This is a genomic window from Pantoea sp. RIT413 (assembly GCF_003057675.2).
In the GTDB taxonomy this organism is placed as follows: domain Bacteria; phylum Pseudomonadota; class Gammaproteobacteria; order Enterobacterales; family Enterobacteriaceae; genus Pantoea; species Pantoea eucrina.
On record NZ_QBJB02000010.1, the window covers coordinates 56,626 to 113,036 of the forward strand.

Here is a 56,411-nt window from a genome sequence, read left to right on the forward strand (position 1 = left end):
CGCTGTTCACGGGTGTGACAGATAAACTCCATTCTCTTATTACGCTTTATAATCTTCAGCAGATTATTGTTTCTGCGGAGAAAAGCGTCTGATCTGACGGCTGAAAAACCAGGCCCCTGATGCGTTCAGGGGCTTTTGCATATTTAAGACTCAGCCGCTTTCCTCTAAGATATCCGCCTTATTATTATCAAGTGAAGTTATAAACCATGGAAAATAGTGAAGTTCAGGCAGTCCTGATGCAGGCGCTGTCATTAGATGAAGTCCACGTGATGAGCAACGACGGCAGCCATTTCCAGGTGATCGCCGTGGGCGAAATGTTTGGCGAACTGAGCCGGGTAAAAAAACAGCAGGCTGTTTATGCGCCGCTGATGGAATACATTGCGGATAATCGCATTCATGCGGTTTCCATCAAGACTTATACTCCCGCCGAGTGGGCTCGCGACCGTAAACTTAACGGATTCTGAGTACCAGTCTGGTTGTTTTGTTGATAGATAATTGAGAGCCGTGTTAATGGACAAATTTCGTGTGCAAGGCCCCACCCGCTTAAGTGGTGAAGTGACCATTTCCGGCGCAAAAAATGCAGCGCTGCCGATTCTGTTTGCCGCGCTGCTGGCAGAAGAGCCGGTAGAAATTCAGAATGTCCCGCAGCTGCGTGATATTGATACCACCATGAAGCTGCTGAGCCTGCTGGGTGCACGCACAGAGCGTAACGGTTCGGTGCATGTTGATGCGCGCGAAGTTAACGTCTTCAGCGCTCCTTACGATCTGGTTAAAACGATGCGTGCTTCTATCTGGGCGCTCGGGCCGCTGGTGGCACGATTTGGTCAGGGTCAGGTATCACTGCCGGGCGGCTGCGCGATTGGTGCCCGTCCGGTCGATCTGCATATCACTGGTCTGGAACAGCTCGGCGCGGAAATTAAGCTGGAAGAGGGCTATGTTAAAGCCTCAGTCAATGGCCGCCTGAAAGGCGCGCACATCGTCATGGATAAAGTCAGCGTCGGCGCTACCGTAACCATTATGAGTGCGGCAACGCTGGCAACCGGCACCACGGTAATCGAGAACGCGGCGCGCGAGCCGGAGATTGTTGATACGGCAAACTTCCTCAATACGCTGGGTGCAAAAATTTCTGGCGCAGGCACGGACAAAATTACGATTGACGGTGTGGAACGTCTGGGTGGCGGTGTCTATCGCGTGCTGCCGGATCGTATCGAAACCGGCACCTTCCTTGTGGCTGCGGCTATCTCGCGCGGCAAAGTCATCTGCCGCAATGCACAGCCGGATACGCTGGATGCGGTACTGGCTAAACTGCGCGACGCGGGTGCAGAGATTGAAACCGGTGATGACTGGATTAGTCTTGATATGCACGGCAAGCGGCCAAAAGCGGTGAATATCCGCACTGCACCGCATCCGGGTTTTCCAACCGATATGCAGGCGCAGTTCACTCTGCTGAATCTGCTGGCGGAAGGCACGGGCGTGATCACAGAAACCATCTTTGAAAACCGCTTTATGCACATCCCGGAACTGATCCGTATGGGTGCGCATGCGGAAATCGAGAGCAACACGGCGATTTGTCACGGTGTGGAAACGCTCTCGGGTGCACAGGTTATGGCGACCGATTTACGTGCTTCGGCGAGTCTGGTACTGGCAGGCTGTATTGCTGAAGGCACTACGGTTGTTGACCGGATTTACCATATCGATCGCGGCTATGAGCATATCGAAGATAAGCTCAAAGCGATGGGCGCGAACATTGAGCGTATCAGCGGCGAATAAGCCAGTCAGTATGATGGACCAGAACCAGTCACAGCAGCGTGGCTGGTTTTTTTTTATTTTTTTTCCGGGATCTTTTTCAGACTATCGGGCGATCGGATCCGCTTTTTGCGATCCAGCAGAAGCAGGGTGTCAGGATCGTAATAGCGGCTTGGCCAGATTTCTGCCGGATGTACCTCAAGCGCCATAGCGATAAGCCACTCGCCTTTGGGCCAGGGGCGTGACAGCGCATTGGCGAGCGTTGAGGAGCAAAGTCCTGACGCACGTGACAGAGCCGCCAGTGAAGTACCACGTTTGCGTAGCGCTGCGATAATATCTGCAGGATGCCAATCCTCTTTCCTTGTCTGCATAACTTGTTCTCCATATCCATGTAATGCGTAATCGCTGCTGTGGCAGTGAAGGGTAAAACTGGAAATTAACGGCTCTATATAGCAAAAAGGTTCCATTAATTTCCAGTAATTGTTACACCCAGGTAGCAAAATCTGGCGGGTATTCGCAAAAAGCGTGCAAACTTATGCAAACGGCGCAGGAAACGGCGGGAAAATAAAAAACGGAGCCGGGCGGCTCCGTCCGGAATTAAAAGTCGCGCTGCACTGACATATGCGCCAGCGCTTCAAGCGCAGTACGCCACGGACTCTCAGGCAGCAGCTGTAGCGCAGCAATCGCTTTATCCGCTTCTTCTTCAGCGCGTTTGCGCGTCCATTCCAGTGAACCCGTCTGCTGCATAGCGGCCAGCACCGGCTCCAGCAAATGGCGTCCGTTGCCTTCCTCAATCGCGCTGCGGATCATAGCGGCCTGCTCGGGGGTGCCATGATGCATGGCATGCAGCAGGGGCAGCGTCGGTTTCCCTTCGCTGAGATCGTCACCGGTATTTTTACCCAGCGTCTCGCCATCTGCGCTGTAGTCGAGCAAATCGTCAATTAACTGGAAAGCGGTGCCAAGGTAGCGACCATAATCCTGCAGCGCTTTCTCCTGAGCAGGCGAAGCCTCTGCCAGAATCGCTGAGGCCTGAGAAGCAGCCTCAAACAGACGCGCCGTTTTACTGTAGATCACGCGCATGTAGCTCTCTTCAGTGATGTCAGGATCGTTACAGTTCATCAGCTGCAGCACTTCGCCTTCTGCGATCACATTCACCGCTTCTGACATCAGCGCGAGGATCTTTAAGGATCCAAGGCTGGTCATCATCTGAAAAGCGCGCGTATAGATAAAATCACCTACCAGCACGCTGGCGGCATTACCAAACGCCGCATTCGCAGTCGCTTTGCCGCGACGCATGTCAGACTCATCCACCACATCATCATGCAGCAGTGTTGCCGTGTGGATAAATTCAATCAGTGCTGCGTTCGTAACATGCAGCGAACCCTGATAGTTGAGCGCACGCGCTGAAAGCACGGCAATCATCGGACGAATGCGTTTACCTCCGCCGCTGACAATGTAGTAGCCCAACTGGTTGATCAGTGAGACATCTGAATTCAGCTGGTCGAGGATGGTCTGGTTGACGGCCGCCATGTCCTGCGCGGTTAGTTCGTTAATTTGTTCTAGGTTCATTCGTCTGTTCAGCTTTGACTCGTTTTTTGCATGGTAGGCGCTTTTACCCAGCGTGAGTTCAGGTAATCTGTTACTGATTGTACTTGAAAATTCAGGATGAGAAACGGTTGCATTCACTCTGCGCTTTTTTTCTGCAGGAGAGTGCAAAGTGCGCTTGTTTTCTGCTGGATATTTGCGTAGAATTCGCGCCCTATTGTGAATATTATCGCGCCGCCTGATTACACAGAAAGGCAAGCGCAGAAGCGGAGTTTTATATGTACGCGGTTTTCCAAAGTGGTGGTAAACAACACCGAGTAAGCGAAGGTCAGACCGTTCGCCTGGAAAAGCTGGACATCGCAACCGGCGAAACCATTGAGTTCGACCAGGTTCTGATGATTGCAAATGGCGAAGACGTGAAAATCGGCGCGCCACTGGTTTCAGGCGGAATGATCAAGGCAGAAGTTGTTGCTCACGGTCGCGGCGAAAAAATCAAGATTGTTAAGTTTCGTCGTCGTAAACACTACCGTAAGCAAGCTGGTCACCGTCAGTGGTTCACTGATGTGAAAATCACGACGATCAGCGCGTAAGAGGAGATCTGACAAATGGCACATAAGAAGGCTGGTGGTTCGACCCGTAACGGTCGCGACTCCAACGCAAAACGTCTGGGTGTTAAGCGTTTCGGTGGTGAATCTGTTCTGGCAGGTAGCATCATCGTTCGTCAGCGTGGCACCAAGTTCCACGCCGGTACCAATGTAGGCTGTGGTCGTGACCACACCCTGTTTGCTACCACAGACGGCAAAGTTAAATTCGAAGTGAAAGGCCCGAACAACCGTAAATATATCAGCATCGTTGCTGAGTAAGGTTGTCGTGCTGCAGACGATAATCGTCTGAACACACGAAGGAAAGGCCCCGCAGCTTTGCGGGGCTTTTTACATTCTGCCGCCGGTTATCGATTCCCCGCTAACTGAGCTGCGCGGTTTGCTGTACACTTTCTGTACATATCATATTACCAGATTTGCATTATCCGCCGCCGGTCAGCACAGAAGACCCTGGCGGACCCGTCTGCCGCTCTCTGCAGCGACAGACGACAGTGTGACGGAGAAATAGAATGAAGTTTGTTGATGAAGCGACGATCCTTGTGGTCGCAGGCGATGGCGGCAACGGTTGCGTTAGCTTCCGCCGCGAGAAATATATTCCTAAAGGCGGCCCGGACGGCGGTGACGGCGGTGATGGCGGTGACGTCTATCTGCTGGCAGATGAAAACCTCAATACCCTGATCGATTATCGCTTTGAAAAAGCGTTCCGCGCTGAGCGCGGTCAGAATGGTCAGAGCCGCGACTGCACCGGCAAACGTGGCAAAGATGTCACCATCAAAGTGCCGGTCGGTACGCGCATAATCGATCAGGGCACCGGTGAAACGCTGGGCGATATGACGCGCCATGAGCAGAAGCTGATGGTAGCGAAAGGCGGCTGGCACGGTCTTGGTAACACGCGTTTTAAATCCTCGGTTAACCGCACCCCGCGCCAGAAAACCATGGGGACGCCAGGCGAGAAACGCGATCTGCAGCTGGAGCTGATGCTGCTGGCCGATGTCGGCATGCTGGGTCTGCCGAATGCGGGTAAATCGACCTTTATTCGCGCCGTCTCTGCAGCGAAGCCAAAAGTGGCGGACTATCCGTTTACCACGCTGGTTCCCAGCCTGGGCGTTGTGCGCATGGACAGCGAAAAAAGCTTTGTCGTGGCCGATATCCCGGGGCTGATTGAAGGCGCAGCGGAAGGCGCCGGGCTGGGCATTCGCTTCCTGAAGCATCTTGAGCGCTGTCGCGTCCTGCTGCACCTGATCGACATTGCGCCTATCGACGAAACCGATCCGGTTGAAAACGCCCGCATCATTCTTGGCGAGCTGGAAAAATATAGCGAGAAGCTCTATCAGAAGCCGCGCTGGCTGGTGTTTAACAAAACTGACCTGCTGAGTCAGGAAGAAGCTGAAAGCCGCGCTAAAGCGATTGCAGAGGCGCTCGGCTGGGATGACAAATATTATCTTATCTCTGCCGCCAGTCGTACCGGCGTTAATGAACTCTGCTGGGATGTGATGAGCTTTATCATTGCTAATCCTAAAGAAGCAGAACTGGAAGAGAAGCAGCCTGAAAAGGTCGCGTTCATGTGGGATGATTACCATCGTGAAGCGCTGGAGACCGCTCAGGAAGTGGAAGAAGATGATGACTGGGATGACGACTGGGATGATGAAGACGACGAAGGCGTCGAAATTATCTATCAGCGTTAATCGCAGCTAAAAGCGGCCTTCGGGCCGCTTTTTTTATCTGCAGAGCTAGCCGTTGAGCTGATACGGCAGCGTACAGCGGGCAATCAGTCCGCTGCGGTCTTCACGGTTTTCCAGCGTCAGCGTACCGCGGTGCATTTGTACAATACGCAGCACAATATTCAGACCCAGTCCGCTGCCGCCGTAGCGCTGATCGCGACGGCGAAAGGCCTGGGTTAACTCCTCTGCGGCTCCGGCATCAATACCCGGCCCTTCATCCCATACTTCTGCCGTTACCTGCTGCGCATCCCGGTATAGCTTAACCTGCACCTCGCTGTTTTCCGGGCTATAGCGCGAGGCGTTCTCCAGCAAATTGCGCAGCATCAGGCGCAACAGCACCGCTTCGCCCTGCTGCGGGATATCACTCCCCTCTGGCCAGCGCAGCCGCTGCTGACGCTGTAGCAGCAGCTCGTCCATCTCTGGTTTTAGCGGCTGCATGATATCCTGCAGCCACCACAGCTGCTGATAGTGTCCGCCCGCCAGCGCCTGGCCGGCACGTGACAGCATGAGCAGCTGCTCTACGGTGTGCATCAGCTGATCGATACGGCTAATCAGCATTTCACTCTGCGGCACCTGCTGCTGCTGCAGCAGTTCCAGATGCAGCCGCAGCCCGGCGAGGGGCGTACGCAGTTCATGGGCAGCATCGGCAGTAAAAAGCCGCTCCTGCTGCAGCGTATGGTCCAGACGGGAGAAGAGCTGGTTGATGGCGCCGGTGACGGCAACGATTTCATCCATATCCGCATACACCGGCAGGGGAGTGAGGTTGTCGGCGGAACGATGCGCCAGGCTATCCTGCAGCAGCTTAAGCGGGCGAATAATCCAGTTAATCGCCCAGAACGAGAGCAGCAGCGTCAGGCATACCATCACCAGTGAGGGCAGTAGCAGCGAAGCGATCGCTTCGCGGATCTCATTCTCGACCCGCTGATTGCGCGCCTGAGCCGAAAGCGTCTCATTGACAAGAAAGCTGATCTGCTCCCGGCTCTCGTGCCAGAGCCAGATCACGCTCATGACCTGACAGATAAGCAGGATCAACGCCAGCATGATCAGTAAGCGCTGCCGCATACTGTTCATTCGCGCAGTTCCAGCCGGTAACCCACACCGCGAACCGTTTTAATCCGATCTTTTCCCAGCTTGCGGCGCAGATTATGAATATGCACTTCCAGCGTGTTCGATCCGGGATCGTCGTTCCAGCTATAAAGATCCTGCTGCAGCGTTTCGCGATGCACATTTTGTCCGATGCGCATCAGCAGGCGCGTCAGCAGCGCAAACTCTTTAGGCGTAATATCCACCGACTGATTTTCAAGCAGCACCTGCTGCGTGCTGAGATTGAGCGTCAGATCGCCCTGTTGCAGCTGGTTATCGCTCTGCCCCTGATAGCGGCGGATCAGCGCCCGAACCCGCGCCTGCAGTTCTGCCAGTGCAAAAGGCTTGATCAGATAATCATCCGCACCGGCATCCAGGCCCTCCACGCGATCCTCCAGCGCATCACGCGCCGTAAGGATCAGCACCGGGATCGCAACGCCCTCGCGCCGCCACTGGCGCAGCAGCGAAGCGCCGTCGCGATCCGGCAGGCCAAGATCCAGCACGATCAGCGTATACTGACCGCTGCGCAATAGCGCATTACTCTCTGCGGCGCTGCTGGCGCAATCTGTTGCATAACCCTTAGCGCCCAGCGCCTGTGCCAGGCCCGACTGCAGCAGCGCATCATCTTCAACAATCAACAATTTCATTAGTTGTTCTTGTTAATGTCCGTGTAGAGGCGGCTTTCAAAGCGAACCAGCGGAATACGCCGCGTTTTCTGATTTTCCGGGGGCACGGCATAGCCTGACAGAAACTGCACAAAGGCAACGCGCGCACCGCTGGACGTGGTAATAAACCCTGCCAGATTATAGACGCCCTGCAGAGAACCGGTTTTTGCTGAGACTTTGCCATCGAGGCCCGCTTCATGGAGCCCGCCACGATACTGCAGCGTGCCGTCGTAGCCAGCCAGCGGCAGCATAGAGATATAGTCGAGCGTGGCGTCGTTTTTAGCAATGTACTGCAGCACCTGCATCATTGTCTCTGGCGAGATCAAATCGTGACGCGACAGGCCGGAACCATCAACCTGAATGCTGTTGCCCATATCAATACCCGCTTTTTCGCGCAGAATACGACGCACGGCGTCAGAGGCGGCACGAAACGTACCCGGCACGTTAAAGTAGTGATGGCCGATGGTGCGGAACACGGTGTCCGCAATCATGTTGTCCGACTTTTTCAGCATCATGCGCAGTAGCGTATGCAGCGGCGCGGATTGGGTCGAGGCGAGCACGGTACCCGGCGACGTAACCTGCGTCTGGCGTACCAGATGACCGCTATAATCAATATCAGCCGCACGCAGCATCCCTTTCAGGATTTCACCTGACCAGGCGGCATCATCCTGAACCGCAAAGGCGAGCGGCAGCGGTTCTGCCCGCTGGCGCATACAGCCTGTCAGCGTATAGCGGTTAAGCTCACCAGGCACCACATCCAGCTCGCAGTACTGACCTTCGCCGCTGTTAGGGGCAAGCGTCCGGACCTGGCTGAACATATGGGCCGGATAGTAAGACGCAATACGCACAAAGGCGGTTTCACCAGCGGTTTTGCCACTGTAAAGCGAAACCGAGAAACAGTTTTTGTCGACAATCGCCGCGCCAGGTGGTGCGCTGAAGCACTGGGTCAGATCGTTCCATGGCCAGCCGGGAGCCATATCGTGGCTGGCAAATACGGAGGTATCAATCACCAGGTTGCCTTTGATGTGCGTGATACCCTGCTGCTTCAGCGCGGCGACCATATTGCGCAGATTCTGCCTGCTCAGCGTAGGATCGCCGCCAAAGCGGGCCACCAGATCGCCGTTCAGCGTGCCGTCGGTAATAGCACCGCGTGTCTCAAGCGTGGTCTGAAAGCGGAAGTCGGGTCCCAGCTCCAGAAGTGCCGCCAGCGCCGTGATCACTTTCATGGTGCTGGCCGGTAAAGCCATCTGTTTTCCGTGGTAGTCAATAATAGGGGTTGATGCGCCCACTTTCTGTACCATCAGCGCCAGGTTCGCGCCGTCAGGTAAATACTGCATGTATTCTTCAACGGGGGCCGCTTGTGCCTGCAGCATTACCGCGCAGGTTAATCCGGTAACAAGTCGTGAAAATCGCATAATCTCGCGGTAACTGACGGATGGGGCGTCAATACTACGTCCCCGGGCAGGGCAAAGTAAACGATGACCCACAGGGAACTCTGGGGTAAAATACGTATCAAAATGCAAAACCGATCCCTGACCCGGAAAGCTTTCCGGGTCAGGGTTCTTTTGCTTTTGAAAAGGGGCCGTGTGCCGCAGAAGCGATTATTCTGCTGTCACCAGTCAGGATGACACCGTTAACCAGGATAGAGACGAGGAGCCAAAATGAATCAGATTCCGATGACGTTACAAGGCGCTGAGAAGCTGCGTGAAGAGCTGAACGAACTGAAAACCGTAAAGCGTCCGCGCATCATCGCCTCCATCGCTGAAGCTCGTGAGCATGGCGACCTGAAAGAGAACGCCGAGTACCATGCTGCGCGTGAAGAGCAGGGGTTTTGCGAAGGGCGTATTCAGGAGATTGAAGCTAAACTTTCTAATGCGCAGGTGATCGACATCACATCTATGCCAAAAACCGGTCGCGTCATTTTCGGTGCCACGGTAACTGTGCTGAATGTAGATACCGACGAAGAGTTTACTTACCGCATTGTGGGTGACGATGAAGCAGATTTTAAACAAAATCTGATCTCAGTTAACTCGCCAATGGCGCGTGGTCTGGTGGGCAAAGAGGCCGATGACGTAGCCATTGTGAAAACGCCAGGCGGTGACGTGGAGTATGAAGTGCTGAAGGTTGAATATCTGTAAGCACCCGCTGCTGTTATGTTGGGCACAATGTAAAGAAAGGAAAAAGGCCGCATGGCGGCCTTTTATCGCATGCGTGAGCGTGGCACTTTCTCTGCCCGCTGCGCCGCGCTTAGTATAGAGCTTAACGAGGCAGCGTGATTTTGCGCTCTTTCGCCGGGCGGTACAGCACCAGCACATTGCCGATAACCTGCACATTGCTGGCCTTGGTTTCACGCACAATGGCCTCGACGATCAGCTGCTTGGTTTCGCGATCTTCTGAGGCAATTTTCACCTTAATCAGTTCGTGATGGTCAAGCGCCTGTTCGATTTCGGCGAGCACGCCTTCAGTAAGGCCGTTGCCGCCCAGCATGACCACCGGCTTCAGTGGGTGGGCCAGGCCTTTCAGGTGCTGTTTTTGTTTGGTACTCAGATTCATCGTATTTTTTGCTTACTCAGGGATTGAAAACGGGTCATTCTACCGCCATCTCGGGTATATCGCCAAATCATCGCTACCCATTGCGCGCTGATTTATCGCTACGATGACGATTTAACTGGAAAAATTATGACGGGTAAAAAGCGTTCGGCCAGTTCCAGTCGCTGGCTTCAGGAACACTTTAGCGATAAATATGTGCTTCAGGCACAGAAAAAAGGGCTGCGTTCGCGCGCCTGGTTTAAACTTGATGAAATTCAGCAGGGTGACAAGCTGTTTAAACCCGGTATGACCGTGGTGGACTTAGGCGCGGCACCCGGCGGCTGGTCACAATATGTGGTACAGCAGATTGGCAATAGCGGGCGGGTGATTGCCTGCGATCTGCTGCCGATGGATCCGATTGTCGGCGTGGATTTTATGCAGGGTGACTTCCGTGACGAGGCCGTGCTGAAAGCGCTGCTTGAGCGGGTAGGGGACCAGAAAGTTCAGGTGGTGATGTCAGATATGGCACCCAACATGAGCGGTACGCCAGCTGTGGATATTCCTCGTTCAATGTATTTAGTTGAACTGGCGCTGGAAATGTGTCGGGATGTACTGGCTCCCGGCGGCAGTTTTGTTGTGAAAGTGTTTCAGGGAGATGGCTTCGATGAATACCTCCGGGAAATTCGCTCCCTATTTACGAAAGTGAAAATTCGTAAGCCAGACGCTTCGCGGTTACGTTCACGTGAAGTGTATATTGTGGCGACAGGGCGCAAACTGTAGGCCCGAATACCGGCGTCAAAGCAAGCTGAATAGTGCGTTTATCCCGGCCTGATTCTGAGTTTCAGGGTAAACCAGCAAATTCATCCATGCTGCGATTCCAGGTATGAAGGATATATAGTACCCTACGCTGTCTGTTAACACCGTTGTAATATGAGGTTAATCCCTTGAGTGACATGGCGAAAAACCTGATTCTCTGGTTAGTCATCGCGGTCGTGCTGATGTCAGTATTCCAGAGCTTTGGGCCCAGCGAGTCGAATGGCCGTAGGGTTGATTATTCAACCTTCCTGTCGGAAGTGAACCAGGATCAGGTCCGCGAGGCACGTATTAACGGGCGTGAAATTAACGTAACCAAAAAAGACAGTAATAAATATACCACCTACATTCCTGTCAACGATCCCAAGTTACTCGATAACCTGCTGACCAAAAACGTCAAAGTAGTGGGTGAACCACCTGAAGAGCCAAGCCTGCTGGCTTCTATCTTCATTTCCTGGTTCCCGATGCTGCTGCTGATTGGCGTATGGATCTTCTTTATGCGTCAGATGCAGGGCGGCGGCGGTAAGGGCGCGATGTCCTTCGGCAAAAGCAAAGCCCGCATGCTGACGGAAGACCAGATCAAGACCACCTTTGCCGACGTCGCTGGCTGTGATGAAGCGAAAGAAGAGGTAGGTGAGCTGGTAGAGTATCTGCGTGAACCAAGCCGTTTCCAGAAGCTGGGCGGTAAAATCCCGAAAGGCGTCCTGATGGTGGGCCCGCCGGGTACAGGTAAAACGCTGCTGGCTAAAGCTATCGCCGGCGAAGCGAAAGTGCCTTTCTTCACTATTTCCGGTTCCGATTTCGTAGAAATGTTTGTCGGCGTGGGCGCATCCCGCGTGCGTGACATGTTCGAACAGGCGAAAAAAGCTGCGCCATGCATCATCTTTATCGATGAGATCGATGCGGTAGGACGTCAGCGTGGTGCCGGTTTAGGCGGTGGTCACGATGAGCGTGAGCAGACGCTGAACCAGATGCTGGTTGAGATGGATGGTTTTGAAGGCAATGAAGGCATTATTGTTATCGCCGCAACCAACCGTCCGGATGTACTCGACCCTGCGCTGCTGCGTCCGGGCCGTTTTGACCGTCAGGTTGTCGTTGGCCTGCCGGACGTGCGCGGTCGTGAACAGATCCTGAAAGTGCATATGCGCCGTGTGCCGCTGGCAACCGACATCGATGCGGCTATTATCGCACGCGGTACACCGGGCTTCTCGGGAGCTGACCTGGCAAACCTGGTCAACGAAGCCGCACTCTTTGCCGCTCGTGGCAACAAGCGCGTAGTGTCGATGGTCGAGTTCGAAAAAGCCAAAGACAAAATCATGATGGGTGCAGAACGCCGCTCCATGGTGATGACGGAAGCGCAGAAAGAGTCAACCGCTTACCATGAAGCCGGGCATGCGATTATCGGCCGTCTGGTGCCAGAACACGATCCGGTACATAAAGTTACGATCATTCCGCGCGGCCGTGCGCTGGGCGTGACGTTCTTCCTGCCGGAAGGTGATGCTATCAGTGCCAGCCGTCAGAAGCTGGAAAGTCAGATCTCCACGCTCTATGGCGGTCGTCTGGCTGAAGAGATCATCTACGGCGCAGAACATGTCTCTACCGGTGCATCTAACGACATCAAAGTGGCGACCAATCTGGCTCGTAACATGGTGACGCAGTGGGGCTTCTCAGAGAAGCTTGGCCCGCTGCTCTATGCGGAAGAAGAGGGTGAAGTGTTCCTTGGCCGTTCCGTAGCGAAAGCCAAGCATATGTCAGATGAGACTGCGCGCATCATCGATCAGGAAGTTAAACACCTGATCGACAGCAACTATCAGCGTGCACGTCGTATTCTGGGCGAGAACATGGATATTCTTCATGCGATGAAAGATGCGCTGATGAAGTATGAAACCATTGATGCTCCGCAGATTGATGACCTGATGGCGCGCCGCGATGTGCGACCGCCAGCTGGCTGGGAAGATCCCGGCAGCAACAACTCTGACAGCAACGGTACGCCAAAGGCGCCACGTCCGGTTGATGAACCGCGTACGCCGAATCCGGGTAATACCATGTCTGAGCAGTTCAATAAATAAGAGGCCATCACCTCAGCAAAAACCCCGGCCAGTCCGGGGTTTTTTACATTTAACGTTTGACCACTTCAGGACCATACCTGCCATGAAACTCCACGCGCGTGATTCCTTTCTCGATCTCTCCTTCCCCCATGTAATGGGTATTCTGAACGTAACGCCCGACTCCTTTTCTGACGGCGGCGCGCATAACTCTCTGGTAAACGCGCTGACGCATACTAATGAGATGGTAAATGCGGGCGCGACAATCATCGATGTCGGCGGCGAGTCGACCCGGCCCGGAGCGGACGAGGTCAGCGTTGAGGAGGAGCTGGAGCGGGTTATCCCGGTCGTGGAGGCCATTGCACAGCGGTTTGAAGTCTGGATCTCAGTAGATACCTCAAAGCCTGACGTCATCCGTGAAGCAGCGAGAGCGGGTGCTCACATCATCAATGATATTCGCTCGCTTTCAGAGCCTGGCGCGCTCGGTGCGGCGGCAGAGAGCGGTTTACCGGTTTGTCTGATGCATATGCAGGGTGAACCCCGTACCATGCAGCAGACACCTTCGTATAACAATGTGGTCAGCGAAGTGGACGCTTACTTCGCTGCGCAAATTGCGCGCTGTGAGGCGGCGGGCATCAAAAAAGCGCAACTGCTGCTCGACCCGGGCTTTGGTTTCGGTAAGAATCTCAGCCATAACTATGAGCTGCTGGCCCACCTGAGCCATTTTCACCATTACGGCTTACCGCTGCTGGTGGGAATGTCGCGTAAATCGATGATTGGTCAGCTGCTTAATGTCGGCCCGGCACAGCGTCTTACCGGCAGCCTGAGCTGCGCAGTCATTGCTGCGATGCAGGGCGCCCAGATTATTCGCGTGCATGATGTGAAAGAGACAGTTGAAGCGATGCGCATCGTGGAAGCGACCCAGAGAGCAAAAGGATAACAGGCATGAGTGAGCGTAAATATTTTGGTACAGATGGCATCCGCGGCAAAGTAGGCGAAGCGCCGATCACGCCCGATTTTGTACTGAAGCTGGGTTTTGCCGCAGGCAAAGTGCTGGCGCGTTCAGGTTCAAGAAAAGTACTGATTGGCAAAGACACGCGCATTTCTGGCTATATGCTGGAGTCGGCGCTCGAAGCGGGGCTGGCAGCAGCAGGCCTCTCGGCAGCTTTTACCGGACCGATGCCAACCCCGGCAATCGCCTACCTGACGCGAACGTTTCGTGCGGAAGCGGGGATCGTGATCTCCGCCTCTCACAATCCGTTTGATGATAACGGCATTAAATTTTTCTCAGCCGAAGGCACCAAGCTGCCGGATGATGTGGAAGAAGCGATTGAGCGCGAGCTGGAAAAACCGCTGACCTGCGTGGAATCTGCTGAACTGGGGCGTGCCAGCCGTATCGTGGATGCCGCCGGCCGTTATATCGAATTTTGTAAAGGCACTTTCCCCGGCGAGCTGAGTCTCAACGGTCTGAAAATTGTGGTCGATTGCGCGAATGGTGCCACCTATCACATCGCCCCTAACGTGCTGCGTGAGCTGGGTGCGCAGGTCATCGCGATTGGCGTGCAGCCGGACGGCATGAACATCAACAAGGAGTGCGGAGCGACTGACCTGCGTCAGCTGCAGCAGCGCGTCCTGGAAGAGCAGGCTAACCTTGGTCTCGCCTATGACGGAGATGGCGATCGCATCATGATGGTGGATCATCTGGGACAGAAAGTGGATGGCGACCAGATTCTCTATATCATTGCGCGCGAAGCGCTGCGTCAGGGGCAGCTGCGCGGTGGCGTGGTCGGGACGCTGATGAGTAACATGGGGCTGGAGCTGGCCCTGAAACAGCTAGGCATCCCGTTCACCCGTGCCAAAGTGGGCGACCGCTACGTACTGGAAAAAATGCAGGAGAAAGGCTGGCGCATGGGGGCTGAGAACTCCGGGCACGTTATTCTGCTGGATAAAATCAGTACCGGCGACGGAATTGTAGCCAGTTTGCAAGTGCTTACTGCCATAGTGCGCAACCACATGAGTCTGCACGATCTGTGCAGCGGTATGAAAATGCTGCCGCAAATCCTGGTTAACGTGCGCTTTACCGGCAGCCACGATCCGCTGGAGAGCGAAAGCGTGAAAGCTGCGGCTGCCGAAGCAGAGCAGGCGCTGGCAGGGCGCGGGCGGGTACTGCTGCGTAAATCAGGCACGGAGCCGCTGATCCGCGTGATGGTGGAAGGCGAAGATGAAGCGCAGGTAACCGCGCTGGCGCATAATATTGCCGCAGCGGTAAAAGCAGTTTAAACCCGGCCAGGCGGCAGGCGGGATGCCTTTTCGCCTGGTAAATCATCATGCTGGCGCTTTTTTCTGCAATTGAATTTTATGGCTAAAATTGCACTTGCAGAGCCAGGCGCCTTTGGTTAGTATTCACACCCGCTTCTGATGGGTAATGACGAGACTACCCGTCTGTATTGGTTGAAGCTTTAACTGTGCGGTTACGCGCAAGGAAACAGGTTGATTATGTACGAAGCTCTGTTAGTTGTTTTCCTTATTGTGGCGATTGGCCTGGTTGGTCTGATCATGCTGCAGCAAGGCAAAGGCGCTGATATGGGAGCCTCATTCGGTGCAGGCGCTTCCGGTACGCTGTTTGGTTCAAACGGGTCAGGTAACTTTATGACACGTATGACCGCGATACTGGCTTCGCTGTTCTTCATTATCAGTCTGATTCTGGGTAACCTGAACAGCAATAAGACTTCCAAAGGAAGCGAGTGGGAAAACCTCACTGCGCCAGCTCAGTCTGAACAGCAGACTCAGCCAGCTAAACCGGCAACCCCGGGCAATGATATCCCGCAGTAAGCAGTAAATCGTCAACGCTTAAGCGACTATACTATCGTCGCAGTCAGTGCAGTACCGAGGTGGTGAAATTGGTAGACACGCTACCTTGAGGTGGTAGTGCTCGAAAGGGCTTACGGGTTCAAGTCCCGTCCTCGGTACCAATTCTCAGTAAAACTTGCTATTTTCGCAAGATCGGCGTAATATTCGCCACGTTTTCGGACGCGGGGTGGAGCAGCCTGGTAGCTCGTCGGGCTCATAACCCGAAGGTCGTCGGTTCAAATCCGGCCCCCGCAACCACTTTCCCTTAGAGTTCTTTTTCAAATATACTGTATGCATCGACGGACGCACTATCAGTGAGTTTTTGAAAAAAATTCTTCTGGATTGTGCGCCGAAGCCGCACTGCGGCATACAGGGTCCAGTCATAAAAAGCCCCGATTTTTCGGGGTTTTTTGTTATCAGGAAATCGTAACACTGGGCTTTAGGCCCTTTTTTTATGTCTTGGGGGTGGGCTTGTCCACATTAGAGCAAAAATTGACAGAGTTGATCTCTGCTCCGGTAGAAGCGCTTGGCTACGAACTGGTCGGTATTGAATTCGTTCGTGGTCGCACATCAACCTTGCGCATCTATATTGATAGCGAAGAGGGTATCAATGTTGATGATTGCGCCGATGTTAGCCACCAGGTGAGCGCTGTGATGGATGTGGAAGATCCAATTACGGTGGCTTACAACCTTGAAGTTTCCTCGCCGGGTCTCGATCGTCCACTTTTCACTGCAGAACACTATGCGCGCTTTGCGGGTGAGGAAGTCAGCCTGGTCCTGCGGATGGCGGTACAGAACCGTCGCAAATGGCAGGGCATCATCAAGTCGGTGGAAGGCGAGATGATCACTGTGACCGTCGAGGGTAACGATGAAGTGTTCGCACTGAGCAATATTCAGAAAGCGAACCTGGTCCCCCACTTTTAAAAGTCCGGATTGAGGCTAACCAGGATGAATAAAGAAATCTTAGCTGTAGTAGAAGCCGTTTCTAATGAAAAAGCTCTGCCGCGTGAGAAAATCTTCGAAGCGCTGGAGAGCGCTTTGGCCACTGCGACCAAAAAGAAGTATGAGCAGGAAATCGACGTGCGCGTCAGTATCGATCGTCGCAGCGGCGATTTCGACACGTTCCGTCGTTGGGTAATCGTTGATGAAGTTACTCAGCCTACGCGTGAAATCACGCTGGACGCGGCTCGCTTCGAAGATGAAGCGCTCAATCTGGGCGATTACGTTGAAGATCAGATTGAATCTGTCACCTTTGACCGTATCACTACACAGACTGCGAAGCAGGTTATCGTTCAGAAAGTACGTGAAGCTGAGCGCGCAATGGTTGTGGACCAGTTCCGCGAGCAGCAAGGCGACATCATCACCGGTCAGGTGAAGAAAGTGAATCGCGACAACATCACGCTGGACCTGGGCAGCAACGCCGAGGCGGTGATCGTACGTGAAGATATGCTGCCACGTGAGAACTTCCGTCCGGGCGACCGTATTCGCGGCGTGCTGTATGCCGTGCGTCCTGAAGCGCGTGGTGCTCAGCTGTTTGTTACCCGTTCCAAACCTGAAATGCTGATCGAACTGTTCCGCATTGAGGTGCCGGAAATTGGTGAAGAAGTTATCGAAATTAAAGCGGCTGCCCGCGATCCGGGTTCACGCGCTAAAATTGCGGTAAAAACCAACGATAAACGTATCGATCCGGTAGGTGCCTGCGTCGGTATGCGCGGCGCACGCGTGCAGGCTGTTTCCAGTGAACTGGGCGGCGAGCGTATCGATATCGTGCTGTGGGATGATAATCCGGCACAGTTTGTAATTAACGCCATGGCGCCTGCCGATGTGGCGTCAATCGTGGTGGATGAAGATAATCACACCATGGATATCGCTGTTGAGGCCGGTAATCTGGCTCAGGCGATCGGCCGTAATGGCCAAAACGTGCGTCTGGCTTCCCAGCTGAGCGGCTGGGAGCTGAACGTGATGACCGTCGACGATCTGCAGGCTAAGCATCAGGCTGAAGCCCACGCAGCAATCGATATGTTCACGAAACATCTCGACATCGACGAAGAGTTCGCCACCATACTGGTGGAAGAGGGCTTCTCTTCGCTGGAAGAACTGGCCTATGTGCCAATGAACGAGCTGCTGGAAATTGACGGCCTCGACGAAGAGACCATTGAAGCCCTGCGTGAACGAGCCAAAAATGCGTTAACCACCCTGGCATTAGCGAAAGAAGAAAGCCTTGGTAATCAGGAGCCCGCTGAGGACTTGCTGAATCTTGAAGGCCTGGATCGTGCGCTGGCCTATCGCCTGGCGTCAAAAGGCGTTTGCACGCTGGAAGATCTCGCTGAGCAAGGTGTTGACGATCTGACAGATATTGAAGGGCTGGATGATGAGAAGGCCGGTGCGCTGATTATGGCTGCACGTAATATCTGCTGGTTCGGCGATGACGCGTAATAACAGGAAGGAACAGCATGACAGATGTAACCGTAAAATCGCTGGCCGCCGAAATTCAGACTCCGGTCGATCGCCTGGTACAGCAATTTGCTGATGCGGGGATCCCTAAGTCTGAAAACGACGCGGTGTCCCAGCAAGAGAAAGAGACCTTACTGTCCCACCTGAACCGTGAGCACGGTCAAACCAGTTCAGGTAAACTGACGTTGCAGCGCAAAACGCGCAGCACCTTGAATATTCCGGGCACCGGGGGTAAAAGTAAATCGGTGCAAATTGAAGTTCGCAAAAAGCGCACATATGTGAAGGGTGATGCAGAGGCTGAGCAGCAGGCTCAGGCAGAAGCGGAAGCTGAGGCACAGCGCGTAGCGGAAGAGCAGGCGCGTCGCGAGGCGGAAGAACAAGCCCGTCGCGAGGCTGAATTAAAAGCGCAACGTGAAGCCGAAGATAAAGCCAGGCGCGAAGCCGCTGACAAGGCTAAGCGTGAAGCAGCGGAAAAAGATAAAGTGACAAACCAACCTACCGATGAAGTGACCAAGGCTGCGCAGTCTGATAAAGCCCGTCGCGAAGCTGAAGCGGCTGAACTGAAGCGTAAAGCTGAAGAAGAAGCCCGTCGTAAGCTCGAAGAGAGCGCACGCCGCGTAGCGGAAGAAGCACGCCGCCTGGCAGAAGAGAAAGGCGCTGAGTGGGACAAACCTGAGGAAGAAGATAAAGGTGACTATCACGTCACAACTTCAACTCATGCCCGTCAGGCAGAAGACGAAAACGATCGTCAGGTTGAAGCGGGTCGTGCACGTGCACGCACCACGGCTAAAGCCACGCGTCCTGCCAAAAAAGGCAACAAGCACTCCGAAGCTAAAACCGATCGTGAAGAAGCGCGTGCGCAGGTTCGCGGTGGTAAAGGCGGTAAGCATCGCAAACCTAGCGCACTGCAGCAGGGCTTTAACAAGCCAGCGCAGGCCGTTAACCGCGACGTGATTATCGGCGAAACCATCACCGTAGCTGAACTGGCGAACAAGATGGCAGTGAAAGGTTCACTGGTCATCAAAGCGATGATGAAGATGGGCGCGATGGCGACTATCAACCAGGTTATCGACCAGGAAACTGCACAGCTGGTCGCGGAAGAGATGGGTCATAAAGTGATCCTGCGCCGCGAGAACGAGCTGGAAGAAGCGGTAATGGACGATCGTGATACTGATGCAGCGCAGGAGAGCCGTGCGCCGGTCGTGACCATCATGGGTCACGTTGACCACGGTAAAACCTCCCTGCTGGATTACATCCGCTCAACCAAAGTCGCCTCTGGCGAAGCGGGTGGTATTACCCAGCACATCGGTGCCTATCACGTTGAAACCGAAAACGGCATGGTCACCTTCCTGGATACCCCGGGACACGCCGCGTTTACCGCAATGCGTGCTCGCGGTGCGCAGGCAACGGATATCGTTATCCTGGTCGTTGCTGCGGATGATGGCGTGATGCCACAGACCGTCGAAGCGATTCAACACGCAAAAGCGGCCGGCGTACCGGTTGTGGTTGCAGTGAACAAGTGCGACAAACCAGAAGCCGATCCGGACCGCGTGAAGAACGAGCTGACTCAGTACGGCATCATTCCGGAAGAGTGGGGCGGCGAAAACATGTTCGTCAACGTTTCTGCGAAAGCGGGTACCGGTATCGACGATCTGCTGAACGCCATTCTGCTGCAGGCGGAAGTGCTTGAGCTGACCGCTATTCGTGAAGGTATGGCAAGCGGTGTGGTTATCGAATCCTTCCTGGATAAAGGTCGTGGTCCGGTCGCTACCGTGCTGGTACGTGAAGGTACGCTGAACAAAGGCGATATCGTACTGTGTGGCTTCGAGTATGGCCGCGTACGTGCGATGCGTGACGAACTGGGACGCGAAGTACAGGAAGCAGGCCCATCGATTCCGGTTGAGATCCTGGGTCTCTCTGGCGTACCGGCAGCGGGTGATGAAGCGACTGTGGTCCGTGACGAGAAGAAAGCGCGTGAAGTTGCTCTCTATCGTCAGGGTAAATTCCGCGAAGTGAAACTGGCGCGTCAGCAGAAGTCGAAGCTGGAAAACATGTTTGCGAACATGACTGAAGGCGAAGTCTCAGAGCTGAACATCGTTCTGAAGTCTGACGTACAGGGCTCGGTAGAAGCGATCTCCGATTCGCTGCTGAAACTCTCCACCGACGAAGTGAAGGTGAAGATTATCGGTTCTGGCGTGGGCGGTATCACCGAAACCGACGCTACGCTGGCGGCCGCTTCCAATGCGATCATCCTCGGCTTTAACGTCCGTGCTGACGCTTCTGCGCGTCGCGTGATTGATGCTGAAAACGTCGACCTGCGTTACTACTCCGTCATCTATAATCTGATTGACGAAGTAAAAGCTGCGATGAGCGGTATGCTGGCGCCGGAATTCAAACAGCAGATCATCGGTCTGGCCGAAGTACGTGATGTGTTTAAATCACCGAAATTTGGCGCGATCGCGGGCTGTATGGTTACCGAAGGCAACATCAAGCGTCACAACCCAATTCGTGTCCTGCGCGACAACGTGGTTATCTATGAAGGCGAGCTGGAATCCCTGCGTCGCTTCAAAGATGACGTCAACGAAGTGCGTAACGGCATGGAGTGTGGTATCGGTGTGAAGAACTACAACGACGTTCGCGTTGGCGATATGATCGAAGTGTTCGAAATCATTGAAATTAAACGCACCATCGCATAATTCACTTATCGATGTACTGCAATTTGGGAGGCCACTGGCCTCCCGAATTATTTGGGAGATATCATTATGGCGAAAGAATTTGGTCGCCCGCAGCGGGTTTCTCAGGAGCTGCAAAAAGAGATCGCGATTATTCTGCAGCGCGAAATCAAAGATCCGCGTCTGGGTATGATGGTGACGGTCTCTGGCGTTGAAGTGTCGCGCGATCTGGCCTATGCCAAAGTATTTGTGACCTTCCTGAACGATCAGGATGAGGAAGCGGTAAAAAATGGTCTGAAAGCGCTGAAAGAGGCGTCAGGCTACATCCGCATTCTGCTGGGCAAAGCGATGCGTCTGCGCATTGTGCCGGAGCTGACCTTCTTCTATGACAACTCACTGATTGAAGGGATGCGCATGTCAAATCTGGTCTCTAACGTGATCAGAAACGATGCAGAACGGCGCGGTGAAACCCCGGCGGAAGATGACAAGGAGGACTGATGAGTCGTCCTCGTCGTCGCGGCCGCGACGTACACGGTGTCTTCCTGCTGGATAAGCATCAGGGCGCGTCGTCCAATGATGTGCTGCAAAAAGTTAAGCGCCTGTTTAATGCTAACAAAGCGGGTCATACCGGTGCGCTGGATCCCCTTGCCACCGGTATGCTGCCGGTTTGTCTGGGCGAGGCCACCAAGTTTTCGCAGTATCTGCTCGACTCTGATAAGCGTTATCGCGTTATCGCCCGGCTGGGCGAACGTACCGATACTTCAGACGCAGATGGCAACATTGTGGAAACCCGCCCGGTGACCTTCAGCCAGCCTGAGCTGGATGCGGCGCTGGAGAGTTTTCGCGGTGATACGATGCAGGTGCCGACTATGTTCTCGGCGCTGAAATATCAGGGTCGCAAGCTCTATGAGTATGCGCGCGAAGGCGTTACCGTGCCGCGTGAAGCCCGACCCATCACCGTATTTGAGCTGCAGTTTATTCGCCATGAAGGTGATGAGCTGGAGCTGGAGATCCACGTCTCCAAAGGCACCTATATTCGTACTATCATCGACGATCTGGGTGAGAAGCTGGGCTGTGGCGCGCATGTCATTATGCTGCGTCGTCTGCAGGTCGCACGCTACCCGATTGCACGAATGATGACGCTGGAGCAGCTGCAGGCGGTGGCAGCAGAAGCCACCGCGGCTGAAACGCCTGACTACAGCGCGCTCGATGCGCTGCTGCTGCCAATGGACAGCCCGGCGGAAGATTTTCCGGTGGTCAATCTGCCCGTTACGGTTGCCGCCAGCTTTAAGCAGGGTATGCCGGTCCAGGCTGCGGATACGCCGGCAGCAGGTCTGGTAAGGGTCACGGAAGGTGAGGCACAAAAATTCATCGGCATGGCTGAAATCGCCGCCGATGGACGGGTAGCGCCACGCCGGCTGGTGGTGGAGTTTCCTGGCTGACCGTGCTGCTCATCTTTGCTGCAACAGCGCATTTGCGTTGCCTGCGGGCGCAGAGTAGAATAGCGCGGCTTTAAAAGCGGGCTGCTGAATTAGAGATCGGCACCCATACATTCATTTTTTTACTGGAGTTTATTATGTCTCTAAGCGTAGAAGCTAAAGCAGAGATCGTTGCTAAATATGGTCGTGGCGCTAACGACAGCGGTTCAACTGAAGTTCAGGTTGCTCTGCTGACTGCTCAGATTAACCACCTGCAGGGTCACTTCTCTGAGCACAAGAAAGACCACCACAGCCGTCGCGGTCTGCTGCGCATGGTATCCCAGCGTCGTAAGCTGCTGGACTATCTGAAGCGTAAAGACGTTGCTCGCTACACCAGCCTGATCGAGAGCCTGGGTCTGCGTCGCTAAGTCTGAAGAATCTGATCAGGGATGTAGCGCATGCACTATGCAAAAAAACGCATCTGACGATCAGATTTGTGCGAGTTTCGCGAAAAGGGGGCCTTTAAGGCCCCTTTTTTCGAGCAATCCGCAGCAATCCAGACCAAACTCATGTATTGTTGCTGAGTGTGATCTTTGTTTGCAGAGGTTCGCGCGGCTAATGAGAGGCTTTGCCGCAGGGGCGGTTGAGGGTTGTCATTAGTCGCGAGGATGCGACAAAGATCGGTTATCACTGGCGAGCCGCAATGGCTCTGCCCTGAATTTAAGGATGTTAATTTTGCTGAATCCGATCGTACGCAAATTCCAATATGGTCAGCATACCGTCACGCTGGAAACCGGCATGATGGCACGTCAGGCTACCGCGGCTGTTATGGTAAGCATGGATGACACAGCGGTATTTGTAACCGTTGTTGGCCAGAAGAAAGCGAAACCAGGCCAGGACTTTTTCCCGCTGACCGTTAACTATCAGGAGCGTACCTATGCTGCTGGTCGTATCCCGGGCAGCTTCTTCCGTCGCGAAGGCCGTCCAAGCGAAGGCGAAACCCTGATTGCGCGTCTGATTGACCGCCCGGTGCGTCCGCTGTTCCCGGAAGGCTTCGTTAACGAAGTGCAGGTTATCGCTACTGTCGTTTCTGTTAACCCTCAGGTTAACCCGGACATCGTGGCAATGATTGGTGCCTCTGCTGCGCTGTCACTGTCAGGTATTCCGTTCAACGGTCCAATCGGTTCTGCTCGCGTTGGTTACATCAACGACCAGTATGTCCTGAACCCGACCGCAGATGAGATCAAACAGTCACGTCTGGACCTGGTGGTTGCCGGTACCCAGAACGCGGTACTGATGGTTGAATCGGAAGCCGATATCCTGACTGAAGAGCAGATGCTCGGCGCCGTGGTATTTGGCCACGACCAGCAGCAGGTTGTTATCGAAAACATCAACGCGCTGGTTGCCGAAGCGGGCAAACCGCGCTGGGACTGGAAGCCAGAAGCGACTAACGATGCACTGATTGCACGTGTTGCCGTGCTGGCGGAAGCGCGCATCGCTGATGCTTACCGCATCACCGATAAGCAGGAGCGTTACGCACAGGTTGGCGTGATCAAAGATGAGACGATCGCTGCCCTGCTGGCTGAAGATGCTGCGCTGGATGATGCAGAAATCGGCGATATCGTGCATAGCCTCGAAAAGAATGTGGTTCGTACCCGCATCCTGAGCGGCGAACCGCGTATCGACGGTCGCGAAAAAGATATGATCCGCGGTCTGGACGTTCGTACCGGCGTACTGCCGCGTACGCACGGCTCTGCGCTGTTCACCCGTGGTGAAACGCAGGCGTTGGTTGCTGCTACGCTGGGTACCGCACGCGATGCGCAGAACCTGGATGAGCTGATGGGCGAGCGTACCGACAGCTTCCTGTTCCACTACAACTTCCCTCCATACTCAGTGGGCGAAACCGGCATGGTTGGCTCACCGAAGCGTCGTGAAATTGGTCACGGTCGTCTGGCGAAGCGTGGCGTACTGGCAGTTATGCCTAAGCAGGAAGAGTTCCCGTACACCGTACGCGTTGTATCAGAAATCACTGAATCAAACGGTTCTTCTTCTATGGCTTCCGTTTGCGGTGCTTCACTGGCACTGATGGACGCAGGCGTACCGATCAAAGCAGCCGTTGCCGGTATTGCTATGGGTCTGGTGAAGGAAGATGAGAAGTTTGTCGTGCTGTCTGACATCCTGGGTGATGAAGATCATCTCGGCGATATGGACTTCAAAGTAGCGGGTAGCCGTGAAGGTATAACCGCGCTGCAGATGGACATTAAAATCGAAGGCATCACCCGCGAAATCATGCAGGTTGCGCTGAACCAGGCTAAGGGTGCGCGTCTGCATATCCTGAGCGTCATGGAACAGGCTATCAGCACGCCGCGTCAGGAGATCTCTGAATTCGCACCGCGTATTTACACCATCAAGATCAGCTCTGACAAGATCAAAGATGTGATTGGTAAAGGCGGCTCGGTAATCCGTGCGCTGACCGAAGAGACCGGCACTACCATCGAAATCGAAGATGACGGCACCGTAAAAATCGCTGCGACCGACGGTCAGAAAGCGAAAGAAGCGATTCGTCGTATCGAAGAGATCACCGCTGAGATTGAAGTGGGCCGCATCTACTCCGGCAAAGTTACCCGTATCGTTGATTTCGGTGCGTTCGTGGCTATCGGTGGCGGTAAAGAAGGTCTGGTTCATATTTCTCAGATTGCCGACAAGCGCGTAGAGAAAGTGACCGACTACCTGCAGATGGGTCAGGAAGTACCGGTTAAGGTGATGGAAGTTGACCGTCAGGGCCGCGTACGTCTGAGCATCAAAGAGGCAACTGAGCAGAAGCCGGCAGAAGCTGCTGCTGTGGACGCTTCTGACGCTGAATAAGCGTGTCCTGATTAGCCCCTTTCTGCCCGGCAGAAAGGGGTGTTTGTATACTCTGGTAGCGTCAACTCACGGTCGCTGTGCCGATAAGTTGACACCGCCGGAGTATCATCGCGAGGGCGGGAACCCTTGTGCATAGCAGGCGGATGACAGGATGGTTATCCCAATGTTTGTATCGGGAGTGGGAAATGAAGCCTTTTTTGCGCTGGTGTATTGTTGCGACAGCTATTTCGCTGGCAGGATGCAGCAACTCCAATTGGCGTAAGAACGAAGTTCTGGCAGTACCTTTGCAGCCCACACTGCAGCAAGAGGTCATTCTGGCGCGAATGGAACAAATTCTTGCCAGTCGGGCCCTGACCGACGATGAACGCGCACAGCTGTTATATGAGCGCGGAGTGTTGTATGATAGTTTGGGTCTGAGGGCACTGGCGCGGAACGATTTCTCGCAAGCGCTGTCTATAAGACCAGATATGCCAGAAGTGTTTAACTATCTTGGTATATACTTAACGCAGGCTGGCAACTTTGATGCCGCCTACGAAGCGTTTGATTCTGTACTTGAGCTTGATCCAACTTACAATTATGCGCATTTAAACCGCGGTATCGCTCTCTACTACGGTGGTCGATACAGGTTAGCGCAAGATGATCTGCTGGCGTTTTATCAAGACGATCCTAACGATCCGTTCCGCAGCCTCTGGCTCTATCTCACTGAAAGCGAGATAGACAAAGACCAGGCTAAAGTAGCGCTGAAACAGCGTTATGACAAAGCGGCTAAGGACCAATGGGGATGGAATATTGTCGAGTTCTACCTGGGCGACATCAGTGAAAAAACATTGATGGAACGTCTCAAGGCGGACGCAACGGATAACACCTCGCTCGCTGAACATCTCAGTGAAACCAACTTCTATTTAGGTAAGTACTACCTAAGTCTGGGGGAGAAGGACGACGCGAAAGCGCTGTTCAAACTGGCGGTGTCTAACAACGTTAACAACTTTGTTGAACACCGATACGCATTGTTGGAACTGGCGCAACTCGGCCAGACACAAGACGATTTATCAGAATCTGACCAGCAATAGCTGACGAACTTTTATTGCCTGTTGTACCTGTAAAGTCATCATCTCCAGAGGTGAGGGCTTTTCTGTTCGTCAAAACTTCTAATTTGAGCCGGTTCACACTTTTTGATGAAAATGACTGAAAATTTTCACGACGAGTTATGTAGACTGGCCGCCGCAATCTAAGAGGCACGTGTACTACATGACTGATATTCAAACCACTTTTGCTGATCTGGGCCTGAACGCCGACATCCTCGAATCTCTGAACGGTATGGGCTACGTTAAGCCTTCCCCAATCCAGGCTGAGTGTATTCCTCACCTGCTGGCGGGCCGCGATGTTCTGGGTATGGCGCAGACCGGTAGTGGTAAAACCGCGGCGTTCTCACTGCCGCTGTTAAACAACGTTGATCCTTCTGTCCGCGCACCACAGATTCTGGTGCTGGCACCGACCCGCGAACTGGCGGTGCAGGTGGCTGAAGCGATGACAGAATTCTCTAAACATATGCGTAACGTCAACGTCGTGGCCCTGTATGGCGGCCAGCGTTATGACGTACAGCTGCGCGCCCTGCGTCAGGGACCACAGATCGTTGTGGGTACCCCGGGCCGCCTGCTGGACCACCTGAAGCGTGGTACTCTGGACCTCTCTAACCTGCGTGGTCTGGTTCTGGACGAAGCTGATGAAATGCTGCGTATGGGCTTCATCGAAGACGTTGAAACCATCATGGCGCAGATCCCGGAAGGTCATCAGACCGCACTGTTCTCTGCAACTATGCCAGAAGCGATTCGTCGTATTACCAAACGCTTCATGAAAGATCCACAGGAAGTGCGTATCCAGTCAAGCGTGACCACGCGTCCGGATATTTCACAGTCTTACTGGACCGCTTACGGCCGTAAAACTGAAGCGCTGGTGCGTTTCCTGGAAGCAGAAGACTTTGATGCAGCCATCATTTTCGTGCGTACCAAAAACGCAACGCTGGAAGTGGCGGAAGCCTTAGAGCGCAGCGGCTACAACAGTGCCGCGCTGAACGGCGACATGAACCAGGCACTGCGTGAGCAGACGCTGGAGCGCCTGAAAGATGGCCGTCTTGATATCCTGATTGCAACCGACGTTGCGGCGCGCGGTCTGGACGTTGAGCGTATCAGCCTGGTTGTTAACTACGATATCCCGATGGATGCGGAGTCTTATGTTCACCGTATCGGCCGTACCGGTCGTGCGGGCCGCGCTGGCCGTGCGCTGCTGTTCGTTGAGAACCGCGAGCGTCGTCTGCTGCGTAACATTGAACGCACCATGAAGCTGACTATTCCGGAAGTAGAACTGCCAAACGCAGAGCTGCTGGGTGAGCGTCGTCTGGCCAAATTTGCAGCAAAAGTACAGCAGCAGCTGGAAAGCAGCGATCTGGATCAGTATCGCGCGCTGCTGAGCAAAATGCAGCCGGAAGAAGAGCTGGATATCGAAACGCTGGCGGCTGCCCTGCTGAAAATGGCTCAGGGTGAACGTCCACTGATCGTACCGGCTGACGCGCCGCGTCCGCAGCGTCGTGAGTTCCGCGATCGTGATGACCGCGCTGACCGTCCGCGTCGTGACCGCGACAGCCGTGGTGAGAGCCGTGATGGCGATCGTCCACGTCGTGAGCGTCGTGACGTTGGCGACATGCAGCTTTACCGCATTGAAGTGGGCCGCGATGACGGCGTTGAAGTTCGCCACATTGTGGGCGCTATCGCTAACGAAGGCGATATCAGCAGCCGCTACATTGGTAACATCAAGCTGTTTGGCACGCACTCCACCATCGAACTGCCAAAAGGCATGCCGGGTGAAGTTCTGCAGCACTTCACGCGCACGCGTATTCTGAACAAGCCGATGAATATGCAGCTGCTGGGTGATGCACAGCCGCACGAGCGTACTGAGCGCCGCAGCGGCGGTCGTGATTTCGGTGGTGAGCGTCGCAGCAGCGCACCGCGTGGTGATGCACCACGTGGTGAAGGCGCACCGCGTCGCTTCTCCGAGCGTCGTGAAGGTGGCCGCGAAGGCGGACGCTTTAGCCGCGAAGCGGGCCGTGGCCCACGTCGCGACGAAGGCACCTCACGTCGTCGTGATGCATAATCGCTAAACGTTAAGCAATAAAAAGGGACGCCATGCGGCGTCCCTTTTTTTATCTCTTTTACTCAACCTGCTACAGCGTGCCGGCAGCTTCCATCGCCAGCGCAAATGAGCGCAGCCGCGCTTTGGGATCGAAGATCTGACCGTTGACCATGATCTCATCCGCCTGCGTTTCGCGCTGCAACGCTGCCAGACCGTGACGCACCTTTTCGCTATCGCCCACAATCGACATGCTCAGCGCCTGCTGCACGCCATACTGCTCTGACGGCGACCAGAGGCTATCCATATTTTCCACCGGCGCAGGCAGCGGGCCCGGCTTGCCGCGGCGCAGGTTGATAAACTGCTGCTGCATGGAGGTAAACAGGAAGCGCGCGTCGCGCTCACTCTCTGCCGCCACAATATTCACACAGACCATAGCGTATGGCTTAGCCAGGCGCGCCGAAGGCTGGAACTTCTCACGGTACAGATGCAGCGCCTGCAGCAGCAGATCCGGGGCGAAGTGCGAGGCAAAGGCAAACGGCAGCCCGAGCTTCGCCGCCAGCTGAGCGCTGTAAAGGCTTGAGCCGAGCAGCCACACCGGAATTTTCAGGCCGAGGCCCGGCACTGGCTGTACCGGATGATGCTCGCCTTCTTCAGCATCAAACCAGCGCAGCAGCTCAGCGACATCTTCCGGGAAGCTGTCGGCCTGGGCGCTGGAGAGATGACGGCGCAGCGCCATCATCGTGCGCTGATCGGAACCCGGTGCACGGCCCAGCCCGAGATCGATGCGACCAGGGTAGAGCGACTCCAGGGTACCGAACTGCTCGGCAATCACCAGCGGCGCATGGTTAGGCAGCATAATCCCGCCGGATCCAAGCCGCAGGGTTTCGGTATTTGCCGCGAGATACCCGATCAGCACCGAGGTCGCCGCGCTGGCAATACCGGTCATGTTGTGATGCTCAGCGAGCCAGTAGCGGTGGAAACCCAGCGCTTCCGCCTGACGCGCCAGCGCCAGTGAATGGTGAAAGGCGTCGCGCGCAGACGCGCCTTGCGGAATAGGAGCCAGATCCAGCACGGACAGGCGAACAGGTTTTTTCTCAGACATGAGTACTCCAGCAAATGATGGCGCAGGCGTTGAACAGCCTGCTGCCATAAGTATTACGCAACATTACCCATATTAAAACTGCTATTAAGGGCAGGGATGTAGCCGGATTGTGCCTTTATTAACCATTTTTCCGGAAGGTATACCCCTGCCGCTGCGCTATTTTCCTGACGCGTAATAGCAGGCTTGTTGATCTCAGCAGGGAGGACTGCGCGACAGAGATGGCATAATTGATAACCTGTTATAAATACGCAGAGCCACACCGTTCGTAACCGTACGCCGCCGGTTAGGGGAAAAAGCCTGCTGAATAGGCGTATATTGCGGGCAAAGCGGGTACGGAGATGGAAAAAACTCTTTTGCAACAACTCTTAAACGCGCAATTTCGTCATGTTTTCGCTGAAGGTGAGTTAGACTTTCTGCAAGGGCGCGGCCTGGGCGATCGGATTGCTGCGAGTCAGTTTTGCCGCATCGCCACGCTGCAGGAGGCGTCTGACCGTTTCACGCGACGCCGAAGCAGATGCCGGGTTTCGCGGCGAAGCCAACGACTTGCTGCTGGTAGCTGCTCGGGCTAAGGCAGAAGGGAAACAAAAGGCGCAGGCTTATGCGTCACGCACGGGGATGCCATGTTAATTCGTACTGAGATTGGCGTTGATGCTGCCGGCATCGACAGCCTGTTAAAACGCAGTTTTGCGACCCCAGCTGAAGCTGAACGGGTACAGCAGCTGCGCGAAGATGGATTGCTCACGCTGGGCGTGGTGGCAACCGATGATGAGGGTCAGGTGCTGGGCTATGCTGCTTTCAGTCCGGTAACGCTGCAGGGTGAAGATCGTAACTGGGTGGCGCTGGCTCCACTGGCCGTTGACAGTTCGGTACGCGGGCAGGGCCTGGCAAAGCAGCTGGTTTATGAGGGGCTCGATTCCCTGAATGAATTCAGCTACAGCGCGGTCGTGGTGCTGGGCGATCCCGCATTTTACCAGCCGCTGGGCTTTGAGCTGGCGGCCCATCATGGGCTGCACTGCCGCTGGCCCGACAGCGAGGCGACATTCCAGATTTACAAGCTGGCAGACGATGCGTTCAGCGGCGCAGAAGGGTTAGTGGTATTTGCTGCGCCTTTTAACCACGCTGAGTAAACCAGGTGGTCAGACACGCCGGCTGTTGCGCTATCAGCAGCAGTTTGTGGGTACGGGCGAGTTGTTTGACCTGATACTCCAGGCGTGAAGCCGCAGCGCGGTCACCGGCAGGGCAGTGAAACATCAGCGTAAGCGGCCCTTTACCGCGCAGCGAGCGGGCGCCGCGTCCCTGCTGATGCTGCAGCAGCCGGCGCGCCACATCGGTGGTAATTCCGGTATAGATCATCCCGGCAGCGGTTTGCAGCATATAAAGCTGCCAGTTCTGTTCCATTTCTCAGACCTCAAAACAAAGCACCAGCAGTGTAACGTGCCGCCGCGTTCACGGCTATGTGCAGGGAGCGACCTTTGTCCGATCTGTCTCATTTACTGCGCTACCTGAAGAAACAGCATGTGCTTTCGCTCTGCGCCAGCGCATCGGAAGAGCTGTGGTGCGCTAATTGCTACTATCTGTTTGATGAAGCACAGATGGCATTCTGGCTGATGAGCGACACCGCCACGCGTCACGGTGCCATGATGCTGCATAACCCGCAGGTCGCAGGCACCATTAATGGCCAGCCGAAAAGAGTTCAGCTGCTTAAAGGCGTCCAGTATCGCGGACATATCCGGCTAAGCGAGGATGCGCAGGCGTTAAGCGCCTATCAGCGCCGTTTTCCGGTCGCAAAAAAAGTCACCGCGCCTCTCTGGCAGCTCACGATAGATGAGCTGAAGATGACGGATAACACGCTGGGTTTTGGTAAGAAAATCAGCTGGCAGCGTATCGCATCATAAATAAACCAGGGGCGCATAAATGCGCCCCCTACAGGTCGTGCAATCACAGGGGCGGCATTCATGCCGCCCTGGGGCGGGTATATCGCAAAAACCAGGGGCGCATGAATGCGCCCCCTACAGGTCGTATAATTGTAGGGGCGGCATTCATGCCGCCCTGGATACTACGGGCGGCCGGGATATTATGATGCGCTCAGTATGCGCAGCGATTCGCGGTTAAATGCCGGCAGATCTTCCGGGGTGCGGCTGGTGACCAGCTTGTCATCATCCACGACCACTTCTTTGTCGTAAAAATCGGCACCCGCGTTACGCAAATCGATCGCAATCGCTTTCACACAGGTCATCTTGCGGCCGCGCACGCCGTTGGCGCTGATCAGCAGCTGTGGACCGTGACAAATAGCGAAAATCGGTTTGCCGCTGGCAACAAACTCTTTGGTGAAATTGACAAAGCGATCGTCACCGCGCAGCGCGTCGGGGGAGTGGCCGCCCGGCAGCAGCAGTGCATCAAATTCTGCTGCACTGACGTGATCGATATCTTTATCAATCTTCACTTCCGCTTTGCCCTGTTTACCTTTCACCGTTTTTCCTGCCTGCATCTCAATGGTGACCACTTCATGGCCCGCCTGGGTGTAAGCATCCGCTGGTGAGGTAAATTCAGAATCCTCAAAATCATCGGTGATCAGAACCGCTATTTTCTTGCCCATCTTCTCTTCTCCATGTGGTTAACGAACCCAGGGTTCGTTGCATGAGTGACCTGACAAGTCTGGACGCTAATCACTGAAACGCAAGCCCGGCGGCGCAATGTCTTCCGCAGGCGGCGGCTGGCGCAACCACCAGATCTTTTGATTACGACTGCCGCGCCACTGCAGCCGTGCATCCTTTTCAGCCTCAACAAAGCGGCCATCAATCAGCACATCGATAGCGTCGAGTATCACCCGCTGAGCGGCAGAAAGCTCAGCCAGCTCATAGCCGGTCCAGAGCCAGATATCTTTACCGGGGCAGTCGCGCCGCACGCGCCGCACCAGCCGGCGAATATGCGGTACGTTGTGCGGATGCAGCGGATCGCCCCCGCTGAGCGATAAGCCCTGACGCGGCACGCGGGTATCGTTGAGATCGGCAATCAGCTGTTCTTCCATCTGCAGCGTAAAGGGTGTGCCCGTGTCGGTGCGCCAGGTGCGCGGGTTATAGCAGCCCCGGCACCGATGCTCGCAGCCCGCGACAAACAGCGTGCAGCGCGTGCCCGGCCCGTTCACCACGTCAATGTCATAATAGCCATGAATACGCATCATTTCGGCAGGCCGCCACTCATGTGCTTCACGCGTCGCTGCACCTCCTGCTGTTTACCGGCATTGAAGGGGCGGGCGTCCGGGCTGCCAAGATAGCCGCAGACGCGGCGCGTCACGGAGACCCGGGCAGGGTCGCGATTGCCACAGGCGGGACAGGTAAAGCCTTTGCTGGTGCAGCTGAACTCGCCGCTGAAGCCGCAGGCGTAGCACTCATCGATCGGTGTATTGGTGCCGTAGTAGGGCACGCGGTGATAGCTGTAGTCCCAGACATCTTCCAGCGCTTTCAGGTTGTGCTGCAGGCTGGGATATTCGCCGTAACAGATAAAGCCGCCGCTGCTGATGGCCGGATAGGGCGCTTCAAAATCGATTTTGTCGTACGGATTCACCTTCTTCTCTACATCAAGGTGGAAGCTGTTGGTGTAGTAGCCTTTATCGGTCACGCCCGGAACCACACCAAATTCCGCTGCATCGAGGCGACAGAAGCGATCGCACAGGTTTTCACTCGGCGTGCTGTAGAGGCTAAAGCCGTAGCCGCTCTCCGCTTTCCACGCGCTGGCCGCCGCGCGCAGGCGGGAAACAATCGCCACGCCTTTTGCCTGCAGCGCGGGCGAATCGTAAGGGTGCTGCGCATTACCGCTCAGCGCATTCAGCGTCTCATGCAGACCAATAAAGCCAAGCGAAACCGACGCGCGTCCGTTGCGGAACAGAACGCCAATCTCTTCATCAGCCTGCAGCCGTATGCCGCACGCTCCCTCCATGTAAAGAATCGGCGCCACGCGCGCTTTGGTGCGTTCAAGACGCGCGATACGCGTCATCAGGGCCTGCTTTGTCAGCGCCAGCCGCTTATCGAGCAGTTGCCAGAAGCGGTCATCATTGCCCTGTGCCTCCAGCGCAATGCGCGGCAGATTGATCGTTACCACGCCGAGGTTGCAGCGCCCGTCATGAACCGGCTCTCCCTGCACGTCATAGCGGTCGAGAAAGCTGCGGCAGCCCATCGGCGTTTTAAATGAGCCGGTCACCGCCACAACCTGGTCATAATTGAGGATGTCGGGATACATGCGTTTAGCGGCGCAGCGCAGCGCCAGCTGTTTGATATCGTAATTAATGTCGCCCGGTCGACGGTTAATCCCCTCGCGGATGGCAAAAACCAGCTTGGGAAATACCGCCGTTTTATGGTTTTTACCCAGCCCGGCGATACGGTTGTGCAGAATCGCCCGCTGGATCATGCGTGCTGCTTCGCAGGTGCCAAGCCCGAAGCCAAAGGTCACAAACGGGGTCTGGCCGTTGGCGGTGTGCAGCGTATTGACTTCATATTCCAGCGACTGAAACGCGTCAAGGCACTCTTTTTCAGTGCGTTCCCGGGCATACTCCTCCGCGCGGGCGATCTGCCACGCCGCCGCGACCTGCCGATGCTTCGCCATGCTTAATTCCACAAACGGCGCCAGCACTTCATCAATGCGGTTAAGCGTCGTGCCGCCATAAATATGGCTGGCGACCTGCGCGATGATCTGCGCGGTAACGGCGGTGGCGGTGGCGATCGATTTCGGCGGCTCGATCTCCGCATTGCCCATTTTGAAGCCCCGGGTCAGCATGCCGCGCAGGTCGACCAGCATGCAGTTGAACATCGGGAAAAAGGGGGCGTAATCGAGATCGTGATAGTGGATCTCGCCGCGATCGTGCGCCTCGGCCACCGCGCGCGGCAGCAGATGCCGCTGCGCATAATGTTTTGCCACGATGCCCGCCAGCAGGTCGCGCTGGGTCGGGATGACATTACTGTCTTTGTTCGCATTCTCATGCAGCAGCGCGGTGTCGGTCTGCTCCACCAGCCCCCTGATGGCGTGATGCAGCCGGCTGCGCTGCTCGCGCGCCCGGTCCCGGGCGTGGCGATACTCAATCCACGCGCGCGCCACCGCCGGTTTACCGGCATGCATCAGCGCCTCTTCAGCCGCCAGCTGGATCTCATGGATATCGACTTCCGCGCGCGCGGCCAGCTGCTGACCAATCTGCTCAGCCAGCGCCCGGCACCAGGCAGGATCGCACTGCGCCACTGCCTCTGCCGCCGCCGCAATGGCCTGTTCAATACGCTGTATATCAAAGGGGACTCTGCAGCCGTCGCGTTTTATAACCGTCGTCACCATTCACCACTCCTGAGCTATATATAGATATTTCAGGTAGTGTAATGACTATATGTTGTGTTCGGGCGGGATTAATTGCGTATGGCTTGATATGCCGCAAGGAAGTGGTGAGTCCCCCCTCCCGGCCGGGAGAGGGGCAGGGGATCAGCGACGTACGGCGATCGCTTCAATCTCAATTTTGACATCTTTAGGCAGGCGGGCGACCTCGACACAGGAGCGCGCCGGGAAGCTGGCCTGATGCTCAGTAAAAAACGCCTCGTAAGTGGCGTTAACCGTGGCAAAGTCGTTGAGGTCTTTGACAAAGACCGTGGTTTTGACAATGTCGCCAACCTGCAGACCGGCTGCTTCAACAATCGCTTTGACATTCTCCAGCGACTGGCGCGCCTGGGCTGCCACATCATCGGCGACCGCGCCGGTTGCCGGATCGACCGGGATCTGTCCGGAGGTGATAATCATGCTGCCGAGATCTACGCCCTGCACATAGGGACCGATAGCGGCGGGAGCCTGTTCCGTACTGATTTCGCGAGACATCGTTTCTCCTCAGAAGTGCGCGGCCAGCGGGGCGCTCGCCGCGTAAGCAAGGGTTCCCATTATAGGGAGCGGTCAGATGATTACCAGTGACCCAGCACCACATGGCGGGCAAACGACTTCTCGCAATATTTACACTGCAGGTGGATATCATCTTCACGCTGCTTTACCGCAAAGCTGGAGAAAACCGGCTCGCTGCGGCTGATACAGTTGCTGTTCGGGCAGGTCAGCACCTGCTCAATGCGCGCCGGCAGCGTTGGGGTAATTTTGGCCACCACCTCATACTCTTCGATACGGTTTACCGTAGCGTGCGGCGCATAAAACGCCAGCTGATTGATCTGATCTTCAGTAAGAAAAGTGTTCTCGATTTTGATCAGATCCTTACGTCCCATCTCGCCGGAAGGAAGGTTAAGGCCGATGGTAATACGCTGCTCGGTTTCCGTCAGGCGGAACAGCGACAGCAACGTAAATCCCGTCTGGGCCGGAATATGATCGATTACCGTGCCGCGTTTAATCGCTTCTACCTGCAGTTTATTATCCTGGGTCATGATCGTCGGCTCCTTAGTCTGTCAGTTCGCTATTCAGTACCAGCGCCAGAAGCGCCTGGCGGGCAAAAATGCCGTTCCCCGCCTGCTGGAAATACCAGGCGTGGGGCGTGCTGTCGACGTCGGTGGCGATCTCATCCACGCGCGGCAGCGGATGCAGCACCTTCATATTGCCGCGCGCGCCGTGCAGATCGGCGGCGCGCAGAATGAACTGTGCCTTAACATTGGCGTACTCTGACGGATCGAGACGCTCTTTCTGCACCCGTGTCATATAAAGAATGTCGAGTTCAGGCAGCACCTCTTCAATGCTGTCGTGCCGCGTCCAGACGATGTTCTGTTCATCCAGCATATCGGTAATATAGGCGGGCATGGCGAGTGCTGACGGGGCGATAAAGTAAAAACGGTTGCCGGTGAATTTTGCCAGCGCCTGCGTAAGCGAGTGCACGGTACGGCCATATTTCAGATCGCCGACCATCGCGACGCTGAGGTTATCAAGCCGCCCCTGCGTTTCACGGATGGTAAAGAGATCGAGCAGGGTTTGCGTCGGATGCTGATTCGCACCATCGCCGGCGTTGAGGATCGGTACGCCGCCGGAAAATTCCGTGGCCAGACGCGCCGCACCCTCCTGCGGATGGCGCATCACGATAGCGTCAACGTAGGTGCCGATGACGGAAATGGTGTCGGCCAGCGTTTCGCCTTTTTTGCCCAGCGAGGTATTACCGCCGTCGGCGAACCCGACCACCGATGCGCCCAGGCGATGCATCGCCGTCTCAAACGAGAGGCGGGTCCGGGTAGAGGCTTCGAAAAAACAGCTGGCAATCACATTATGCTTCAGCAGCTCAGGCTGCGGCTGCGCCTTAAGCCGGGCAGCGGTGTGCAGCACCAGCTCCAGTTCATCGCGATTGAGATCGTTGATGGAAATGATGTGTTTGCGATATAGCGGGTTAGCCATAGCTTTCTCCTCAGTGCTGCCGGATAGCGGACAAAAAAAAGCCCCTTTACAGGGGCTTTATTACGATCGGTGAATAGCGGAAAGAAACAGCGGTGCCGCCTGCGTTCAGGCGGACGGGAGCGGCAAAATGTGGCTGGCGCTGTGGCATATTTCCTCCGGCAAATTGTGGCGCATTATACGCATTCGCGGGCGGGCAGCAAGCGCTAAGTAAACGTTTGCCTGGCGTTAATCAGCGCTGAGCCAGCGTGGCCACCATCACTGCTTTAATGGTGTGCATGCGGTTTTCCGCCTGATCGAATACCACGCTGTGCGCCGACTCAAATACCTCGTCGCTGACTTCCATTCCGGCTTCCAGTCCGTACTGCGCCGCCAGCTGCTGGCCCAGCGTGGTTTTGTCATCGTGAAAAGCGGGCAGGCAGTGCAGAAACTTCACCTGCGGATTACCGGTCAGCGCCAGCATCGCGCTGTTAACCTGATAGGGGCGCAGCAGAGCGATACGCTCTTCCCACACCGATTTCGCCTCGCCCATAGAGACCCAGACGTCAGTATAGATAAAGTCTGCACCCTGCACGCCTTCGGCGATATTCTCCGTCAGCGTAATTTTGCCGCCGGTTTGCGCCGCCGCTGCCCGGCACGTCTCTACCAGCTCGCTCTCCGGCCAGCACGCTTCAGGCGCTACCAGACGCAAATCGAGCCCCGTCAGCGCGGCGGCCTCCAGCATGCTGTTGCCCATGTTATTGCGCGCGTCGCCCACATACACCAGCGTCATGTCGCTCAGCGCTTTACCCGGCAGCTGCTCCTGCATCGTGAGCAGATCGGCCAGCAGCTGCGTAGGATGAAACTCATCGGTCAGACCGTTCCACACTGGTACACCGGCGTGTTCAGCCAAAGTTTCCACCAGCGCCTGACCATAGCCGCGATACTGAATACCGTCATAGAAGCGTCCCAGCACCCGGGCGGTGTCTTTCATCGACTCTTTATGCCCAATCTGACTGCCGCCCGGCCCGAGATAGGTCACGTTTGCACCCTGATCGTAAGCGGCAACTTCGAAAGAGCATCGGGTACGGGTCGAGTCTTTTTCGAAGATGAGCGCAATATTTTTGCCGGTAAGGTAGCGCGGTTCACTGCCGCTTTTTTTGGCCTGCTTTAATTCAGCGGCCAGCGACAGCAGGCTGGCGATCTCTGCCGGAGTAAAATCCAGCAACCGCAGGAAATGTTTCGAATATAACTGGCTCATGCTTTGCTCCGTAAGCTGCTTAATAATGAATTAAAATTCAATTTAATGGTATGAATATTCATTTTCAACCCCGGCGCAAATAAACTTTCTGTTTTGTGTAGTGGCGCGCGAGGCAGTATGGGAAAATAATTGCATTCACTGCCACCATTTTGAGGACTCACACATGGCATACGAAGCATTGCTGGAAGAACAGCGCGAAGAGACGCGTCTGATCATCGAAGAGCTGCTGGATGACGGAAGCGATCCGGACGCGCTCTACACCATTGAACATCATCTCTCCTGCAACAACTTCGACTCGCTGGAAAAAGCGGCAGTTGATGCGTTTAAGCTGGGCTATGAAGTCACCGAGCCGGAAGAGCTGGAGCTGGAAGATGGCACCACGGTAATGTGTGTGGATATCCTCAGCGAATCTGCCCTGAAACCTGAACTGATCGATGCGCAGGTTGAGCAGCTGGTGAACCTGGTGGGCAAATACAACGTCGATTATGACGGCTGGGGTACCTACTTCGAAGATCCCAACGCGGAAGATGACGAAGACGAAGATGAAGAGATGGACGACGACGGCGAGGATAACGGCGTCCGTCACTGATTGTACCGGGCGGCGCCTGTCGCCCGTTTCACTTACCTGCCTGTAAAGACCACCGATGAATTACGCCCCGCTATTAGCACCCATCCACCAGTTCCTGCACTGTCGCACGCCTGAGGCGTGGATCGCAGAGGCGCGCAAACCGGAAAATCTTACGCTGCTGCTGACCGATCACATGGTATGTGAGCTGAAAGCGGCACAGACCGCCGTATGGCTGATCCGTAAATATGTGGCAGATAAACCGAGCGGTGAGGCGATTCTGGCGTGGCTCGAACCTTATGAGGCGTTTGTCTTTGGCGAAGCGCACAGCAGCGACTTCATCAATGCGCATAAAAATCTGACCAAAAGCGTTATCGTGCGCAACGAACTGCCGTGGGCGGATGAGATGGTGGAGAAGATGGTGCTGCTGATCAAAGAGGAGCTGCACCACTTTTATCAGGTATGGGAGATCATGCAGGCGCGCGGTCTGATTTACCGCAAAATCACCGCCAGCCGCTATGCAAAAGGGCTGCTGCGGGAGGTCACCACCCATGAGCCCGATACGCTGGTGGATAAGCTGATTTGCGGCGCCTATATTGAAGCGCGCTCCTGCGAACGGTTTGCCAGCCTGGCACCGCATCTGGATGCGCAGCTGGAGAAGTTCTATATCTCGCTGCTGCGTTCAGAAGCGCGTCACTATCAGGACTACCTTGCGCTGGCAGCGCAGATCTCACCGCGCGATATTACACCGCGCGTGCAGGCGATCGGCGCAGCGGAAGCGCGCCTGATCGGCGAGCCGGATACGGAGCTGCGCTTTCACAGCGGCGTGCCCGCGTTCTGAGTGCGGGCTTCTACGCCAGCGTTTTAAGCATCCGCACTTCGCAATCGACGTGACCGGTACAGCCCATGGCGCGGTCAATGTGCGTAAATCCCAGCGCTTCATAAAGCGCAATCGCCCGCGTCAGGCTGGCGGTGGTCTCCAGATAGCAGCGGCGGAACCCCTGCGCCTGGGCAAACGCCAGCGCGCGCAGCGCCAGTTCACGCGCCAGGCCGAGCCCGCGCACCTGCGGCAGAAAATACATCTTCTGGAGTTCGCAGATATCGGGCGCGCTGCACGCCAGCGGCGCAATGCCGCCGCCGCCCACGACGCTGCCTTCCAGCTCCACAATCCAGTAGGCGCTCCCTGGGGTACTGTAGAGTTCAAACAGGCTATCAAGCTGGGGATCGGCGACGGTATAGCCTTTATCCGCGGTCAGGCCAAACTCGGCTGACACCGTGCGGATCACCTGTGCAATCGGCTGGTTGTCCGCGGCGCAGATCGGGCGGACCTGCAGATTCAGTGAGGTGAGGGTGCTCATGGCAGAATTCCGGTAATAAAAAAGCCGGGCAGAGCCCGGCTTCGGTTAACGAACAGGTCTTAAGCGCTTACAATGCCGCAATCACGCCCTGCTGTTCAATCAGTTTTGCTTTTGACTGCTCCATCTCCGCCACGCGCTCGCGCTCTTTCGCGACCACCGCTTCCGGAGCGCGCGACACAAAGCCTTCGTTCGCCAGCTTGGTCTGGATCTTCTCAATCTCAACATCCAGCTTCAGCAGCTCTTTTGCCAGACGCTCCAGCTCCGCCTCTTTGTTGACCAGATCGGCCATCGGGATCAGCAGCTCTGCGCCCTCGACGATCTTGGTCACAGAGACCGGGCCTTTGTCGCCCGCCGGCAGGATCGTCAGGCTCGCGAGACGCGCCAGGCGGGAGAGGAAGTTGCGGTTCTCTTCCACGCGACGCTGTGCGTCAGCGGAGCAGTCGCGCAGCAGCACATCCAGCGGCTTACTCGGCGCAATGTTCATCTCAGCACGAATATTACGCACTGCCACAATTGCCTGCTTCATCCACTCGATATCGGCCTGCGCTGGTGCATCCTCATTTGCCACTTCATACTGCGGGAACGGCTGCAGCATAATGGTGTCATGATCGATGTTTTTCAGCACTTTTACGCGCTGCCAGATAGTTTCCGTAATAAACGGAATAATCGGGTGTGCCAGACGCAGCAGGGCTTCCAGCACCGTTACCAGCGTGTTGCGCGTGCCGCGCAGCTCCGCTTCGCTGCCGCTGTTCATCACCGGCTTAGTCAGCTCCAGATACCAGTCGCAGAACTGATTCCAGGTGAAGTCATAGAGAATATTGGCCGCGATATCGAAGCGATAGCTGTCCAGCGCCTCACGGTACGCTTTCACCGTGCGGTTAAACTCGCTCAGGATCCAGCGATCCGCCAGCGACAGCTTTAGTTCGCCACCCTGCTGACCGCAATCCTGATCTTCGGTATTCATCAGCACAAAGCGGCTGGCGTTCCACAGCTTATTACAGAAGTTGCGATAGCCTTCAAGACGCTTCATATCCCAGTTGATATCGCGTCCGGTTGAGGCCAGCGCGGCCAGCGTAAAGCGCAGGGCGTCAGTGCCTGATGGCACGATGCCGTCCGGGAACTGCTTCTCGGTGCGCTTGCGGATTTTTTCCGCCAGCTGCGGCTGCATCATGTTGCCGGTACGTTTCTCCAGCAGCGCTTCCAGCGAAATCCCATCAACCATATCGAGCGGATCGATGACGTTGCCTTTCGACTTCGACATCTTCTGTCCCTCTTCATCGCGGATCAGACCGGTCATATAGACGGTCTTAAACGGCACCTGCGGCTTGCCGTTTTCATCTTTGATAAAGTGCATGGTCAGCATGATCATGCGCGCGATCCAGAAGAAGATAATGTCGAAGCCGCTCACCAGCACGCTGGTGGGGTGGAAGGTGCGCAGCGCTTCGGTGTTCTCTGGCCAGCCAAGAGTAGAGAAGGTCCACAGGCCGGAGGAGAACCAGGTATCCAGCACGTCATCATCCTGACGCAGCGCCACGTCTGCAGCCAGATTATTTTCCTGACGCACTTCTTCTTCGGTGCGGCCGACATAGACGTTGCCGTCGTTGTCATACCACGCCGGAATGCGATGCCCCCACCAGAGCTGGCGTGAAATACACCAGTCCTGAATATCGCGCATCCAGGAGAAGTACATATTTTCATACTGCTTCGGTACAAACTGGATGTCGCCGTTCTCTACCGCTTCTACCGCAACTTTCGCCAGCGGGGCAGTACGCACGTACCACTGATCGGTCAGCATCGGCTCAATCACCACGCCGCCGCGATCGCCGTACGGCACCGTCAGGTCGTGTGGCTTGATCTCATCCAGCAGGCCCGCTTCATCCACGGCAGCGACAATCGCTTTACGCGCGGCAAAGCGCTCCATACCCTGAAACGCCGCCGGAATTTCATCGGAGCAGGCGGTGCTCGCTTCACCGTTGGTGTCAAACACCTCAGCACGGCTGCGGATATCGCCGTCAAAGGTCAGAATGTTGATCATCGGCAACTTGTGACGACGACCCACTTCATAGTCGTTGAAATCGTGCGCCGGAGTGATCTTCACGCAGCCGGTGCCTTTTTCCATATCGGCGTGCTCATCACCCACGATCGGAATGCGGCGATCTACCAGCGGCAGAATCAGCTCTTTGCCGATCAGATCTTTATAGCGTGGATCTTCCGGATTGACGGCAACGCCGGTATCGCCCAGCAGGGTTTCCGGACGGGTGGTGGCGACAACCAGATAATCTTTGCCGTCTGCCGTGGTCGCGCCATCCGCCAGCGGATAGCGGATATGCCACATCGAGCCTTTGCTTTCGCGGTTTTCTACTTCCAGATCGGAGATAGCGGTGCGCAGTTTAGGGTCCCAGTTTACCAGGCGTTTGCCACGGTAGATCAGGTTCTCTTTATAAAGGCGCACAAAAACTTCTTTCACCGCATTTGAGAGGCCGTCATCCATGGTGAAGCGCTCGCGCTCCCAGTCCACGGAGTTGCCGAGGCGGCGCATCTGGCGGGTAATAGTGCCGCCTGATTCCGCTTTCCACTCCCAGATTTTATCGATAAAGGCGTCACGACCATAATCCTGGCGCGTTTTCCCCTCTTCGGCGGCGATCTTACGCTCTACAACCATCTGCGTCGCAATACCGGCATGGTCAGTGCCCGCCTGCCACAGGGTATTTTTACCCTGCATGCGCTGGTAGCGGATCATGGTATCCATAATGGTCTGCTGGAAGGCGTGACCCATATGCAAGCTGCCGGTAACGTTCGGCGGCGGGATCATGATGCAAAAGCTTTCCTGGCTGGTGTCGCCATTCGGTTTAAAGTAGCCCTGCTGTTCCCAGTGCTCGTAGAGCGGCTGCTCGATATCTTGCGGGTTATATGTCTTGTCCATTTCTGCTATGTCGTTTGCGGCGGGGGTGGTGGCGCCGTTTTCAGTTGGAAACCAACGCTACGATAGGCTTTATAGCGATCGCGCGCCGGTTGTTTCAGGGATTCTTCATACGGTACGAAGTCTATCACTTCATGGAAAGCGGTGGCAAAATCTGCGAATGCCGGCAGCAGGCTGATCAGCAAATCGCGCGGCGCACTGCTGCGGCGCTGCGGCCAGGCAAGCTCTACCGGCGCACCGTAACGCGGGCCTTCACCCGCCAGATTATGTGGCACAAAGGCGTTAGCCGGGCGCTGCCACAGCGCCTCATCCAGCCGGTTCGCCTGCGCTTCGCTTTCACAGGCGATCAGGATACGTTTGCCTTCACGCCAGCGGGTAGCAGCCAGATCGCACACCAGCGCTTCAATAGCGCTAAGGCCATCACTGGCGCTTTCTGACTCTAAAACATAGAAGGTGGCGTTTTTCATGGCGGGCTAAATTCCATCAGTAACAACAGAGAGCATTGTGCGTCAGCGCGCGGCGTGCGTCCAACATTAAGGCCGATATCAGCAGCAGGAATGTTGTTGATGGCGTCATCACGTCCCGTACGCGCGTCAACCCGGGCGCCATGAATGGCGTCATCACGTTCCGCACGCGCATCAAACCGGGCGCCATGAATGGCGCCCCTACAGGGGAAATGCCGCCACAGGGGGCGCATTTATGCGCCCCTGGTCAAACACCGCGCCATATTGAACGTTATCACGTCTCGCGCGCGCATCACCCCCGGGCGCCATGAATGGCGTCATCACGTTCCGCACGCGCATCAAACCGGGCGCCATGAATGGCGCCCCTACGGGAGAAATGCCGCCACAGGACGCGCAATACCGATTAATCGTCGCCGTTCAGACCCGCACGGTTCAGCAGGAACTGAGAGAGCATCGGTACCGGACGACCGGTAGCGCCTTTGGCTTTACCGGAGCGCCATGCGGTGCCGGCGATATCGAGGTGCGCCCAGTTATATTTGCGTGCAAAACGCGCCAGGAAGCAGGCGGCCGTAATCGCACCGCCCGGACGTCCGCCGATATTCGCCATATCGGCAAAGTTCGACTCCAGCTGCTCCTGATACTCATCGGCCATTGGCAGCCGCCACGCGCGGTCGCCTGACTGTTCAGAAGCGCTGATCAGCTCATGCGCCAGCGGATTGTGATTCGAAAGCAGGCCGCTTACGTGATGGCCCAGCGCAATTACGCAGGCACCGGTCAGGGTCGCCACGTCAATCACCACTTCAGGCTCAAAACGTTCAACGTAGGTGAGGGCGTCGCACAGCACCAGACGACCTTCAGCATCGGTATTCAGCACTTCCACCGTCTGGCCTGACATCGTGGTCAGAACATCGCCCGGGCGCATTGCGCGGCCATCCGGCATATTTTCACAGCCCACCAGCACGCCCACGACGTTCAGCGGCAGATTGAGTTCCGCCACCATGCGCATTACGCCATAGACCGAGGCCGCGCCGCACATATCATATTTCATCTCATCCATGCCTTCAGCAGGCTTGATGGAAATGCCGCCGGCGTCAAAGGTCAGCCCTTTACCCACCAGCACGATGGGACGCGCGTCCGGATCGCTGTTACCTTTGTACTCAATAACCGACATCAGCGACTCATTGTGCGAACCGGCGCCGACCGCAAGATAGGCATTCATGCCCAGCTCTTTCATCTGCTGTTCGCCGATAACACGGGTCGTAACGTTTTTGCTGTAAGCGTCCGCCAGCTGGCGTGCCTGCGAAGCGAGATAGGCCGCATTACAGATATTTGGCGGCATGTTGCTGAGATCTTTTGCCGCTTTCACGCCGGCTGCTACGGCAAGGCCATGCTGAATAGCGCGCTCACCGCTGGTGAGTTCGCGACGCGTCGGGACGTTGAACACCAGCTTGCGCAGCGGACGACGCGGCTCAACTTTATTGCTTTTCAGCTGATCAAAGTTGTAGAGCGCCTCTTTCGAAGTTTCGATAGCCTGGCGCACTTTCCAGTAGGTGTTGCGGCCTTTAACATGCAGTTCGGTCAGGAAGCAGACCGCTTCCATGGAGCCGGTGTCATTCAGCGTGTTAATGGTCTTCTGGATCACCTGCTTATACTGACGCTCGTCCAGCTCGCGCTCTTTGCCGCAGCCAATCAGCAGAATACGTTCAGAGAGAATATTCGGCACATGGTGCAGCAGCAGCGTCTGGCCGACTTTGCCCTCCAGTTCGCCGCGGCGCAGCAGCGCACTGATATAGCCGTCGCTGATTTTATCCAGCTGTTCGGCAATGGGCGATAAACGGCGCGGCTCAAAAACGCCTACAACAATGCAGGCGCTCCGCTGTTTTTCCGGGCTGCCGCTTTTTACACTGAACTCCATGCACTCTCCTGAATCTTAAAGACAACGGCCGTAGCTGTCGTTAGAATGTAGCGCGTTCGTCACCCATTATTTGGCGCGACGCCATGACAATTTAACGCCGCTGGTCATAATGAGTGGGGTGACAATGTGATGTTTTTTCACCACCCTGACGCATTAACAGACCATTTTAGCGACCAATACGGCCATTGATGAAGAAAAATGGCTGATAAGCGTTGAAACTAGCGATTTTCCTGCAAAAAGACAAGTTTTCACAGGCGTACTAAGCGTGATCATTATTAGATATCTGGTTCGGGAAACGCTCAAAAGCCAGCTGGCTATCCTGTTTATCCTGCTGCTAATCTTCTTTTGTCAGAAGTTAGTCAGGATCTTAGGGGCGGCGGTGGATGGCGAAATCCCCACAAATCTGGTTCTGACCTTGTTAGGACTCGGTGTGCCTGAAATGGCGCAACTTATTTTACCCTTAAGTCTGTTTCTGGCGATTTTAATGACGCTGGGCCGGCTATACACCGAAAGTGAAATTACGGTGATGCACGCCTGCGGCCTGGGTAAAGGGTTACTGGTTAAAGCGGCGATGATCCTGATGCTGATGACCTCGCTGGTGGCGGCGGTCAACGTGATCTGGCTCGGCCCCTGGTCATCGCGTTACCAGGATGAGGTTACGCAGAATGCCAAAGCGAACCCGGGCGCTGCTGCGCTGGCCGCAGGCCAGTTCCAGACCTCCAGCGACGGCAATACCGTGCTGTTTGTCGAGGATGTGAAAGGCAACACCTTCGGCAACGTGTTCCTCGCGCAGCTGCGGCCTAAAGGCAACGCGCGTCCGTCGGTGGTGCTGGCGGACAGCGGCCATATGGAGCAGCGCAAGGATGGCTCGCAGGTGGTGACGCTGGATAAAGGCACCCGCTTTGAAGGTACCGCGCTGCTGCGTGATTTCCGCATCACTGACTTTGTGAACTATCAGGCGGTAGTCGGCTATAAAGAAGCGACGCTCGATCCTAACGATGCCGATCAGGCCGATCTGCTTACGCTCATCAACACCAAAACGCCGCAGTTCCAGGCTGAGCTGCACTGGCGCCTGACGCTGGTCTTCTCGGTGCTGATTATGGCGCTGATGGTCGTGCCGCTTAGCGTGGTCAATCCACGTCAGGGCCGCGTATTGTCGATGCTGCCTGCGATGCTGCTCTATCTGATCTTCTTCCTGCTGCAGAGTTCGCTGCGCTCCAATGCGGCTAAAGGCCGCTTCGATCCGGCTATCTGGATGTGGACCGTCAACATTGCGTATCTGGCACTGGCGGTGGCGCTTAACGCCTGGGATACCGTGCCGATGCGACGTCTGCGGGCGCGTTTCAGCCGCGGAGGGTCAGTGTGATGTTTAAGGTTCTTGACCGCTATATCGGTAAAACCATTTTTAACACCATCATGATGACGCTGTTCATGCTGGTGTCGCTGTCGGGCATTATCAAGTTTGTCGATCAGCTGCGTAAAACCGGGCAGGGCGCGTATTCTGCGCTGGATGCGGGCTACTACACTCTGCTGAGCGTGCCGAAAGATATCGAGATCTTCTTCCCGATGGCGGCACTGCTTGGCGCGCTGCTTGGCCTCGGCACGCTGGCTCAGCGCAGCGAGCTGGTGGTGATGCAGGCGTCCGGCTTTACCCGCCTGCAGGTGGCGCTGTCCGTCATGAAAACCGCGATCCCGCTGGTGCTGCTGACCATGGCCGTCGGCGAGTTTGTGGCGCCGCAGGGCGAGCAGATGGCGCGTAATTTCCGCGCGCAGCAGCTTTACGGCGGGTCGCTGGTCTCCACGCAGAATGGCCTCTGGGCGAAGGATGGCAACGACTTTATCTATATCGAACGCATCAAGGGCGATAACGAGATTGATGGAGTCAGCATCTACCGCTTTAACGACGCCCGCCGTCTGCAGAGCGTGCGCTATGCGGCCACCGCGACCTGGGATCAGGCGCGTAAGCGGTGGGAGCTGGCGCAGGTGGATGAGTCAGACCTCACCGATCCAAAGCAGATCACCGGTTCGCAGAGCCTGAACGGCGAGTGGAAAACCAACCTGACGCCAGACAAGCTGGGCGTGGTGGCGCTGGATCCGGACGCGCTCTCAATCAGCGGCCTGTATAACTACAGTAAATATCTCAAGCAGAGCGGGCAGGAGTCAGGCCGTTATCAGCTCAATATGTGGGGTAAAATCTTCCAGCCGCTTTCGGTAGCGGTCATGATGCTGATGGCGCTCTCCTTTATCTTCGGACCGCTGCGCAGCGTATCGATGGGCGTGCGCGTGGTGACGGGTATCAGCTTCGGCTTCCTGTTCTACGTGCTGGATCAGATTTTTGGTCCGCTGAGCCTGGTCTATGGCCTGCCGCCAATATTAGGGGCAATCCTGCCCAGCGGCGCTTTCTTCGCTATCAGTCTCTATCTGTTGCTGAAACGACGTTAAGCGGGAGAGATCCAGGGTGCCATTTATGGCGCCCTTATTTTTTGGTGTTCGGCCTGGACCAGGGGCGCATGAATGCGCCCCCTACGTTATCCTGTAGGGGCGCCATTCATGGCGCCCTGGGTTAATGATGGCACCCCGATTTTCTGGTATTCGGCCTGGACCAGGGGCGCATTAATGCGCCCCCTACGTTATCCTGTAGGGGCGCCATTTATGGCGCCCTGGTTATTTATGGCATCCTGATTTTCTGGTATTCGGCCTGGACCAGGGGCGCATGAATGCGCCAGGGCCTCATTAATGAGGCCCCTACGTTATCCTGTAGGTGCGCCATTCATGGCGCCCTGGTTATTTATGGCACCCTGATTGTTTAGCATTTGGCCTGGGCCAGGGGCGCATGAATGCGCCCCCTGCGAGCGGCCCTGTAGGGGCGCCATTAATGGCGCCCTGGCTCAGCTTCTGCGGGTCAGGGCAGCGTCTGCAGGAGCGCGGGCAACTGGGACAGCAGATAGAGCAGCAGGCCGATGGTGCCGCCGACCAGCGTGCCGTTGATGCGGATAAACTGCAGATCGCGCCCGATGTTCAGCTCAATCTGTTGCGACATATCACGTGCGTCCCAGCTTTTTACCGTATCGCTGATATGACGCGTCAGAAAAGCAGCAAACTCCGGGGCCACGCTGCGCGCCGCATCCTCCAGATGCTGATTCATCGAACTGCGTAACGCCTCATCGGCCAGCAGGGTCTCTCCCAGCCACAGCGCCGCCAGCCGTACCCGCTCCTGTACGCGGGAATCATCGCTGCTGAGATCGCGCTTCAGCCAGGCGCGCAGATCCTGCCACAGCTCACCGATATAGCGATTCAGCGACTCATCCTCTTTCAGCCACTGCTTCACTGACTCTGCGCGCGCCGCCATCTCCGGATCGCTTTTCAGCCGGTCAATCAGCCGCTGCACCGCGCGATTAAAGCCGAGACGCAGCTCATGCCCCTGATCGCGCGCCACTTCGTCGAGAATGGAGTCCACCGCGTTAGCGACCAGCGTGGCGCTGTGTTCACCCAGCCACTCGGTCGGCAGCACTTTAGCTTTAACCGGATGCTCACGCTTCAGCCAGCGCACAATCTGCAGAGCGATAAACTCACGCGTGCCGGGCTTATGCAGGAGCAGCAGCAGCTGTTCAATCGCCGCATCCAGCAGCGCCTGATGGCGGTTATTTTTGGTCAGACTGTCGAGGATCATCGCACTGGACTGGGTCAGATCGACCTTATCCAGCGCGCGATGCACGGCGCGCCGCATAAACTGCTGAATGCGGGCATCGTCCGTGAGATCGAGAAAACCGCGCATGACCTGCAGCAGATGACGCCCTGTGCGATCGGCGTTGCCCGGCGCGTTCAGCCACTGCGCCAGCAGCTGTGCCGGATTGTTGCGGCGGATCAGCGCCAGCAGCGAATCGGTATCGAGAAACTTCTCCTGCACAAAGCGACCGAGGTTTTCGCCGATGCGATCTTTGTTACGCGGAATAATTGCCGTATGGCGCGCAATCAGCGGCAGCGGCACGCGGCGAAACAGCGCCACCACCGCAAACCAGTCGGCGAGTGCGCCGACCATAGCCGCTTCAGCGATCGCTTTAACGCCCAGCACCCAGAAATTAGCGGGCAGAAACAGCGTAACGATAAAGGTTGCCGCTGCCGCCAGCAGCAGCGCCAGCGCCAGCTGTTTGCTGCGCTTCAGTTGTTGATATTTATCCATTATCCGATCTTAGCAGAGAGTCCTTAACGGCGGCGCCCGCCGAGCAGGCTGCCCAGCATGCCGCGCACGATCTGGCTGGTGACCTGGCGCGCTGCGCTGCGGGCCACGCTCTGAACCACGCCGTCGCGTTTACCGCCGCGCGGTCCGGTGGTGCCAAACAGAATATCTTTCAGACCGCCAAGAATGCCGCTGTCTACCTTCACGTCAGCGCCTTTAACGTCCGGCGCCGCTGACTGCTGCGGCGCGGTGGCGATCCCCTGCTGCAGGCGCTCAAACGCCGACTCGCGATCGACCTCATCATCATATTTGCCATAAAGCGGCGAATGGTTGATCAGGTCGTTGCGCTCATCCTGCGTCAGCGGCCCCATGCGTGAGCCGGGGGCGATCACCATAGCGCGTTCCACGATAGATGGACTGCCTTTCTCATCGAGGAAAGAGATCAGCGCCTCACCGGTGCCGAGCGCCTGAAGCGCCGCCACGGCATCAAACGCCGGGTTAGCGCGCAGGGTCTCAGCGGCACTTTTTACCGCTTTCTGATCGCGCGGCGTGAAGGCGCGCAGGGCGTGCTGCACGCGATTGCCAAGCTGGCCTAATACCTTGTCCGGAATATCTGACGGATTCTGCGTGACGAACCAGACGCCCACGCCTTTGGAGCGGATCAGGCGGATGACCTGCTCGATCTTTTCCAGCAGCACGGGCGGTGCATCACTGAACAGCAGATGCGCCTCATCAAAGAAGAAGACCATTTTCGGCTTATCCAGGTCGCCCGCTTCCGGCAGCTGCTCATAGAGTTCCGCCAGCAGCCACAGCAGGCTGGTGGCGTAGAGTTTAGGCATCTGATAGAGCCGTTCTGCTGCGAGAATATTGATATAGCCGCGGCCCTGCTCATCGCAGCGCATCCAGTCGCGGATATCGAGCATCGGCTCACCAAAAAAATGCTCCGCTCCCTGCTGCTCCAGCGCCAGCAGGCCGCGCTGAATCGCACCCACTGATGCGCTGCTGATGTTGCCATACTGCGTCTGAAACGCTTTGGCGTTGTCGCCGATATACTGCGTCATTGCGCGCAGATCTTTGAAATCGAGCAGCAGCAGCCCCTGATCGTCTGCAATGCGGAAAATAATCTGCAATACGCCCGACTGCACCTCATTCAGCCCCAGCAGCCGCGCCAGCAGCAGGGGGCCCAGATCGGTAACGGTGGCACGTACCGGGTGGCCCTGCTGACCGAAGATATCCCACAGCATCACCGGGTTGTCATGCGGCTGCCAGTCGCTGACGCCAATCTGTGACAGCCGCGCCTGCAGCTTCTCAGAGGCGCTGCCGGGAGTGGCAATGCCGCTTAAATCCCCTTTGACGTCAGCCATAAATACCGGCACGCCGGCCTGTGAAAAGGATTCTGCCAGCTTCTGCAGCGTAACGGTTTTGCCGGTACCGGTGGCGCCAGCGATCAGCCCGTGGCGATTGGCCATCGCCGGGAGCAGCGACAGCCGGATATCGTGGGTTTGAGCAATCAGCAGTGGGGTGGTCATAATCTCTCGCTCTTCAGCAATGCGTTATGACACCAAGGATAGCAAGCGCAGCCTGCGGTAGCGCAACTGATTGCGCAGAAAAGGAGAAGCCCTCCGGTCGTGCCGGAGGGCAGAAGAGGCGTTACCCTTTACGGACCGTATCGAAGAAGAGCAGGCTGACGCCGATACCCTGCCGGACGTGGGTCACGTTTTGCCGGATCGCCACCTGCTGCGCACCCTGCAGCGTGACCACAAACGGGGAGTCCTGCTGTACGCGCTGCTGCAGGGCGATATAGAGCGCCCGGCGTTTTACCACGTCGCTTTCACCCGCCGCCGCCCGCGTCTGCGCGCTGAGCTGCGGAATATCCCAGCCGACCCGCCACGCCAGCGTTTTAGCGCCGCCCGGTACGTTCCAGGCAAAGGCGCTGGCGTTGGTATTGGGATCAACATAATCCGCCCCCCAGTAGATAAAGATCGACTGGAAATCGCGGCCGCGCATTTTACTCCACAGCGCCGACTCCGCTACCGGCTGCAGATCGATATCGATATCTGCTTTAGCAAAACTCGCCTGCAGCGCCTGCGCTACATCAATATAGGGAGGCTGGTTGATGACCGTCAGCGCAATGCGCGTGCCGGGCTGAATGCCGCCCTCCGCCAGAATGGCTTTGGCTTTCGCAACGTCATAGTGAAACGGCGTCTCCTCCAGTGCGCCGTCAAATCCCTGCGGCAGGAAACTCTGATGGATGCGGTATTGTCCTTTCAGCAGCTGCTGTGAGATAGCCTGATAATCCACCAGCCAGCGCGCGGCGCGCCACAGCGCCGGGTTAGCCAGTGCCGGCTGCGCGGCGTTGCGGGCATTGAACGCCAGGTAGTAAATCAGGCTGGAAGGAAAGGCTTCAATACGCAGGTGCTTATCCTGTTTCAGCGCGTCGATCTGATCGGGGCCGAGCTGATAGGCGACATCGACATCGCCCTGCTGGATCAGCAGGCGGCGTGCGCCGGCATCCGTTACTCCTTTAAGCAGCACGCGCCGCAGCTGCGGTGCCGGCCTGGCCTGCGGGCTGGCGCTCAGCACCACCGCCTGCTGCGGCACATACTGCTGCAGCGTAAAGGCACCGCTACCGGCGGAGTGAGTGTGCAGCCAGCCGTTGCCGCTGTCACCGTTGACCGCATGCTGCTGTACCGTTTTGCTGTCAACAATCGACGCCACCGGCGCGGTGAGCAGTCGCAGCGCCAGATCCTGTCCAATTGCGGCCGGCCAGCGGATCTCCAGCTGTGTGTCGCTCAGCACCTGAAACTGGCTGGCGATATTGGCATGGGTCCAGCCAAACTCCGCCAGAATAAACGCCGGCGCTTTGTTGAGCTCTACCGCGCGCGTCAGAGAGAACACCACATCCTGCGCTGTCACCGCGTTACCGCTGGCAAAGCGCGCGTCGGGCCGCAGGGTAAACCGCAGGCTGTGCGGCGTACTGCCGGGCTGCCATTCGCTAGCCAGCAGCGGCGCAAGCTGCTGCGGCGCGTTGCGATCCGGCTCGGTCAGGGTCTGATAGAGATTGCGTTGCACGCTGTTGCTGACCGTCTCAAAACTCTCCGCCGGGTCAAAGCTGATGATGCCATCCAGCGGTACTGCCACTACCAGCGTATCCTCTGGCGTGGCGGCATGCAGGGTAAAGGCAGTACTCCAGACCGCTGCCAGTAAAATCAGTAAGCGCATTATTATTATCCTCAGAGGAAGAGACGCTGAATTTAACGCGCGGCGGGCAGAGTCAAAATGCCGGTTTGTTCTGAGCTTTGTCAGAATATAACGTTAATACCGGGTATTAATTATTTTGCCGTTTTTTTATGCATTAAATGGATAAATAAAACGCAGAGGGATGAAAAGCTGGCTGAGGCTTAATGAAGCTGAATATTTACGCTGATCGTTACTGCAGTGTAAGCGTGATTTATTTTCAACAGTTGCGCCGGGCGATTATTTCTTTAATGCAGCGCTTTTAGCGTTATATCAAGATAAAGCGCTAAAAACCCCTGCTTTTTGCGGGTTTAAACCACAATTTCAGTTAATAAGTGGCACTGTTACACGCGCATGACGCTGCAAAAAAATAATCATCCTTCACTTAAACACATTTTAAATTTAATTTTTACATCCTGAAATATTTGTATCCATAAGATTGCCCGCTTGTTTGCCGATTTATAACGTCATTAACAAAAATATAAATTATCTTTCTTAGCTAGTGAGAATTGTCGCGCCATGCTGTTAGAAAAACCCACCACCAGACGTAAATTTTTACTCGGGGCGCTGCTGGCTTTGCCGGTCAGCGACCTTTTATTAAAAGGCGTTACCGCCGCGCAGGCGGCAGAAATGGCTGCGCCGGAACTCGCCGATTATAAACCGATCTTTTTCAGCGCCAGTGAATGGCAGTTTATCCTGGCGGCAACCGACCGTCTGATCCCGGCTGGCGGCAGCGGCAAGGCGCCCGGCGCGCTGGAAACCAACGTACCGATTTTTATCGACCAGCAGCTGCACACGCCGGAGTTCGGTGCAGAAATCTATCTGCAGGGGCCGTTTGATGTACACGCGCCGGCGACCATGGGCTATCAGATCCCGTTTACGCCGCAGCAGATGTACCGCACCGCCATCAAGCTGGTGGAGCAGTGGACGCAGACGACCTATCAGAAAGCCTTCCACGAGCTGAGCACGGAAGAGAAAGATGCCGTGCTGACCCGTATCAACAAGAATGATGGCCTCGATTTTGCGGCGCTGGGCGAGCCGTCGCTGAAAGCCTCACAGTTCTTCAGCCAGCTGCTGGCTGATACCAAACATGGTTATCTTGCCGACCCGATGTATGGCGGTAATAAAGGCATGAAGGCGTGGATCGCTATCGGCTTCCCGGGTGCCCGCGCCAGCTTTACCGAATGGGTGAAGCAGCACAACGTGCCGTATCCGCTCGGACCGGTCAGCCTGCTGGGCCAGCGCGCCTGAATTTCCCTATTTGGTATATGAGACAGAACTAACATGGCACAGATTACAAAAAAAGAAGTCGATGTCGTTGTGTGCGGCCTCGGCTGGGCCGGCTCGCTGATGAGTATCGAGCTGGCGCTGGCCGGACTTGAGGTGCGCGCGCTGGAGCGCGGCGGCGAGCGCGACTATCCCGACTTCGCCTACCCGAAGCCGGCCGATGAATACGCCTATAACGTACGTAACAAAGTCTTCGCCACGCCGAAAGAGGTGGCGGTGACGGTGCGTTACAATATGGATCAGACTGCACTGCCTACCCGCAAATGGGGTGCCTTCGCACCCGGCACCGGCGTGGGCGGTGCAGGCATGCACTGGACGGCAGTACTGATCCGTCCGACCCCGACCGATATCAAACTGAAAACCTATGTTGATCAGGCGTATAAGCCGGGCATTCTGCAGGATGATATGCGCGTTATGGACTTCCCGTTCAGCTGGGAAGAGATTGAGCCTTACTTCTATAAATTTGAGCTGATCTGCGGGCAGTCCGGCACCACCGGCAACCTGCGTGGTCAGATCCTCGAAGGCGGCGATCCGTTTGAAGGGCCGCGCTCAGAGCCTTACCCGCTGCCGGCGCTGGACGACACGCTCAACAACGTGATGTTTAAAGAGGCGGCGAAGAAGCTCGGCTATCATCCGTTCCCGAACCCTTCAGCCTGCGTGTCGCGCGCGTGGAAAAACCCCTACGGCAACCAGATTGCACCGTGCAACTACTGCGGCTACTGCTCCAAATATCCGTGCCTGAACTACTCCAAAGCGTCACCGCAGACGGCGGTGATGGATGCGCTGAAGCGTCTGCCGAACTTCTCCTACGAAGTGAACGCTGAAGTGGCTAAAGTCGTGCTGCACGATGATGGCAAAACCGCAAAAGGCGTGATCTACTACGATGCCGACGGCAACGAGGTGTTCCAGCCAGCCAAAATTGTGGTGCTCTCCAGCTTCCAGCTCTACAACGTGCGTCTGATGCTGCTATCCGGTATCGGCAAGCCCTATAACCCGATCACTGAAGAGGGTGTGGTAGGGCGCAACTATGCGTTTCTCTCCAACGGCGGCGCCACGCTGTTCTTTAAAGACAAGAACTTTAACTCTTACGCCACCGCCGGCGCGACCGGCCAGATGTTCAATGACATCTCGCCAGGCAACTTCGACGGCCCGGGCCTCGGCTTCCTCGGCGGCGCCAAGATCCACAGCTCGCAGGCGACCGGTACGCCGATGGCCGCTGCGCTGCCGAAAGGCACGCCCGCCTGGGGTATGGGCTACAAAGAGGGTCTGGAGCAGTGGTACAACCATTCGATGAAGATCAGCATCACTACCACCTGCCAGTCCTATCGCGATATCTATCTCGATCTCGATCCGCACTACACCGATCATCGCGGCAACCCGCTGCTGCGTATGACCTTTAACTGGAAAGAGAACGAGCTGAAGCTGCAGCAGCATCTGAAGGGCATCGTGGGCGATATTGCCAAAGAGCTGAACCCGGACAGCATGAGTATGAGCTTCCTGCCGATGGGCGCCGATTTTGACCTCACCAAATATGTCTCAACCCACAACGTGGGCGGTGCGGTGATGGGCGATAACCCGAAAACCTCGGCGCTGAACAAATACCTGCAGAGCTGGGACGTGCATAACGTCTTTGTGCCGGGCGGCAACGCCTTCCCGCAAAACTTCCAGGCGAACCCGACCGATACCATCGGCGCGATCACCCTGATGGCGGCGCAGGCGATCAAAGAGCAGTATCTGAAGAACCCCGGCCCACTGGTACAGGCATAAGCAGATGAAAAAACTAACATTACTGATAGCGCTGGCGCTGAGCGGCGTGGCGCTGCAGGCGCAGGCGGAAGATGAAGCGGCCCTGATTAAGCAGGGCGAGTATCTGTCGCGGCTGGGCGACTGCATGGCGTGCCACAGCGTCGCGGGCAAAGCAGCCTACGCGGGCGGGCTGGCGATTGAGTCGAACCTGGGCACGATCTACTCCACTAACATCACGCCGGACAAAGCGCACGGTATCGGTAACTACAGCGAACAGCAGTTCTCTGACGCGGTACGTAAAGGGGTGCTGCCGGATGGTTCACGCCTCTATCCGGCCATGCCGTATCCGGACTATGCGAAGATCAGCGATGCTGATATGCACGCGCTCTGGGTCTACTTTATGAAGGGCGTAAAGCCGAGCAGCGAGCAGCCGCAGGAGACGAAGCTGAGCTTCCCGTTCAGCCAGCGCTGGGGTATGCGCTTCTGGAACTGGGCATTTACCTCCGACAAGCCGTTTCAGCCGATTGGCGGCGCCTCTGCTGAAGTGAATCGCGGTGCCTATATCGTCGAGAGTCTTGGCCACTGCGGCAGCTGCCATACGCCGCGCGGTCTCGGCATGAATGAGAAATCGCTCGACAGCAGCGACAAAACCTTCCTCGCCGGCGGCAGCCTGAATAACTGGGATGTGCCGTCGCTGCGCGGTATGCCGCACTGGAGCGAGCAGGAGGTGATCGATTACCTGCAGACCGGGCGTAACGATAAAGCTGCCGTGGGCGGTGAGATGAAGTCGGTGATTGAGCACTCCAGCTCCCATATGACCGATGCCGATCTGAAAGCGATTGCTGCTTATCTGAAGTTCCTTGGCGGCAATCCGCCGCTGCAGGCCTACAACGTGCAGGCGCAGCAGCAGACCGAAGCCAAACTGACGGCC

The 56,411-nt window shown here is 56.1% G+C and carries 53 protein-coding genes, 2 tRNA genes and 1 pseudogene (2 of these 56 only partly in view); 33 read left to right on the top strand and 23 right to left on the bottom strand.

Annotated features, from left to right (window positions below):
* The 3 genes from mlaB to murA form a co-directional block, all read left to right on the top strand.
* Positions 1–92 carry the final stretch of a lipid asymmetry maintenance protein MlaB gene (mlaB, locus tag DBY66_RS13185; protein ID WP_039382234.1) on the top strand. The gene continues 214 nt to the left of window position 1, outside the view, so 92 of the gene's 306 nt are visible here — the last part of the coding sequence; its start codon lies beyond the left edge, outside the window; the stop codon is at positions 90–92.
* Between the two features lie 114 nt (positions 93–206).
* The gene (ibaG, locus tag DBY66_RS13190) at positions 207–464 is read left to right on the top strand and encodes a BolA family iron metabolism protein IbaG (RefSeq protein ID WP_039382236.1); all 258 of its coding nucleotides are present in this window, start codon (positions 207–209) and stop codon (positions 462–464) included.
* Between the two features lie 46 nt (positions 465–510).
* Complete coding sequence (gene murA, locus DBY66_RS13195) at positions 511–1,770, top strand: UDP-N-acetylglucosamine 1-carboxyvinyltransferase (protein ID WP_108570024.1); 1,260 nt, start codon at positions 511–513, stop codon at positions 1,768–1,770.
* Positions 1,771–1,823: 53 nt separating this feature from the next.
* On the opposite strand, the gene DBY66_RS13200 is transcribed toward murA, so the two are convergent.
* Together DBY66_RS13200 and ispB are read right to left on the bottom strand one after the other, a co-directional pair.
* Positions 1,824–2,117 carry a helix-turn-helix transcriptional regulator gene (locus DBY66_RS13200; protein WP_039382241.1) on the bottom strand — a complete coding sequence of 98 codons (294 nt, stop codon included), beginning with the start codon at positions 2,115–2,117 and terminating at the stop codon, positions 1,824–1,826.
* 226 nt (positions 2,118–2,343) lie between these two features.
* Positions 2,344–3,315, bottom strand: coding sequence for an octaprenyl diphosphate synthase (ispB, locus tag DBY66_RS13205; RefSeq protein WP_039382243.1), 972 nt, complete (start codon positions 3,313–3,315; stop codon positions 2,344–2,346).
* Between the two features lie 254 nt (positions 3,316–3,569).
* Here ispB and rplU point away from each other — a divergent pair, with 254 nt between their 5' ends.
* The 3 genes from rplU to cgtA all read left to right on the top strand — a co-directional run bounded on the left by rplU (position 3,570) and on the right by cgtA (position 5,578).
* Positions 3,570–3,881 carry a 50S ribosomal protein L21 gene (gene rplU / locus DBY66_RS13210; protein ID WP_039382246.1) on the top strand — a complete coding sequence of 104 codons (312 nt, stop codon included), beginning with the start codon at positions 3,570–3,572 and terminating at the stop codon, positions 3,879–3,881.
* A gap of 15 nt (positions 3,882–3,896) precedes the next feature.
* Positions 3,897–4,154 carry a 50S ribosomal protein L27 gene (gene rpmA, locus DBY66_RS13215; protein WP_039382249.1) on the top strand — a complete coding sequence of 86 codons (258 nt, stop codon included), beginning with the start codon at positions 3,897–3,899 and terminating at the stop codon, positions 4,152–4,154.
* A gap of 248 nt (positions 4,155–4,402) precedes the next feature.
* Positions 4,403–5,578: an Obg family GTPase CgtA gene (gene cgtA, locus DBY66_RS13220; protein ID WP_039382251.1), complete on the top strand. Its 1,176-nt coding sequence runs from the start codon at positions 4,403–4,405 to the stop codon at positions 5,576–5,578.
* Positions 5,579–5,623: 45 nt separating this feature from the next.
* Here the strand turns inward: cgtA and pmrB are convergent, their stop codons facing one another.
* Genes pmrB through dacB form a run of 3 tightly spaced genes read right to left on the bottom strand, consistent with a single transcriptional unit; the run spans position 5,624 to position 8,777 of the window.
* Positions 5,624–6,685 (bottom strand): two-component system sensor histidine kinase PmrB, encoded by a 1,062-nt coding sequence (gene pmrB / locus DBY66_RS13225; RefSeq protein WP_039382254.1) that lies wholly within the window; start codon positions 6,683–6,685, stop codon positions 5,624–5,626.
* Positions 6,682–7,344, bottom strand: a complete 663-nt coding sequence (pmrA, locus tag DBY66_RS13230) for a two-component system response regulator PmrA (RefSeq protein ID WP_071669139.1) — start codon at positions 7,342–7,344, stop codon at positions 6,682–6,684. Before pmrA ends, pmrB begins: the two co-directional genes overlap by 4 nt.
* Positions 7,344–8,777: a serine-type D-Ala-D-Ala carboxypeptidase gene (dacB, locus tag DBY66_RS13235; RefSeq protein ID WP_039382258.1), complete on the bottom strand. Its 1,434-nt coding sequence runs from the start codon at positions 8,775–8,777 to the stop codon at positions 7,344–7,346. Before dacB ends, pmrA begins: the two co-directional genes overlap by 1 nt.
* 246 nt (positions 8,778–9,023) lie before the next feature.
* Between dacB and greA the strand changes: the two genes are divergently transcribed.
* Positions 9,024–9,500 carry a transcription elongation factor GreA gene (gene greA / locus DBY66_RS13240; RefSeq protein WP_039382260.1) on the top strand — a complete coding sequence of 159 codons (477 nt, stop codon included), beginning with the start codon at positions 9,024–9,026 and terminating at the stop codon, positions 9,498–9,500.
* A 121-nt stretch (positions 9,501–9,621) separates the two neighbouring features.
* Here greA and yhbY read toward each other — a convergent pair whose 3' ends face one another.
* On the bottom strand, positions 9,622–9,915 hold the full coding sequence (gene yhbY, locus DBY66_RS13245; RefSeq protein WP_039382264.1) for a ribosome assembly RNA-binding protein YhbY: 294 nt from the start codon (positions 9,913–9,915) through the stop codon (positions 9,622–9,624).
* 126 nt (positions 9,916–10,041) lie between these two features.
* On the opposite strand from yhbY, the gene rlmE reads away from it, so the two are divergent.
* The 16 genes from rlmE to DBY66_RS13330 all read left to right on the top strand — a co-directional run bounded on the left by rlmE (position 10,042) and on the right by DBY66_RS13330 (position 28,155).
* Positions 10,042–10,671, top strand: a complete 630-nt coding sequence (gene rlmE / locus DBY66_RS13250) for a 23S rRNA (uridine(2552)-2'-O)-methyltransferase RlmE (protein WP_039382266.1) — start codon at positions 10,042–10,044, stop codon at positions 10,669–10,671.
* A gap of 173 nt (positions 10,672–10,844) precedes the next feature.
* Positions 10,845–12,773 (top strand): ATP-dependent zinc metalloprotease FtsH, encoded by a 1,929-nt coding sequence (gene ftsH, locus DBY66_RS13255; protein WP_039382268.1) that lies wholly within the window; start codon positions 10,845–10,847, stop codon positions 12,771–12,773.
* A gap of 82 nt (positions 12,774–12,855) precedes the next feature.
* On the top strand, positions 12,856–13,689 hold the full coding sequence (gene folP, locus DBY66_RS13260) for a dihydropteroate synthase (protein ID WP_104085589.1): 834 nt from the start codon (positions 12,856–12,858) through the stop codon (positions 13,687–13,689).
* Positions 13,690–13,694: 5 nt separating this feature from the next.
* A complete protein-coding gene (gene glmM, locus DBY66_RS13265; RefSeq protein WP_071669137.1) occupies positions 13,695–15,029 on the top strand; it encodes a phosphoglucosamine mutase in 1,335 nt (444 codons plus the stop codon).
* A gap of 216 nt (positions 15,030–15,245) precedes the next feature.
* Entirely contained in the window at positions 15,246–15,581 is a 336-nt protein-coding gene (gene secG, locus DBY66_RS13270; RefSeq protein WP_039382274.1) for a preprotein translocase subunit SecG, read from the top strand.
* A 53-nt stretch (positions 15,582–15,634) separates the two neighbouring features.
* Positions 15,635–15,721 (top strand) — tRNA-Leu (locus tag DBY66_RS13275).
* A gap of 59 nt (positions 15,722–15,780) precedes the next feature.
* Positions 15,781–15,857, top strand: a tRNA-Met gene (locus DBY66_RS13280).
* 213 nt (positions 15,858–16,070) lie between these two features.
* Positions 16,071–16,523, top strand: a complete 453-nt coding sequence (gene rimP / locus DBY66_RS13285) for a ribosome maturation factor RimP (protein ID WP_039382276.1) — start codon at positions 16,071–16,073, stop codon at positions 16,521–16,523.
* 24 nt (positions 16,524–16,547) lie between these two features.
* Positions 16,548–18,035, top strand: a complete 1,488-nt coding sequence (gene nusA / locus DBY66_RS13290) for a transcription termination factor NusA (protein ID WP_039382278.1) — start codon at positions 16,548–16,550, stop codon at positions 18,033–18,035.
* 17 nt (positions 18,036–18,052) lie between these two features.
* Positions 18,053–20,749 (top strand): translation initiation factor IF-2, encoded by a 2,697-nt coding sequence (infB, locus tag DBY66_RS13295; protein WP_071669136.1) that lies wholly within the window; start codon positions 18,053–18,055, stop codon positions 20,747–20,749.
* A gap of 66 nt (positions 20,750–20,815) precedes the next feature.
* The gene (gene rbfA / locus DBY66_RS13300) at positions 20,816–21,223 is read left to right on the top strand and encodes a 30S ribosome-binding factor RbfA (protein WP_039382283.1); all 408 of its coding nucleotides are present in this window, start codon (positions 20,816–20,818) and stop codon (positions 21,221–21,223) included.
* The gene (gene truB, locus DBY66_RS13305) at positions 21,223–22,167 is read left to right on the top strand and encodes a tRNA pseudouridine(55) synthase TruB (RefSeq protein WP_039382285.1); all 945 of its coding nucleotides are present in this window, start codon (positions 21,223–21,225) and stop codon (positions 22,165–22,167) included. The genes rbfA and truB overlap by 1 nt, the downstream gene beginning before the upstream one ends.
* A 134-nt stretch (positions 22,168–22,301) precedes the next feature.
* The gene (rpsO, locus tag DBY66_RS13310) at positions 22,302–22,571 is read left to right on the top strand and encodes a 30S ribosomal protein S15 (protein ID WP_010615981.1); all 270 of its coding nucleotides are present in this window, start codon (positions 22,302–22,304) and stop codon (positions 22,569–22,571) included.
* A gap of 307 nt (positions 22,572–22,878) precedes the next feature.
* Positions 22,879–25,008: a polyribonucleotide nucleotidyltransferase gene (pnp, locus tag DBY66_RS13315; protein WP_108570023.1), complete on the top strand. Its 2,130-nt coding sequence runs from the start codon at positions 22,879–22,881 to the stop codon at positions 25,006–25,008.
* 185 nt (positions 25,009–25,193) lie between these two features.
* A complete protein-coding gene (gene nlpI, locus DBY66_RS13320) occupies positions 25,194–26,078 on the top strand; it encodes a lipoprotein NlpI (protein WP_039382290.1) in 885 nt (294 codons plus the stop codon).
* Between the two features lie 178 nt (positions 26,079–26,256).
* Positions 26,257–28,155: a DEAD/DEAH family ATP-dependent RNA helicase gene (locus DBY66_RS13330; RefSeq protein ID WP_094110676.1), complete on the top strand. Its 1,899-nt coding sequence runs from the start codon at positions 26,257–26,259 to the stop codon at positions 28,153–28,155.
* A 70-nt stretch (positions 28,156–28,225) separates the two neighbouring features.
* Here DBY66_RS13330 and DBY66_RS13335 read toward each other — a convergent pair whose 3' ends face one another.
* A complete protein-coding gene (locus DBY66_RS13335; protein ID WP_039382294.1) occupies positions 28,226–29,236 on the bottom strand; it encodes a luciferase-like monooxygenase in 1,011 nt (336 codons plus the stop codon).
* A 338-nt stretch (positions 29,237–29,574) separates the two neighbouring features.
* Here DBY66_RS13335 and DBY66_RS18025 point away from each other — a divergent pair.
* Positions 29,575–29,800, top strand: a pseudogene (locus tag DBY66_RS18025) (SCP2 domain-containing protein); the annotation flags it as partial.
* 56 nt (positions 29,801–29,856) lie between these two features.
* Positions 29,857–30,363, top strand: a complete 507-nt coding sequence (locus tag DBY66_RS13345; protein ID WP_108570022.1) for an N-acetyltransferase — start codon at positions 29,857–29,859, stop codon at positions 30,361–30,363.
* Here the strand turns inward: DBY66_RS13345 and DBY66_RS13350 are convergent.
* Positions 30,347–30,634 carry a GIY-YIG nuclease family protein gene (locus DBY66_RS13350; RefSeq protein WP_039382299.1) on the bottom strand — a complete coding sequence of 96 codons (288 nt, stop codon included), beginning with the start codon at positions 30,632–30,634 and terminating at the stop codon, positions 30,347–30,349. The two genes, DBY66_RS13345 and DBY66_RS13350, sit on opposite strands and share 17 nt — an antisense overlap.
* 74 nt (positions 30,635–30,708) lie before the next feature.
* Here DBY66_RS13350 and DBY66_RS13355 point away from each other — a divergent pair, with 74 nt between their 5' ends.
* Entirely contained in the window at positions 30,709–31,131 is a 423-nt protein-coding gene (locus tag DBY66_RS13355) for a YhbP family protein (RefSeq protein ID WP_108570021.1), read from the top strand.
* 179 nt (positions 31,132–31,310) lie between these two features.
* On the opposite strand, the gene DBY66_RS13360 is transcribed toward DBY66_RS13355, so the two are convergent.
* From DBY66_RS13360 to argF, 7 genes are all read right to left on the bottom strand, one after another.
* Positions 31,311–31,832 carry a type 1 glutamine amidotransferase domain-containing protein gene (locus DBY66_RS13360; protein WP_039382303.1) on the bottom strand — a complete coding sequence of 174 codons (522 nt, stop codon included), beginning with the start codon at positions 31,830–31,832 and terminating at the stop codon, positions 31,311–31,313.
* 66 nt (positions 31,833–31,898) lie between these two features.
* Positions 31,899–32,417, bottom strand: a complete 519-nt coding sequence (nrdG, locus tag DBY66_RS13365) for an anaerobic ribonucleoside-triphosphate reductase-activating protein (protein WP_052246465.1) — start codon at positions 32,415–32,417, stop codon at positions 31,899–31,901.
* Complete coding sequence (gene nrdD, locus DBY66_RS13370; protein WP_108570020.1) at positions 32,414–34,552, bottom strand: anaerobic ribonucleoside-triphosphate reductase; 2,139 nt, start codon at positions 34,550–34,552, stop codon at positions 32,414–32,416. The genes nrdG and nrdD overlap by 4 nt, the downstream gene beginning before the upstream one ends.
* Positions 34,553–34,693: 141 nt before the next feature.
* On the bottom strand, positions 34,694–35,080 hold the full coding sequence (ridA, locus tag DBY66_RS13375; RefSeq protein ID WP_039382308.1) for a 2-iminobutanoate/2-iminopropanoate deaminase: 387 nt from the start codon (positions 35,078–35,080) through the stop codon (positions 34,694–34,696).
* An 80-nt stretch (positions 35,081–35,160) separates the two neighbouring features.
* Entirely contained in the window at positions 35,161–35,625 is a 465-nt protein-coding gene (pyrI, locus tag DBY66_RS13380; RefSeq protein WP_039382309.1) for an aspartate carbamoyltransferase regulatory subunit, read from the bottom strand.
* Between the two features lie 13 nt (positions 35,626–35,638).
* Complete coding sequence (pyrB, locus tag DBY66_RS13385; protein ID WP_039382311.1) at positions 35,639–36,574, bottom strand: aspartate carbamoyltransferase; 936 nt, start codon at positions 36,572–36,574, stop codon at positions 35,639–35,641.
* Positions 36,575–36,803: 229 nt separating this feature from the next.
* The gene (argF, locus tag DBY66_RS13390; protein WP_108570019.1) at positions 36,804–37,811 is read right to left on the bottom strand and encodes an ornithine carbamoyltransferase; all 1,008 of its coding nucleotides are present in this window, start codon (positions 37,809–37,811) and stop codon (positions 36,804–36,806) included.
* 163 nt (positions 37,812–37,974) lie between these two features.
* Between argF and rraB the strand changes: the two genes are divergently transcribed.
* Complete coding sequence (gene rraB / locus DBY66_RS13395; RefSeq protein WP_039382316.1) at positions 37,975–38,400, top strand: ribonuclease E inhibitor RraB; 426 nt, start codon at positions 37,975–37,977, stop codon at positions 38,398–38,400.
* A gap of 55 nt (positions 38,401–38,455) precedes the next feature.
* The gene (miaE, locus tag DBY66_RS13400; RefSeq protein WP_039382319.1) at positions 38,456–39,217 is read left to right on the top strand and encodes a tRNA isopentenyl-2-thiomethyl-A-37 hydroxylase MiaE; all 762 of its coding nucleotides are present in this window, start codon (positions 38,456–38,458) and stop codon (positions 39,215–39,217) included.
* Positions 39,218–39,227: 10 nt separating this feature from the next.
* Here miaE and DBY66_RS13405 read toward each other — a convergent pair whose 3' ends face one another.
* From DBY66_RS13405 to pepA, 5 genes are all read right to left on the bottom strand, one after another.
* Complete coding sequence (locus DBY66_RS13405) at positions 39,228–39,734, bottom strand: GNAT family N-acetyltransferase (protein WP_039382322.1); 507 nt, start codon at positions 39,732–39,734, stop codon at positions 39,228–39,230.
* A gap of 67 nt (positions 39,735–39,801) precedes the next feature.
* A complete protein-coding gene (locus DBY66_RS13410; protein WP_071669131.1) occupies positions 39,802–42,657 on the bottom strand; it encodes a valine--tRNA ligase in 2,856 nt (951 codons plus the stop codon).
* 5 nt (positions 42,658–42,662) lie between these two features.
* The gene (locus DBY66_RS13415) at positions 42,663–43,121 is read right to left on the bottom strand and encodes a DNA polymerase III subunit chi (RefSeq protein ID WP_039382327.1); all 459 of its coding nucleotides are present in this window, start codon (positions 43,119–43,121) and stop codon (positions 42,663–42,665) included.
* On the bottom strand, positions 43,118–43,351 hold the full coding sequence (locus tag DBY66_RS13420; RefSeq protein ID WP_104085585.1) for a hypothetical protein: 234 nt from the start codon (positions 43,349–43,351) through the stop codon (positions 43,118–43,120). The genes DBY66_RS13415 and DBY66_RS13420 overlap by 4 nt, the downstream gene beginning before the upstream one ends.
* 170 nt (positions 43,352–43,521) lie before the next feature.
* Positions 43,522–45,033, bottom strand: a complete 1,512-nt coding sequence (pepA, locus tag DBY66_RS13425) for a leucyl aminopeptidase (RefSeq protein ID WP_039382329.1) — start codon at positions 45,031–45,033, stop codon at positions 43,522–43,524.
* A gap of 265 nt (positions 45,034–45,298) precedes the next feature.
* On the opposite strand from pepA, the gene lptF reads away from it, so the two are divergent.
* Both lptF and lptG read left to right on the top strand, forming a co-directional pair.
* Positions 45,299–46,399, top strand: a complete 1,101-nt coding sequence (gene lptF, locus DBY66_RS13430; RefSeq protein ID WP_108570018.1) for an LPS export ABC transporter permease LptF — start codon at positions 45,299–45,301, stop codon at positions 46,397–46,399.
* Positions 46,399–47,475, top strand: coding sequence for an LPS export ABC transporter permease LptG (gene lptG / locus DBY66_RS13435; RefSeq protein WP_039382335.1), 1,077 nt, complete (start codon positions 46,399–46,401; stop codon positions 47,473–47,475). The genes lptF and lptG overlap by 1 nt, the downstream gene beginning before the upstream one ends.
* Before the next feature lie 460 nt (positions 47,476–47,935).
* Here the strand turns inward: lptG and DBY66_RS13440 are convergent, their stop codons facing one another.
* From DBY66_RS13440 to DBY66_RS13450, 3 genes are all read right to left on the bottom strand, one after another.
* Positions 47,936–49,213 (bottom strand): DUF445 domain-containing protein, encoded by a 1,278-nt coding sequence (locus DBY66_RS13440; RefSeq protein ID WP_108570017.1) that lies wholly within the window; start codon positions 49,211–49,213, stop codon positions 47,936–47,938.
* Positions 49,214–49,236: 23 nt separating this feature from the next.
* Entirely contained in the window at positions 49,237–50,739 is a 1,503-nt protein-coding gene (locus DBY66_RS13445; RefSeq protein ID WP_108570016.1) for a helicase HerA-like C-terminal domain-containing protein, read from the bottom strand.
* 121 nt (positions 50,740–50,860) lie between these two features.
* Positions 50,861–52,432 (bottom strand): ABC transporter substrate-binding protein, encoded by a 1,572-nt coding sequence (locus tag DBY66_RS13450; protein ID WP_108570015.1) that lies wholly within the window; start codon positions 52,430–52,432, stop codon positions 50,861–50,863.
* Between the two features lie 534 nt (positions 52,433–52,966).
* Here DBY66_RS13450 and DBY66_RS13455 point away from each other — a divergent pair.
* The 3 genes in view from DBY66_RS13455 to DBY66_RS13465 are tightly spaced (at most 33 nt apart) and all read left to right on the top strand, a layout consistent with a single transcriptional unit that may run on beyond the window.
* Complete coding sequence (locus DBY66_RS13455; protein WP_071669127.1) at positions 52,967–53,698, top strand: gluconate 2-dehydrogenase subunit 3 family protein; 732 nt, start codon at positions 52,967–52,969, stop codon at positions 53,696–53,698.
* A gap of 33 nt (positions 53,699–53,731) precedes the next feature.
* Positions 53,732–55,501 (top strand): GMC family oxidoreductase, encoded by a 1,770-nt coding sequence (locus tag DBY66_RS13460; protein ID WP_039382349.1) that lies wholly within the window; start codon positions 53,732–53,734, stop codon positions 55,499–55,501.
* A gap of 4 nt (positions 55,502–55,505) precedes the next feature.
* Positions 55,506–56,411, top strand: partial view of a c-type cytochrome gene (locus DBY66_RS13465; RefSeq protein ID WP_108570014.1) — the 5' portion only. 339 nt of this gene lie beyond the right edge of the window; only the first 906 of its 1,245 coding nucleotides appear in the window; the start codon lies at positions 55,506–55,508; its stop codon lies beyond the right edge, outside the window.

What these genes read in the sequence shown, in the direction of transcription:
- ispB (WP_039382243.1), bottom strand. Translation starts at nt 3,315, where the DNA reads ATGAACCTAGAACAAATTAACGAACTAACCGCGCAGGACATGGCGGCC.
- murA (WP_108570024.1), top strand. Translation starts at nt 511, where the DNA reads ATGGACAAATTTCGTGTGCAAGGCCCCACCCGCTTAAGTGGTGAAGTG.
- DBY66_RS13455 (WP_071669127.1), top strand. Translation starts at nt 52,967, where the DNA reads ATGCTGTTAGAAAAACCCACCACCAGACGTAAATTTTTACTCGGGGCG.
- rraB (WP_039382316.1), top strand. Translation starts at nt 37,975, where the DNA reads ATGGCATACGAAGCATTGCTGGAAGAACAGCGCGAAGAGACGCGTCTG.
- greA (WP_039382260.1), top strand. Translation starts at nt 9,024, where the DNA reads ATGAATCAGATTCCGATGACGTTACAAGGCGCTGAGAAGCTGCGTGAA.
- rlmE (WP_039382266.1), top strand. Translation starts at nt 10,042, where the DNA reads ATGACGGGTAAAAAGCGTTCGGCCAGTTCCAGTCGCTGGCTTCAGGAA.
- ftsH (WP_039382268.1), top strand. Translation starts at nt 10,845, where the DNA reads ATGGCGAAAAACCTGATTCTCTGGTTAGTCATCGCGGTCGTGCTGATG.
- dacB (WP_039382258.1), bottom strand. Translation starts at nt 8,777, where the DNA reads ATGCGATTTTCACGACTTGTTACCGGATTAACCTGCGCGGTAATGCTG.
- DBY66_RS13330 (WP_094110676.1), top strand. Translation starts at nt 26,257, where the DNA reads ATGACTGATATTCAAACCACTTTTGCTGATCTGGGCCTGAACGCCGAC.
- argF (WP_108570019.1), bottom strand. Translation starts at nt 37,811, where the DNA reads ATGAGCCAGTTATATTCGAAACATTTCCTGCGGTTGCTGGATTTTACT.
- DBY66_RS13440 (WP_108570017.1), bottom strand. Translation starts at nt 49,213, where the DNA reads ATGGATAAATATCAACAACTGAAGCGCAGCAAACAGCTGGCGCTGGCG.
- pepA (WP_039382329.1), bottom strand. Translation starts at nt 45,033, where the DNA reads ATGGAGTTCAGTGTAAAAAGCGGCAGCCCGGAAAAACAGCGGAGCGCC.
- infB (WP_071669136.1), top strand. Translation starts at nt 18,053, where the DNA reads ATGACAGATGTAACCGTAAAATCGCTGGCCGCCGAAATTCAGACTCCG.
- rbfA (WP_039382283.1), top strand. Translation starts at nt 20,816, where the DNA reads ATGGCGAAAGAATTTGGTCGCCCGCAGCGGGTTTCTCAGGAGCTGCAA.
- DBY66_RS13360 (WP_039382303.1), bottom strand. Translation starts at nt 31,832, where the DNA reads ATGGGCAAGAAAATAGCGGTTCTGATCACCGATGATTTTGAGGATTCT.
- pyrI (WP_039382309.1), bottom strand. Translation starts at nt 35,625, where the DNA reads ATGACCCAGGATAATAAACTGCAGGTAGAAGCGATTAAACGCGGCACG.
- nlpI (WP_039382290.1), top strand. Translation starts at nt 25,194, where the DNA reads ATGAAGCCTTTTTTGCGCTGGTGTATTGTTGCGACAGCTATTTCGCTG.
- DBY66_RS13445 (WP_108570016.1), bottom strand. Translation starts at nt 50,739, where the DNA reads ATGACCACCCCACTGCTGATTGCTCAAACCCACGATATCCGGCTGTCG.
- DBY66_RS13345 (WP_108570022.1), top strand. Translation starts at nt 29,857, where the DNA reads ATGTTAATTCGTACTGAGATTGGCGTTGATGCTGCCGGCATCGACAGC.
- DBY66_RS13450 (WP_108570015.1), bottom strand. Translation starts at nt 52,432, where the DNA reads ATGCGCTTACTGATTTTACTGGCAGCGGTCTGGAGTACTGCCTTTACC.
- DBY66_RS13460 (WP_039382349.1), top strand. Translation starts at nt 53,732, where the DNA reads ATGGCACAGATTACAAAAAAAGAAGTCGATGTCGTTGTGTGCGGCCTC.
- DBY66_RS13350 (WP_039382299.1), bottom strand. Translation starts at nt 30,634, where the DNA reads ATGGAACAGAACTGGCAGCTTTATATGCTGCAAACCGCTGCCGGGATG.
- folP (WP_104085589.1), top strand. Translation starts at nt 12,856, where the DNA reads ATGAAACTCCACGCGCGTGATTCCTTTCTCGATCTCTCCTTCCCCCAT.
- pmrA (WP_071669139.1), bottom strand. Translation starts at nt 7,344, where the DNA reads ATGAAATTGTTGATTGTTGAAGATGATGCGCTGCTGCAGTCGGGCCTG.
- DBY66_RS13420 (WP_104085585.1), bottom strand. Translation starts at nt 43,351, where the DNA reads ATGCGCCCCCTGTGGCGGCATTTCCCCTGTAGGGGCGCCATTCATGGC.
- pmrB (WP_039382254.1), bottom strand. Translation starts at nt 6,685, where the DNA reads ATGAACAGTATGCGGCAGCGCTTACTGATCATGCTGGCGTTGATCCTG.
- DBY66_RS13410 (WP_071669131.1), bottom strand. Translation starts at nt 42,657, where the DNA reads ATGGACAAGACATATAACCCGCAAGATATCGAGCAGCCGCTCTACGAG.
- rplU (WP_039382246.1), top strand. Translation starts at nt 3,570, where the DNA reads ATGTACGCGGTTTTCCAAAGTGGTGGTAAACAACACCGAGTAAGCGAA.
- rpmA (WP_039382249.1), top strand. Translation starts at nt 3,897, where the DNA reads ATGGCACATAAGAAGGCTGGTGGTTCGACCCGTAACGGTCGCGACTCC.
- rpsO (WP_010615981.1), top strand. Translation starts at nt 22,302, where the DNA reads ATGTCTCTAAGCGTAGAAGCTAAAGCAGAGATCGTTGCTAAATATGGT.
- ridA (WP_039382308.1), bottom strand. Translation starts at nt 35,080, where the DNA reads ATGTCTCGCGAAATCAGTACGGAACAGGCTCCCGCCGCTATCGGTCCC.
- DBY66_RS13200 (WP_039382241.1), bottom strand. Translation starts at nt 2,117, where the DNA reads ATGCAGACAAGGAAAGAGGATTGGCATCCTGCAGATATTATCGCAGCG.
- nusA (WP_039382278.1), top strand. Translation starts at nt 16,548, where the DNA reads ATGAATAAAGAAATCTTAGCTGTAGTAGAAGCCGTTTCTAATGAAAAA.
- pyrB (WP_039382311.1), bottom strand. Translation starts at nt 36,574, where the DNA reads ATGGCTAACCCGCTATATCGCAAACACATCATTTCCATCAACGATCTC.
- DBY66_RS13415 (WP_039382327.1), bottom strand. Translation starts at nt 43,121, where the DNA reads ATGAAAAACGCCACCTTCTATGTTTTAGAGTCAGAAAGCGCCAGTGAT.
- yhbY (WP_039382264.1), bottom strand. Translation starts at nt 9,915, where the DNA reads ATGAATCTGAGTACCAAACAAAAACAGCACCTGAAAGGCCTGGCCCAC.
- nrdD (WP_108570020.1), bottom strand. Translation starts at nt 34,552, where the DNA reads ATGGTGACGACGGTTATAAAACGCGACGGCTGCAGAGTCCCCTTTGAT.
- nrdG (WP_052246465.1), bottom strand. Translation starts at nt 32,417, where the DNA reads ATGATGCGTATTCATGGCTATTATGACATTGACGTGGTGAACGGGCCG.
- ibaG (WP_039382236.1), top strand. Translation starts at nt 207, where the DNA reads ATGGAAAATAGTGAAGTTCAGGCAGTCCTGATGCAGGCGCTGTCATTA.
- miaE (WP_039382319.1), top strand. Translation starts at nt 38,456, where the DNA reads ATGAATTACGCCCCGCTATTAGCACCCATCCACCAGTTCCTGCACTGT.
- DBY66_RS13405 (WP_039382322.1), bottom strand. Translation starts at nt 39,734, where the DNA reads ATGAGCACCCTCACCTCACTGAATCTGCAGGTCCGCCCGATCTGCGCC.
- secG (WP_039382274.1), top strand. Translation starts at nt 15,246, where the DNA reads ATGTACGAAGCTCTGTTAGTTGTTTTCCTTATTGTGGCGATTGGCCTG.
- cgtA (WP_039382251.1), top strand. Translation starts at nt 4,403, where the DNA reads ATGAAGTTTGTTGATGAAGCGACGATCCTTGTGGTCGCAGGCGATGGC.
- truB (WP_039382285.1), top strand. Translation starts at nt 21,223, where the DNA reads ATGAGTCGTCCTCGTCGTCGCGGCCGCGACGTACACGGTGTCTTCCTG.
- glmM (WP_071669137.1), top strand. Translation starts at nt 13,695, where the DNA reads ATGAGTGAGCGTAAATATTTTGGTACAGATGGCATCCGCGGCAAAGTA.
- DBY66_RS13335 (WP_039382294.1), bottom strand. Translation starts at nt 29,236, where the DNA reads ATGTCTGAGAAAAAACCTGTTCGCCTGTCCGTGCTGGATCTGGCTCCT.
- lptG (WP_039382335.1), top strand. Translation starts at nt 46,399, where the DNA reads ATGTTTAAGGTTCTTGACCGCTATATCGGTAAAACCATTTTTAACACC.